The sequence below is a fragment of the Acidobacteriota bacterium genome (assembly GCA_038040445.1).
GTDB classification, from domain to species: domain Bacteria; phylum Acidobacteriota; class Blastocatellia; order UBA7656; family UBA7656; genus Onstottus_A; species Onstottus_A frigus.
The window spans coordinates 288,357-345,684 of record JBBPIG010000003.1 but is presented as its reverse complement, the minus strand read 5'-3'; the positions used below and the strand labels follow the sequence as shown (position 1 = coordinate 345,684).

The window sequence follows — 57,328 nt, the reverse complement described above, 5'->3', positions numbered from 1 at the left end:
CTAACAAGGCCCCCCGCAACGACACATTGTATTGCGGCAATGGCTGCCAGTTTCACACCTCGCCGCCAGCAAAACGGACTCATCATCCCGTTCCTATCTCACGTTATTGAGCAGGCTTGTGTTGTTAGGAATCGCTCGGCGCACAGTTTAACTCAAGTTGGTGCAGACTACGACGCCTTTCCTCCTTGCGTTTGTCCTCGGGTTGACCACTCTGCTAAAGTAGCGCCCAGTTCCACAAGAAGAGAGAAAGGACTCCTGAAGGCTTCATATGCTCACATGGGACCGTCAACGAAAACATTCCAAATCAATACTTCAAGCAATAGGCAATACGCCTCTCGTTCGCCTCAACCGCGTCACTAAAGACGTTGCCCCCGAGATTCTCGTCAAGCTCGAATACTTCAGCCCATCGGGCTCGCTCAAGGACCGAATCTATCTGAACATGATCGAGAAAGCCGAGGCGCGAGGCCACCTTAAACCCGGGATGACCATCCTCGAATGCTCAACGGGCAATGCCGGTATTGCTTGCTCATTCGTCGCCGCGGTGAAAGGCTACCCCTGCATCATCGTTATGCCCGAAGGCATGAGCGAGGAACGCAAAAAAATGGACATCGCCTACGGCACGCAGATGGTCTACACGCCGGGCGGCGAGTCTGACGTTGACCTCGCGCTTCAAAAGCTTGAGCGCATTCGAGAACTCGAACCCGAGAAGTACTGGGTTCCTTCGCAGTTCGACAACCCCGACAATATCAAGGCTCACTACAAAACGACCGGCCCCGAAATCTGGGAACAGACCCGAGGAAAGATTGACGCATACGTCGGAACGCAAGGAACCGGCGGGCAGTTGACCGGCATCGGCCGATATCTGCGCAAGAAAAAAAAGAAGGTCAAGCTCTATGCCGGCGAGCCCGCGGAATGCCCGCTGCTGTCGCGCCGCGAATGGGGCGAACACAAGATCGAAGGAATCGGCGACGGCTTTGTTCCGCGCGATCTCGATCTGAGCCTGCTCGACGGAATAGTGACCATCAAGTCGGATGAAGCGATTGAGATGGCCAGACGGCTGGCTAAAGAGGAAGGGATCTTCTGCGGCATTTCGTCCGGCGCAAATGTCGTCGCCGCGATCAAGCTTGCAAACCGTCATCCAAAGATGAAACGAATCGTTACGATGATCTGCGACTCGGGACAGCGCTACTTCTCGACTGAGCTGTGCGGTTCGCCCAAGCACGTCGTGTCGCCCGAGCGCGAACACCCGATTGATGAGTACACGCGGGTACAACTCGACAAGTATCAAGGGTCTTGGGAGATAATCGACTAGCGAGGTTTGAGTTCAGAGCACCGCTACTGGCGGAGCTCATTCCGAATCAAGAATATCCCACCTGGCTAAAGGCGGCACTCATAACGAAATGTTCGAAATGCAACCCATCGGATTCGTTCGCAGCCCTTACTCTGAAACCTCTCAGATCCCAAAAGGCTGCGGAGCAAAACACGAAGCCGAAGGCGTGCTCGAAATACTTCCTGACTTCGAGCTGGGCCTGACTGACATCGAAGGCTTCTCGCACCTGTTCATAATCTGGGTGTTTCATCAAGCGGAGGGCTCCTCGCTGCTCGGCACGCCGCCAACCGACAACCGGCCGCACGGGGTGTTCGCAACTCGATCGCCGTACAGGCCCAACCCGATCGGCCTGACGGTTGTTGAATTGATCCGCCGCGAAGGTCCGCGCCTGTATGTTCGGGGCGTTGACATGCTTGACGGCACGCCAATCCTCGACATCAAGCCTTACCTGTCGAGCGCGCCGGCCGAAGGGCTGAAGCGTGGATGGCTGGATGAAGCCGAGGCGCGCAAGCGAAAGGGCGGTTAGAACACACGCGCCGAGGCTTGCCCGAAGCGTCGAGCTTTACGATAGTATTCAACGACCCTTTGCTTTAAAAAGAGAAATCGAGGTATCACCATGAAAAGACTTCACCTGCTAACTACTACCACGTTCTTTGTTTTCTTCGTGTCGGTAACCGCCCGAGCGCAGGACGACCATCAACATCATCACGACGCCGGCGAGAAGATTGGCAAAGTTAACTTCCGAACCTCTTGCTCGCCGCGCGTCGGGAACCAATTCAACCGCGCGGCAGCGCTGCTTCACTCGTTTGGCTACGAGCAGGCGGGGAAGGCGTTCACCGAGGTCCTGACCACCGATCCTGGCTGCGCGATGGCTTACTGGGGCATTGCGATGACTCAGAATCATCCGCTCTGGGCGCCTCCCACCCCGGCCGAGTTGAAGAAGGCATCTGCCGCGTTAGAGAAGGCAAAGTCGATGAACGTCGGGACCGAGCGCGAGCGCGACTACCTTGCGGCAATCGACGCCTTCTATAAGGACTACGATAAAGTCGACCATGCGACTCGCACGATGGCGTATGAGAAAGCGATGGAACAGGTGTTCGCGCGCTACCCCGATGACCTGGAGGGCGCAGTCTTCTACGCCCTTTCGATGTTGGGGACGGCAAGCTCGCGCCCGGTCGACAAGACCTTCTCAAAGCAGAAGCGCGCGGCTGAAATCCTGAACAGCGTACTCAAGAAGCAGCCAGAACATCCGGGCATCGCCCACTATATTATTCACAGCTACGACTTTCCAGAGCTTGCAAGCATGGCGTTGCCGGCCGCGCTCAGCTATTCGAAGATCGCGCCTTCTTCTCCTCACGCGCTTCACATGCCGTCGCACATCTTCACAAGGCTGGGGCTTTGGCCGGAGTCAATCCAATCGAATTTGACGTCAGCCGACGCAGCCCGTCGTCTGGTAGCGAAGACGCACCCTGGAGCCGGCTCGTTCGATCAGCTCCACGCGATGGACTATCTGATGTACGCGTATCTGCAGGGCGCGCAGGACCGGAAGGCGCAACAGGTCCTGGATGAGATGAAGACGATGGACAAGCTTGACGACTACGTCATCGCCGCGGCCTATTCATTCGCAGCAGCGCCTGCTCGTTACGCGCTCGAGCGAGGCCGGTGGGCGGACGCCGCGCGCCTCACGCTCTATCCGGCAAGCTTTCCGTGGAATCGTTTCCCCCATGCAGAGGCTATCGCCATCTTCAGCCGAGCGATCGGTTCGGCCCGAAGCGGCGATGCCGCCTCGGCACGCAAGGACGCTGAGCGGCTCGAAGCGCTTCGCCAGAAGCTGATCGCTTCAAAGGACCCTTACTGGCCGACGCAAGTGGAGATTCAGAAACTAGCTGCTGAAGCCTGGATCGCAAGAGCGGAATCCAGAAACGAAGACGCGGTGAGAAGCATGCGAGCGGCCGCGGAGTTGGAAGACTCGACGGACAAACATCCGGTCACGCCTGGCGCGGTTCTTCCAGCGCGCGAATTGCTCGGCGATCTGTTGCTGGAACTCGCGCGGCCGGCCGAGGCGCTCAAGGAATACGAAGCATCGCTTCGCACGTCCCCCAATCGATTCGGCGGACTCTACGGCGCGGGGCGCGCGGCCGAGATGGCGAAGGATCGCAAAAAAGCCAGGGAGTTCTATCTGAAGCTGGCTGCCATATGCGCAAAGGCTGACAGCGACAGGCCTGAGCTTGCGCACGCGAAGAAGTTTATCGCCGCCAACTAACACGAGTCGCACAAGAAGGACAATGACATCGAAGTAGTCGAGATGATTCAAGCGAGCGTCTCTGGATGAGCAACGTTGCAGGACTGAAGTGCGTCGAGTGCGGACGAGAGTATCGCGTCGGTGAGGTCGAATATATCTGCGCATCGTGCGATGGAAACCTGGACGTGTTTTATGACTACGACCGGGTCCGCGCGTTGCTGACCAAGGCCCGGCTTACCGATGATCGCAACTTCACGATGTGGCGTTACCGAGCGCTCTTACCGATTGAAGATTTATCTTTTATCCCGCCGCTCACCGTGGGTTGGACTCCGATCTACGACTGTACCCATTTAGCCGAGCGTTACGCGATCAGGCAACTGCTGATCAAAGACGACGGCCGCAATCCAACCGGGTCGTTTAAGGATCGCCCAAGTGCGCTGGCCGTCGTCAAAGCAAAAGAAGCAGGAGCGGCGATCGTCACTACCGCTTCGTCGGGCAACGCCGGAAGCGCGCTCGCCGGCATGTGCGCCAGTGTCGGGATGGAATCCGTGATCTTTGTGCCTGCTTCTGCTCCGGCGGCCAAGATCGCACAGCTTCAAGTCTACGGCGCGAGAGTCGTGCTCATCGACGGAAGCTACGATCAGGCTTATGACTTGTGCATCGAGGCTTCGCGGCGGTTCGGCTGGTATCAACGCAGCACCGGCTACAACCCTTTCACTCGCGAGGGCAAGAAAACCGCCGCGCTTGAAATCGAGGAGCAGTTGAACTGGGACGTTCCCGACAAAGTGTTTGTCGCGGTCGGCGATGGCAACATCATCAGCGGATTGTGGAAGGGATTCAATGATCTCCATCAGATCGGCTTCATCGATCGCCTGCCTCAGATGATCGGCGTGCAATCGGAGACGGCTTCGGCGATCGTGGACGCGGCAAACGGCGATGGCATTGTGCGAGAAGGTCCGGCTCACACGATGGCCGACAGCATAAACGTTGGAAAGCCTCGCGACGCAACGATGGCGGTTCGCGCGATTCGAGAGTCGAAAGGACGGGGCGTCAAAGTGAGCGACGACGAGATCATAGCCGCGATTCCGCAGCTTGCTCGCGAGACAGGTGTCTTCGTGGAACCTGCGGCGGCGGCGGCCTACGCCGGCTTTATGGAGTTGTGTGAAAGCGGGGCGCTAAGATCAGACGAACGCTTATTGCTGATGCTTACCGGCAACGGACTGAAAGACATCGACTCCGCGCGGCGGGCAGTTAAGGAGCCCTTGCGAATGCGGCCGGATCTGGACGAGTTGACCCGCCGATTAGCGGAAGAGCAGCGACGGCGGTCGGATCGCTAACCCCGCTTGCGGCGCTTTGATTCTTGAGCAACGGCGAGCTCGACGCGATATAATGAGCCTGCGAACCGCGAACAGAATGCGGTGCGGCCTCTGACAAGGAGACGTTCATGGCTTCACGAGTTCCGGTCTATAAGCTTTCTGTTGAGGAGTATCTGGAGGCAGAAGAGGACGCTGCTGTACGTCACGAATACGTTGCGGGTCAGATCTATGCGATGGCGGGGGCCAGCGACGAACACAACACAATTGCGTTGAATGTCGCGACCCTGCTTCGATCGCGTTTGCGCGGCGGGCCTTGTCGCGTTTATATCTCAGACATGAAGGTAAGGATCGAGATTACGGACGTGTTCTATTACCCCGATGTTCTTGTGACCTGCGATCCGGAAGACACCGGCCGCTACGCCAAGACCCGCCCAGCCCTCATAGTCGAGGTGACTTCGCCGTCGACAACCGTCACCGACCATCGCGAGAAGCTACTTGCTTATCAGAAGCTGCCAAGCCTTCGAGAGTATGTGATGATCGGGCAGCACGAGATGAGGGTTGAAATCTATCGCCTGGACAAACATGGCCACTGGTGGCTCGAAACCTACGGACCCGAGCATTCTTTCGAGCTTGAGTCAGTGAATCTGGAGATCGCGGTCAAAGACGTCTATGAGGACGTTATTCTTCGGCCGTGGCCGGCCGACGAACCCGAACCACCTGTCAATCCAGGTTGAGTCCACGCACGCCTGCAAATGTCCTACCTGTTCAAATCCGCCAGTATCATTACGCTTGGACCGCCAAGCGTCTGCCGCGGTGACCTCAGAGTTGACGGCGGGCTCGTGGTGGAGCGCGGCGACGAGCTTGAGTCGCAACCCGGCGACGACATCATTCACTTGAACGGCAAGCTCGTGATGCCGGGTATGGTCTGCGCTCACACTCACCTGTACTCGGCGCTCGCACGAGGCATGCCCGCGCCGCCACGAACACCCGCGAACTTCAAAGAGACTCTCGAACTGATCTGGTGGCGGCTGGATCGCGCGCTCGATGAAGAAACAATCTATTGGAGCGCGATGGCCGGTGCAATGGACGCAGCCCGCGCCGGGACAACCTGCTTGTTCGATCATCACGCTTCGCCGTCGCATATCACGGGCTCGCTTCAGATCGTGCGAGAGGCTATCGAGAAAGCTGGACTGCGAGCCGTGCTCTGCTACGAGGTAACCGATCGCGGCGGCACTCGGGAGCGCGATCACGGGTTGGAAGAGAACCGCGATTTCCTGAGCTGGACCCGCCGGCCGGCGCCGCAAACGACGCCTGCACTTTTTCGCGCGATGGTTGGGGCTCACGCGTCGTTCACTCTTTCGAACGAATCGCTCGACGCTTGCGCAGAACTGATGCGTGAGTTCGACGCCGGACTTCACATTCACGTGGCCGAAGACAAGTGTGACGTCGAGGACGCGCGATCTCGGTATGACCTTGGAGTCGTCGAACGGCTTGCGAAGCACGGCGCGCTCAACAGTCAAACCATCCTCGCTCACGGAATACACCTATCCGGCGAGGACCTCGAGATTGCGCGATCGGCTGGCGTGTGGTTCGCACACAATCCGCGCTCGAATATGAACAATCAAGTCGGCTATGCACCGGTGGCGAAGTTCGGCGAGCGTGTAGTGCTGGGCACCGACGGAATCGGGGCTGATATGTTTGAAGAATCGCACTTCGCGTTCTTCAAAGGCCGCGACGCTCGCACAGGCTTTGGCGCCGATGACTGGCTGCGGGTCCTGGCTAACAATCAAGGCCTGGCTTCAGAAATGTTTGGCGGCGATCTGCGCTCGCTCGGCGCCGGCTCGATCGCCGACTTGATCGTGCTCGACTACCAATCGCCTACGCCGCTGACTGCCGGCAATCTCGCGTGGCATCTTCTGTTTGGGATGAACTCGAGCGCGGTTGAAAGCGTGATGGTGAACGGCAGATTCGTGATCAGAGATCGATGCTCGGCGCTTGGTGATGATTTTTACGACGAGGCTCGAAAGGCGAGCGAGAAGCTGTGGACTAAGCTGCGAGAGATTTGACCGAGGCTTTCATCTGCTGACGTACAGGCTTCGCTCTAGCAACCTCTTGATGCGCGTCAGGTTTTCGCGCATCACCTCTGACAGAGACTATCCACCCACTGCCGTGGGGTGGTATTCCCGGAGTTTTCATAGTCTCTGTCAGAGATGATCCGCGAAAACCTGACGCGCACCGCCGCCTCTGTTGCCCTTTCAGCAATGCGTTTGCTACTTTTAGCTTTCAATCAAATTAAATCTCGGCAATAACCGAAAGATCGAATTCGAATGTCAAACGAAGTCGCAAGGAACGACAATCACCCCGACGCTGCCGCGGCCCGCAGATGGCTGCAGCGCGCCGCCATCCTGGCTTTGCTAGTGCTCTCCGGTTGCGCAAAGAGCGAGCCGCCCACACAACCCTCGCCTGCGCGTCCTGCTGCTCCACCGCAGGCGCCAGTGGCCGAACAGCCGAAGGCGGCTTCTGAGTTGGTGACGATGGACGTAGCTAAAGCCGTGATGGTTACGGTCGAGCTGGACTTCGGCCCGAAGGTCCCGTCCATCGCGCAAGCGTTGACCCAGGTCGAACGACGCTACCAACCAGACGACGGTCAAGGCCGCACGTTTGCCGTTCTTGATGCGTACGGCGAACCGACGCCCGATGGCAAGCTGCACATGTCGATGCACGTGAGCAGCGAGAAGCCCGGTCTTGGATGGCTAGTCTTCAAGCGAACGGGCGAGACGCTGTGGCGTGGCAAGATCAATCCAACGTCGCAGCCGATTCAGCCCAAGAATCTGACCATTCTGCTGGACAATGGAAGAGGGACCACGCTGACCGTAGACGGCTCAGCCAATCCCAACTCGATCATCGATGCGAAGGTCAAACCCGGGGACTTGCCCGTGCGGGACATCTGGCCGGATGGTCAGGAGCGCGACCTGACTTTCATCTACAGCGCGTGCGGCTGTCCGGTCCACGTACTGGCGCGCCGAGCCGGCGATCGGACCGTGCGCGTCAAAGATACGCCGGTGATTTTCCCTGATGACCCGGCCGTAGTCGATATCATCAATCGACTGATGAGGTGGTGAGGTCCATAGTGATCGAACGATAGGAGAAATCGGAAAATGCCAAGAATAGTCAGATGCGGACTGATACAAGCCGCCAATGTAGAACCAGCCGAAAGCTCAATCGAGAAAATCAAAAAAGCCATGGTCGATAAGCACGTCTCGATGATCGACGACGCGGCGAAGAAAGGCGTGCAGATCATCTGCCTCCAGGAGCTTTTCTATGGACCTTACTTCCCTGCCGAACAGAACCCTCACTGGTACGATCTGGTCGAACGCATACCCGATGGACCGACGACTCAACTGATGTGCGAGATTGCGCGTCAGCACAGAATGGCGATGGTCGTACCCATCTACGAGGAAGAGATGACCGGCGTGTACTACAACACCGCCGCTGTCATTGATGCTGATGGGAAGTATCTCGGCAAGTATCGCAAGTCTCACATACCGCATTGTCTGCCGGGCTTCTGGGAGAAGTTCTATTTCACGCCGGGCAACCTGGGCTTTCCGACTTTTGAAACCAAGTACGCGCGCATCGGAGTGTACATCTGTTACGACCGGCACTTTCCTGAGGGCGCGCGAGCCTTAGGGTTAAACGGCGCGGAGATCGTTTTCATTCCGTCCGCGACTACTAAAGGACACGCCGATTATTTGTGGGAGCTGGAGCAGCGGGCGCACGCGGTAGCCAACGGCTACTTCGTTGGGACGATCAATCGAGTGGGCACGGAAGCGCCCTGGAACATCGGCGAGTTCTTCGGTTCATCGTACTTCGCGAACCCGGACGGCCGAATACTGGCTAAGGGCAGCGAGGACAAAGACGAGTTGATCGTGGCTGACCTGGACCTCGACCAGATCAAAGAAGTGCGAACGCACTGGCAGTTCTATCGCGACCGGCGGCCGGAAATGTACGGCCCGCTTTGTGGTCAGTAGTGAATAACTTCTTTTCTTGAGGCTTCGCTACGTTCTGATGCGAAGAGAAGACTGGTGATCACCAAGCAGCGTTCACCCTTTCCGTTCCCGATGGGGACCCGACCGGCCTCTACACCCACCGCTTGATATGCCAAAGCCCACAGCGTAAGATTCACCGCGTTTGACGAATGGGAGTCTCATTCCCTTCCCAAGACCAGGAGGTGAAAGTCGATGGCTGACGAGATCCTTGATGTAGCAATTGTCGGAGGCGGGGTATCCGGCGTGTATTCGGCTTGGAGACTGATGACCGAAGGCGGCAAGAAGAACGTCGCAGTCTTCGAGGCGGGCGACGAGATCGGCGGCCGCCTGCTGTCGGTTACGCCGCCGCACATTCCTTTCATGAAGGCCGAACTGGGAGGCATGCGCATTCTGCCTGCCGTGCAACCGCGCATCACCAAATTGATCGACGTCTTGAACAAAGACGCCAAACCCGACGACTACATCGAAACCTATCCGTTTCCGGTCGATCAGCCTGACAACATCTCGTATCTGCGCGGAGTCCACTTGCGGCTGTCGGATTTCGGCAAGACCCCTTCTCCCGTTCCATACCGTTTGACCTTCCAGGAGCAAGGTCAAACACCGGGCCAGCTCGCGGTGAGCGCTATCGAACAAATAGTGCCGGGCATTACCAACCCCGGTCTCAACGATGAGCAGCGCAGACAGATGGCTCAGAGCACGAGCTTCGCCGGCCAGCCTCTTTACAAGCAAGGGTTCTGGGGAGTGCTCTCGCGGGTGATGAGCGGAGAAGCCTATCAACTCGCGCTCGCCGCCGGGGGGTACGAGACTACGTTGTCGAATTGGAATGCGGCGGATGCGATACCGTGGTTCTTGTCGGACTTTGGCGTGGACCCTGAATACCTGGGATTCAAAAAAGGATTTCAGCAGGTACCGCTGACCCTTGAGGCGCGAGTCAAGAAAGGGCACGGCAAAGTTCATTGCGGCGCGCACGTGACCGGCTTCGAGCATAAGGGCGGCACGTTCGAGATACGGTTTAAGAATCGAAAGCCGGTTCGAGCAAAAGCGTTGATCCTGGCGATGCCTCGACGGGCACTCGAGCTGCTCGCACCTGCGAGCCCGCTGCTTCAACAGGAGAGTGTCGTGACTCTGATCAAGAGCGTCACCCCGAGGCCACTGTTCAAACTGTTCACGACTTATCTGAATCCGTGGTGGCTGCCGGCGGGAGTCGAGAAAGGACGAACGACAACCGATCTGCCGGTGCGCCAGACCTACTACTGGCCAAGGTTTGACGGCGAGCCGGCGCTGGGAGGCCGCGCGATGCTGATGGCGAGTTATGACGACGGGGTCAACATCGGCTTCTGGGACGGCTTCCGCACGAAACGCGGGGTCGGCTGGCGCGCAGGCGTTCGCGCCACGACCGATATGGAATGGTTTGCGGGAAGCGCTGAAGAAAACGCCAATGCTCGGTGGCTCAAGTATCGTGCGCCTCGGCGAATGGTGCGAGAGGTCCAGCGTCAACTGGCGGTGATCCACGGGCTCGGGTTTATCCCTGACGTGATCGATGCGAGCTTCAAGGACTGGGGCGACGATCCGTTCGGGGGCGGTTGGAACTCATGGAACATCGGCGTGAAGAGCCAGACCGTGAAGGAGAAGATTCTCAAGCCTGCGGACGCGCCGCTCTACATTTGCGGTGAAGCTTATTCGGACGCTCAAGGCTGGGTCGAAGGCGCTTTGCAAACGGCTGACATGATGTTGGAGAAATACTTCGACATCCCGCCGCTCGCTGAGGAGACACCGAGTAGTTAGATGATCTCGCGGTACCCTGACGTGCAGCCGTGGTATGCTCGGCTTCGAGGAAATTCCGATGTCTCAGACATTGCCACTCCCACCGCCCGGATTTGACGCGCTATCCGTTGAAGAGCAAATCGACTACGTCCAGTCTCTCTGGGACCACATTGCAGCGCGACCAGAAGAGGTTCCGGTGCCTGATTGGCATCGCCAGATACTCGCGGAGCGATTGGCAGCCTATGATGCGAGCCCGAGTGAGGGAAAGACTTGGGAGGAATTTGAAGAGGAACTCACACTGGGAGATTCAAAATCGGTCGAGTGACCAATGAAACGACACGTCTCGATTCGACCAGACGCTCAGGCCGATATTAAAGAGGCTGCATCATAGTATGAAAGCCAAGAGCCCGGTCTGGGAATGCGTTTCAAACTCGAAGCTCGAACCGCAATCAGACGCATCGGAGACAACGCTTTAATGTTTCCGGCTATCGACGAGAGGGCTCGGCGCGCGCTGCTCAGCAGCTTCCCCTACTCCGTTTATTTCACAGTTGAAGCGAAAGAGGTTGCGATCCTCGCTGTCCTGATCAACACCGACATCCCTGCACCTGGAAGACGAGGCCGTGACAGGATGGCTAAATCGCTAGGCGGGGTCTGTCGCTGAGCGAGGCGGGCGCACCATCGTGTTGAGCAAGTGCTCGAGCACTTCGGTTGGGTTCTTGCAGCTACCGGTGTGCACTGCGGATACCTGGATAGTCGTGCTTCGGGTCGCCACCAACCAGTGGAAGCGCTCCCTCTGTGATAGTAGACCAATTGGACCTGCCTGCTCTCCGCCGGCACAGATAGCCGGGATGGTCGCCAGATGAACTCGGATTGATTCGATATCAAGCGATGAATCAAGGGCCATAAGCCGCTGCTCATCCAGTTCAACGCGGGCCTCGAGAAACTTTCTGGCGGGGCACGAGACTATCACTCCGACGTTCACGAACTCTTCACGCTCGACTCTCGGAACTACGCGGAATACGGCGTAATCATACGGATAGTGATCGCGCACGGATCGCCTCCTCCAGGAAAACATGCGGCGCCTCGAGCCGGCTCAGCAAATACTCGATGTAAGCATCCCGATGTTCGGCGGACCCGCCAAACGGGGAGTCGCTAACCTGAGACTCAGCGGCCAACCAAGCGTCGGGAATGAGTTCTACTATACCGCAAATGATGTCTGGTGTGGTCCGCTCGGTCATCTTCGAGTCTACCTCGCGAAGAGAGAGCGGAGATGTAGACGGCAGCAAGACATGGTCTTTGATCCAGGGGAAAGCGTCGCGGCTGCGCTCCAAGTAGTTGGTCCAGGTGTGGTGGAAGTAGAGGGCTGCACCATGATCAATGAGCCAGAGCCGGCGGTGCCACATGAGCATGTTCGCGTTGCGCGGCGTACGGTCAACATTAGTCACGTAAGCGTCGAACCACACGACCATCGAGGCGAGTTCGGCGTCGAGCTTCTCGGCAACCGGATCAAACGTTACGGAACCTGGCAGGTAGTCGAGGGCGAGGTTTAGACCGGCGCTCGCCCTGATCAGGTCTTGGATCTCGGGGTCCGGCTCGGTGCGAGCGAGTTCGGGGTCGAGTTCAACGAAGACAATCTCAGGCACGGGCAACCCTACTGCACGGCCTATCTCCCCCGCCACTAGCTCCGCGATTAGAGCCTTGGGTCCCTGACCCGCGCCACGGAACTTGAGCACATACATTCCATCGTCATCGGCTTCGACTATCGCTGGAAGCGATCCACCCTCGCGTAACGGGGTGACATACCTCGTGGCAGTTACTGTTCTCACTCCAGAAGGCTGAAGGGATTTTCCATTTTCCATTTGCGATTTTCCATCTTCCAACGCATCCTCGCGCTCGACCTGCGTGCAACGCCCCGTTTAGCGCGCCTAGCAGGGTGCTGAAAAAGCCGATGATACACGAGTATTCAGATGCAATCCCACCAACGCAGTTGGTGGATCGTTCATACCCAGCCTACACGAGACACTGGGCCGGGGTCCCGAATCCCACCAACGCAGTTGGTGGATCGTTCATACCCAGCCTAATTCTCCGCTCCGATTCATTTTCCGGCTGATCAGAGCCAGGTCGGATATGAACGAACCACCAACTGCGTTGGTGGGATTCTCGGCCCTCCCTAGTGTGGCCCCGTTTGGCTTTTTCAGCACCCTGCTAGACCTCAGCGATCACTTAACTCAGCTAAAGGCATCGATCATCGCGCGCACGTCGTCCCCGAGCGGATATAGCACCGGACAAGTGCAGCCCGCTTCGATGTACTCTTTCACCTTCGCGCGGCATTCGTCGGATGTGCCCGAAGCCGTGATGAGCTGAACGACTTCGTCGGGGACTAGCTTCATCGCTTCGCGGATCTGATGCTCTTCCGCCGGCCAGGTCAACACGCGGCCGATCTCATCGAGCAGGTCCTGACTCACCCCGCTAGCTTTCATGATGTGCGGTTGCTGGCCCAGGTACTGTGTGACTAGCTCACGGGCGTTGTCCAAAGCTCGCGAGCGATCTTTGTCCAACGAACAGACGATCAGTTGGGGACGATCGACTTGTTCAATGCTGCGACCGGAGCGTTCGGCTCCGGCACGGAGATGGCCCATCGCTTCGCGGTTGTAGGCGGGCGAGACGAGATAATTGAGCAACACTCCGTCGGCTATCTCACCCGCGAGCTCCATCATCTTCATTCCAGTAGCCCCGATGTAGATCGGAACGTTCTTCGGCGAGCGCTCGCCGTGAACGATGTCAATCTCGATGTCCTCGACTTGAACGAACTCGCCTTTGAAGGTGACCTTCTCCATCGCCAGCAATCGGCGCACGACTTCGACCGTCTCACGCATCGCTTGAAGCGGCTTGCGGCGATTTACTCCGACCTTGGTCGCAAGCGGCTCCCACCACACGCCGAGTCCACACATCGCGCGGCCCGGCGCCAAATCGTCGAGCGTCGAAAACGTCGCAGCGATCAACGCCGCGTTGCGAGTCCAGTTGTTGATTACACCCGATCCGATCTTGATTCGTTCGGTGGTCGCGGCGTATGCGGCCATCGGGACGATAGCATCGCGCACGAGTCGCGATTCGGCTTGCCACACGGCTTCGAAGCCCCGCGATTCGGCATAACGGACGTAATCGATGGCTTCGCGCAGCGGGTGTTTGTCTTGAAGGTAAAGGGCGACACGGCTTGAAGAGGCAGGCATGTTTGGCTCCCAGAACTACAAGTGCGCGTAAGCGGCGGATGCATCATAGCAAACCCCCAACTGCTTGCAAGGAGTCTCCGCTTCCGTGTTAACCTACCCTCGCGCGCAGTTCGAGCGCGGCAATCAAACCAAGTTGGATGGCGACCAGAATGCCTAAGTGGCCCGAATGGTGGGAATGGGAACTAGAGCTTACCGCCCATCTGGAAAAGAGGATGCTGGATCGCGATTTCAACGAGATTGATTTGCGTGCGATGCTTGAAAGAGCGACTGGCTATCGTTCGGACGTTGCCCAAGGACGATGGGTGATAGATACAAGATACAGACGGCGGAAATGGGAAGTCATCGTTGAACCTGATGAGCCGCTGAAGCTGTTGGTCGTTGTTACGGCCTATCCTGTCCCTAAGGGGTCAAAATGAAAGATCGTTACTTAGAAATCACGTTTCGCAAGGGCAAGGCGGTTGCCGCTTACCTATATCTTCCGAGAGAGCCGGGGGAGAAGAGTAAGCGCACAGAAAAGGCTGGAAACGGACTCTTGATCGACTACGGAAAGGGTGGCCAGCCGATCGGCATTGAGATTACGGCTCCGGATCAGGTCAGCGCGGACGTGCTAAATGAGGTCCTCACGAAACTCAACGTTCGCCCCGTTGAGCCGAGCGAAGTGTCGCCTCTCCTGGCCGCGTAAGCAGTTCGAAAGGAGGAAAGCGTATGCTACCGATCCGTGGAGTCTATGAAGTCGCGATTAGAGTGAAGGATCTCGCAAAGGCAGAGCCGTTCTATCTCGACGTGCTGGACCTGGAAGTCGGCATTCGTGATCAGAAACGCAACTGGCTGTTCTTAAAAGCTGGCGGCGATGCCGGAATGGTCGTCCTTCAAGAAGACAAAAGCGAATGGCCGTTGCAGCACTTCGCATTCACGATCGATGAAGCCGATATTGAGCGCGCCGCGACAATGCTGCGCGAGCGAGGCGTTGAAGTCGAGGGTCCGGTCTTTCATCAATGGATGAATTCGACCTCGCTTTACTTTGACGATCCGGATGGGAACCAGCTCGAGCTTCTTGCCGTCAACAGCTCGAAGAGCAGCGCAGGCAATGAGGCAGCCGGATGATCAAGTCGCCAGACCTCATTCTCAAGCGAGGTACAATCATCGACGGGACCGGCCTCCCTGGAATCATCGGCGATGTAGCGATCCGGCGCGATTGGATTCTCGCCATCGATGCGCCGGGCTCTCTTGAAGGCGCCCCCGAAGAACTCGACTGCAACGGGCTGGTCATCGCCCCCGGCTTCATCGACACGCATAGCCACTCGGACCTTCGCGTGCTCACCGAGCCCGAGCTGCCGATGAAAGTTCGACAAGGCATCACCCTCGAAGTCTTCGGTCAGGACGGCATCTCCGTTGCCCCGATTCGAAAAGCCGATCGCCCGCAGATGGAACGCTCGCTCGCGGGGCTGCTGGGCAAGCTCGATCGCGAATGGGATTGGGAGTCGGTTGGTGAGTACCTGACCTCGGTCGAGCGCGCCAGTCCGGCACTCGATTGCAGTTACTTGATCCCGCACGGGGCGGTTCGCTTGAACTCGATGGGTATGGAAGATCGCCGCGCAACGCCCGCGGAGATCATCGCGATGCAAGAACTTATTCGCCGGTCCATGCGTGAAGGCGCGATGGGCATGTCGACCGGCTTGATCTATCCACCGTGTTGCTTCGCGGATACCGCTGAGTTGATCGAGCTGTGCAAAGCGGTTGCCGAATTCGATGGAGTCTTTGTCGCCCACATGCGCAGCGAGAGCGATTATCTTGAAGACGCGGTCGCGGAGATGATCGAAGTCGGCAAGCGTTCGGGCGCGCGAGTCCACATATCGCATTTCAAAGTTGCCGGCCGCGAAAACTGGCCGGTAATCGACGGCGTGCTGGAAATGGTTCGGATCGCTCGCGCGGAAGGCATGCGCTTGACGGCTGATCAGTATCCTTACATCGCAGGCTCGACGATGCTGGGCGCGATACTGCCGCCGTGGGCTCACGCGGGAGGAGTCGAATCGACGCTCGGGCGTTTAGCAAGCGCTGACGAGCGCGGACGCATGCGCGACGCGATGCTCGACCGCTCGCGCTCGGAGTGGGACAACTTTTGGAAGTGGTCAGGGCCGGAAGGAATCATCATCTCCGACATTCCTTCGGGCCATCATCCGGAATGGGTCGGCAAGAACCTCGCGGAGGCGACAGCGATAGCACTGCCGGACGGCGACGCCGCAAACGAAGTCGCGGCCGTCGAGTTCGCGTTCGATCTCCTCGCCCAAGAGCGCATGGGCATCGGCATGATCTCTTTCAGCCAGTCAGAAGAAGTCGTGAAAAAAATCATGTGCGAGCCTTATGTGAACGTCTGCACGGATGGGTTGCTTGGCGGCAAGCCTCACCCGCGCGCTTACGGCACGTATCCGCGCATACTCGGCCGCTACGTGCGCGAGCAGAACCTGTTGACGCTCGAAGAGGCTGTGCGCAAGATGAGCGGGCTCGCCGCGGAGACCTTCCGGCTTGAAAGGTACGGCCTCATTGCCGAGGGCATGCAAGCGAATATCGTGGTGTTCGATCCCCAGCGAGTCATGGACCGCGCGACCTTTGAAGATTCAAAACAGTTTCCGGTTGGAATCGAGCACGTGATTGTCGAAGGCCGAACGATGATCGAGTACGGCGAGCAGCACGGCCCCGGCAGCGGCATCGTAGTGAGGTCGAAACATGGCGCGTGATTGGTCTTTACTAGTGAGTAATAGCCGTTTGGCTACCGATCAAGTGGGTACGAAACAATCCGTGCGAATTCGTCAAACCCGTGTGATCGGTGGTCTATGAGTTCGGATAGACCACGGATGACACTGATTCGGCCGATTTTCGCGGATACCCCGTTGCCAAGTGAAGCGACTTGACCCTTTTGGAACTTATGAAGGTTTCCGCGCTACGAACCCCGTGCAGCCCTCGATCATCGGTTGCGCTCCGTAGCCGTCGATAGTGCGTACTCGAAACCCCACACGACGAAGTTCGTTCGCCACCTCGGCTCGTTTGTAGAGTTGCAGTTGATGAATCTCTTCATCGCGTCTGTAGAGCCTGGCAACTTTTCGGAACGTTGTTATCCGGCGCGTCAGCCGGTTGGTTCTTGCATCTTCGTCAACTTCTACCAGAACGGCCCAGTCACGTCCTTCGCGATGTTTCTGACGCGGGCCCTTTCCCCGTCCAGGCTCGGCAATGTCGAATAAGAAGAGACCGCCCGGCTTCAGAGCGGTGTAGACGCGACGAAACAGCCGGCGAAGTTCGCTCATGCGATTGCTCTTGTCGAACAGATAGTTCAAACACTCCCCGAGCGAGGTGACCGCGTCGCATTGCGGGAGTTTGACCTTCAGAAGAGACGCTGTCTGGAATTCGCCCCGCGGTGCTCGCTTGCGGGCCATCGCGATCATCGCCGCCGAAATGTCTACTCCCAGAACATCGTAACCCGCCTTCGAGAGTTCCCGTGCCCAGAGCCCGCTTCCGCAGCCCAGGTCCACGACTAGCCCCGTTTTGATTCCATTCTTACGCAGGATCTCAAGCAGTCCCGGCGCAGAGTTCTTCGCGAAATCGCCGAACCCAACATCGTGAATGAAAGCTAGATCGTCCTTGTAGGCTTCCATCGAAATCGTGTTGCGCCCTTCGGCTGAGATGGACCAGGCATCCTTCTTGAGAAAGTTACTCGTGCCCGGCAATCCTAGCAGCGTCGATTGCTCCGCAACAACGGGACTAGAAAGCTTTCGCCCGCTACGCCGGCGGCGCAAAGCGTGCGGTAGTGTCCTAATCTAGTGTTGGTCGACTAGGACACGATCAAGCAACCGCGTATTTGGACTGCGGTGGCGTCTTTGCGTTGCCACCGCTTTCTGTCGTTTGGGGGGCGATAACCAAAAGCGTCGGCAACGCACAAAGGCCGCCGCAGTCCAAATATTCGGTCGCCGTAATCGGGTCGTCGCCAGGCCATATGCAAATATCAACACAAGATTAGGACACTACCCGCCGATGCTTGATAAGGTAGACCGCGTACCGTATCCTGCACGTTCATCACGCTTCATCAGCACCTCAGCGAGCCATGAACAATCGCCGCGAACAGATTGGGTGGTACTTCTACGACTGGGCCAACTCGGCGTTTTACACGACGGTTATCACCGTCTTTCTGGGGCCTTATCTGACGGGCATAGCCAAAGCCGCTGCTGAATCGCTGGGCGAAGGCAACACGTTTGTCTATCCGCTCGGAATCAAGGTCTTCTACGGCTCGTTCTTTCCCTACGTGGTTGCGCTGTCGGTAGGGTTGCAGATGGTATTCCTGCCGATACTGGGCGCGATAGCCGACTCCTCTCATCGCAAGAAGCAGATGCTCGCGCTCTTTGCCTACCTCGGGTCGTTTGCGACGGTTGGGCTGTACTTTTTGCAAGGCGCCAACTACCTGCTTGGCGGGGGGTTGTTCGTGCTTGCCAACCTCAGCTACGGCGCGTCCCTGGTTTTCTACAATTCGTTTTTGCCCGACATCGCAAGCGCTGAAGATCGCGATCGCGTATCGTCGGTCGGCTGGGCGATCGGTTATCTCGGCGGCGGCGTGTTGTTGGCGCTGAACCTCTACTTGTTTTCGAAGGCAGAGTCGTTCGGGCTGACTCCGGGCCAAGCGGTGCGGATAAGCCTCGCGTCATCGGGCGCGTGGTGGGCGGTGTTCACCCTGATTCCGCTTTCGACGCTAAAGAACCGGCTGCCGGTCAAAGCCCCTCCGGCGGGCCAGAACTACGTCGCGGCGGGTTTCAAGCAGCTACGTCACACGATCAGCACGGCGCGGCGCTATCCGCAGACTCTGCTGTTTCTGATCGCGTACTTGTTCTACAACGATGGCATTCAGGCGGTGATCGCGCTTGCGTCGGTGTTCGGCGCGGAGGAGTTGAAACTGGATCAATCCACGCTTGTGCAGGTGATCTTGTTGGTGCAGTTCGCCGCGTTCTTTGGGGCGCTGCTTTTCAATTGGGTGGCGAAGGCGATTGGCAACAAGCGCGCGATCATGGTCAGCCTGGTGATTTGGACGGGCGTGTTGATCTACGCATATGGGCTGTTACAGACCAGGCTGCAGTTCTTTATTCTCGGCGCGGTGATCGCGATCGTGTTGGGAGGGAGTCAGGCGCTGAGCCGCTCGGTCTATTCTCTGATGATTCCAAAGGGTCAGGAGGCGGAGTACTTCAGTCTCTATGAAGTGAGCGACAAGGGAACGAGCTGGCTTGCGCCGCTGATGTTTGGGTTGGCGCTTCAGTTCACGGGCAGCTATCGGATAGCGATTCTGTCGCTGATCGTCTTCTTTATTGTGGGATTGGCGTTGCTGGCGAGAGTGAATGTCCGCAAGGCCGCGATTGAGGCAGGCAACGAGGCGCCGTCGAAGACATAGGTTAGAGAGCGCGCTAAGAAGCGAGAGAGAATTGAAAATTGAAATTAGAAGAAATTGAAAATTTCAAATTGGCCGGAGACTCCAAAGCCGTGCCGCAATTTTCAATTTCTAATTTTCAATTTTCAATTTTCAATTCTTGTCCCTTTCTGTTCCATCGACTTTCAACGCGCGCGCTCCGGGAGGAAACTTTCGGCTCACTCCACAATCTCAGCCAAAAGCTTCTCGTCGTAGTACAACCTCATCGGCAGGTGCACTTTCCCGCTCAGCGAATAAGTCTCTTTGATGCGCGCGCCGGGCGCTATCCTTCTGTCAAGCGGACCGCTGGGCATCCGGGGATCGTATGGGGGAACAGTTCTGTAGGAGCTTCGTCTCGCGCCCACAACGTTGATCTGAAGGTTGTCCTTGTTTATCAGCGATAGTCGTTGCGGCGAGAAACTCTCGAACCCCGTCGAGCCGTTCTCGACCTCCACTTCGATGCTGCCGTTGCCCACCTTCATGAAGCTTCCTTTGAGCTTGGTGATCCTGATCTTCAGCGGTCCCGCCGCAATCGGCGTCTTGTCGAGATCCGGGACTCGTATTCGAGCGGGTTGGTCGTCCGCGGCGACACAAAGGGGAATGAGCAAACTGAGAACGAGAATAAACAGGGTGGAACGCATCGGTTTCCCTCCGATCACAGAAATCAATTTGTCGGTTCGTAGTCCAGGAACGGTGCGGCTCAGCGACTTTGCGATGCTTGGCTCGCCTTCCTGCGTTGCTTGATTCGAATCGGTGTCGCGAAGAAACCGAACTCCTCGCGGAGCCGGTTGATGAGGTAGCGATCGTAGGAGAAATGCAGCTTAGCTTTTGGGCTGCGGGACGATGTGAAAACCACAAAGGTCGGCGGACTGGTCCCGGCTTGCGTCATGTAGAGGACGCGCAAGGGATACTTCGAAGGTGTGGTCGCGCGAGGCTGTTCGAGATTCCGCTCGAAGAAACGGTTCAGCTCTGAAGTCGAGACTCGCTTGTTGCGTTCCTGGTGAGCGTGCCGCGCAAGCTCGAGGAGTTTCGTCACGCGCAGACCGCTCTTTGCCGAGATGAACACAATCGGCGCGTATTCCGCGAACTTCATCATATCGCGTATACGCTGCGCATACTCCTTGGTGGTATCGGCTGTCTTCTCAACGGCGTCCCACTTGTTGACGGCGATGATCATGCTCGCGCCCGCTTCGTGAGCGTAGCCGCCGATCGTAGCGTCGTTCGCCGTAGGGCCTTCGATGGCGTCGATCATCAAGATCGCGACATCGGCGTCTTCGAGACTTCGGCGCGCCATCACCACTGAAATCTTCTCGGCGACAAGCTCAGTCTTGCCTTTGCGGCGAATGCCTGCGGTATCAATCAGACGAAAGTGAGTGTCTTGATACTCGAGCTCGGTATCGACCGCGTCGCGTGTTGTGCCGGGTATGGGAGAGACGATCACGCGCTCTTCGCCAACCAGACGATTCACTAGAGACGACTTGCCGACATTTGGACGGCCGACGATTGCGAGCCGGATTTCGCGGCGATGCTGTTCGTGGACTTCGGGCGCTGCGAGAATTTCGAGCGCGGCATCGAGCATCTCGGCTACTCCGCTGCCGTGCTCGGCTGAGATCGGAAACACCGCGTCCAGTCCCCAGCGTTCGAACTCCAGCGAGTCGGCTTCAAGCTTGGCGGTGTCCACCTTGTTGGCCGCGACGAAGACGGGTATGCCGGTCACGCGCGCGAGTTCCGCAAGCTCTTCGTCGAGCGGGGTGATCCCGGCGCGCGCGTCCACAACAAAGAGGATCAGCGATGCTTCGTCGAGCGCGGTGCGAGCCTGACTCAAAATGTTTGCGGGAATCAGTTCCTTGTCATCGGGTATTATTCCGCCGGTGTCGACCAGGTGGAACTCGCGTCCTCCCCACTCGGCGCGGCCGTAGATTCGGTCGCGGGTGATGCCCGACTCGTCTCCAACGATGGCGCGCCGTCTACCGGTGAGCTTGTTGAACAGGGTGGACTTACCGACATTTGGGCGGCCGAGTATGACGACGGTCGGAGCCTTGGCGTGCTCCGATTGCGCGACTGCCGCTGATGTTGTTTCTATCTTTTCCATGTCTGATCGCAGAGCTTCACTGTAGCTTGCGGCTCGGAGCTTTTACAAGCAGCGGGTATTGAGTAAGATGCGCTGGTCGCGGTCATCGCGTCGCTATGCAGACAAACGACGGCGGCGTGTCTTCACTATGATTTTATGATTGACGGGATCAAAGGGGTCTTACGAAGGCGAATCGGCCCGGCTCGCGCGGCCCATTTGGAACTGGGCGCACGCGGCGAACGGATCGCGCTCGACTACCTAAGAGAGCACGAGGGTTATCAAATCGTAGCCACCAACTTTCGAGTGCCGCTTGGAAGAGGACTTCGCGGGCAGAAGCTGACCGCTGAGATTGACCTCATCGCTTACGATGGCAAGACGCTGACATTTGTCGAAGTGAAGACGCGCACGTCGGACGATCTGGCGGCGCCCGAACGAGCGGTCGACCTGAGAAAGCAGCGCCAAATAGCCAAAGCCGCAAGGCGATATCGCCAGTTGATGAAGGTCTTCGAGGAGCCCTACCGCTACGACGTGGTGACCGTTCTGCCGGGCGCGAGCGGCGATGAGATCGAGTTGCTGCGCGGGTACTTCGACGATCGAGTGTTTCAAAGGAGCAGATACTTCAGGAGTGATACGTGATGCGTGATGCGTGATCCGTGATCCATGATGCGTGACTGCGGCCTTAGAATCCCAAGCGGGCTCTGCATATCACGCATTACGCTTCACGCATCACCCTTCACGCATCAACTTCAGTCTCTGCCAGATACCGCGCGGCGTCGGTCGGGTTGAGCGGATTGATGTACATGCCGCTCCCTTGCTCGAATCCCGCCCATATGGTAGTTCGCACCAGTATCTCGATGTGCCAGTGAAAGTCTTCGCGGATCGTGCCGTAGTCGCCGGTTCTAGGCATAACGTTTAGATTGGGCGCCGAATGAATGTAGAAGTTGTACGCCGGATTGCCCAGCATCTTGTAGACCTTCATCAACACCAGCTTCAACATCTTCGCAAGCTCTAATCGCTCTTCGGACGATGTTTGAATGAACGAGCACTGATGGTTCTTCGGAAGTATGTGAATCTCGTAGGGCATGCGCGGAGCGAACGGGATGTACGCGACGAATTTCTCGTTTTCCGCCACGACGCGATCGCGCTGATGAACCGCTACCAGCACTGTCCCGTCCGGGTTGTAGATCTTGTTCTCGTAGTAGAACATCTGATCGAGCTGGCGGCACCAAATGCAGCCCTCGCCGTTGACGAAATGGTCCTTCGCATGGCGCAGCTTGCTCTTAAGCGCGTCGGGGATGACCGTCGTCGCGATTATCTGAGCATGCGGGTGAGTGAGCGAAGCGCCGGCAGCCTTGCCGTGATTCTTGAATAACAACACGTATTTCAGCTTGCGGTCACGTTCGAGATCGACGTGCCGTTCCCACCAGGTGTCGACAATGCGGGCGATCTGGTCAAGCGGCTGGTGCTCAAGGTAGGTGTCGTGGTCGGGCGATTCGATCGCGACCTCATGCGCGCCGTAACCGGTTGCGATCTGGAACATGCCAACTCGACGCAGATTGATCTCAGGAAAGATCCCGAATGCGGGAAACTTATTAGGCACCACGCGGGTGAGCCATCCGGGAGTGTTTGGAATCTCGTCCTTTTTTCGCATAGCGAATATCTCGGGGGGAGTCTGGTCCTCTCGCCCATAACAAAAGGGACAACGCGCGCGCGCCTCCGGCGTCTCTTCTTCTCGTCGCGGCTCCGGAGCTTCGGGCCGCTGGGCGCGCGCCGACGAAATGATTACCCACCGGCCGCTGATCGTATCTTTCCGCAGCTCCGGACTGAATTCAGCCATGCTCTCCTCCACTAGCCTTCTTATTAAGGTTTCAACTCTGTTAGTCCACCGCAACTGGGGTACGGCTCGTAGCAAAACAGCGCATTAGAGTAGCAGGATTCGATCCCATGAGCTAGCGTCGCGTGGGTGGTTTGCCGCCCGGATAGCGCATAGTTTCTGGTTTGTGATTTCTGGTTTGTGGTTTCTCGTTTCTAGTTCTTGGTCACTGGTATCGGCTTCTGGCGTCCGATGTCCACTGTCGTAGTCAAGAACCAGAAACCAGAAACCCGAAGCCAGAAACCCTGAACCCTGTGAGCGGCCGACCGACCATCATCGACCCCAGTTTGAATGTCTATGACTCTCTGCTAAGATTCGTTGAGGAGTGCTCGGATAGTTCCAGCCCGATTCAGTCAGAGCCGGAGGATTTATGAAGTCATTTGCGCTCATCAGAGCAGCGGTAGTCGCCGCTCTTCTAGCTGTTTTGTTGACCACCTCCGCTGTCCCGCGATCGAGTGTGACGGCGCAGAGCGGACGCCAGCCGGAGAAGAAGAAGGTAGAAAAGAAGACCGACGAGAAAAAGGGATCCGAGCAGCCTCAGGAGCCAGTTCCACCTTTACCGAAGGACTTCAAACAGGAGCCGCCGATAAAGCTCTCTACCCAGGTCGTCAACGTAGACGTCACCGTGGTCGACAAGAAGAGCGGACGGCTTTACTCGAACCTGACCAAGAAGAACTTCACGATTTATGAAGATGGTGTGAAACAAGAGACCACAAACTTCGCTTCCGGCGAAGGCCCGATGACCGCGGTGCTCCTGCTCGAGAACAGTTTTCGGAACCGGAGATGGACTAACTACTACGACCCGACGTTCGCGCAGGAGATCTTTCAATCCGCCGCGACATTTGTGCGCAGCTTCGTCAAGCCGGACGATCATCTTGCGGTTGTGACCTACAGCATGAGGCCGAAAGTCATTCAGGACTTCACTGGAGACAGCGGGCGGTTATATCAGGCAGTGATCACCGCCTATCGTGACACCTTGAACTTCAGCGAAGCGAATATCTATGACTCGCTTTCCTTCGTATTGCTGGGCGGCAAAGCGCTGCAGCTTTTTGAGGAGGACTCGGGTGAGAGCCAATACACCGGCTTGCAGGAGATCGAAGGACACTCGGCGGTCATTCTGGTGACCTTAGGGATCGATACGTTTAGCCGCCTCACCTATGACAAGGCGATGAAAATAGTGGCCCGCGCGGGAGTGCCGATCTTCATCGTCGGGGTCGGCAACCTTTTCTTCAAGAAGTACGGAGACAGACTTCCGCCGGAAACAAGACTTGAGTTCCTGCAGGCGTACAACGGGCTCAACACCTTCGCGAAGCTGAGCGGCGGCGCATACTTCCCGATGACCTTCGAGAGCGAGATTCCCTCGATCATGCGAAGCATTGAAGCGATGCTTCGCAGCCAGTACAGCCTGGGGTATTCACCCACAAACACGCGGCGTGAGGGCAAAGATCGCAAGCTCAAGGTTGAAGTCGACATAGACGGCGACGGCACGCCTGACAACAAGCAGCTTGATCTGCACTACCGCGAAAAGTACATCGAGCCGGATGACAATCCGAACGCCAAGAAGAAGTAGCACAACGACCGGCGACCGAGGACCGGCGACCGACGTCGGCGGCCGACACCCGAGCTGTCATCCGTCGTCGGTCTTCGGTCGCCGGTCATGAGCCAATACGAACAGCTACATCTCTACTCACCGGTCACCTCAGACGACATCCTCGAATCGGTGTTCGAACAAGCGCTCGGAGCACTGTTGAAGAAAGAGCCGAGGCCGAAGGTTGAAGCTCGCTTCTATCCGTACGCGGGCCTCTCGTCCACCATCAGGCTGCGCCAGGGGCGGGTTTTGGCTCGAGTGTCGGACATACTCGTCGGCTCTCCGCGCGAGGTCCTCTTTGCCCTGGCTTGCATACTTGTGGCAAAGCTCTATCGGCTAAAAACGTCAAAGGCGCACGAGCGCATATATCGCGAGCACGCTCTTCATCCTCCGATCCTGGATGCATCGCAGGCGGCTCGACGCCGGCGCGGGTATAAGATTACGACTTCTTCCCTTGGCAAGGCATACGACCTGGCCGAGATGTTCACACAACTGAATGCACGGTACTTCGACGGCCGGCTCGAACGCCCCACCCTCTCCTGGAGCCAGCGCCAAACGCGGCGCGTTCTTGGCCACCATGACAACGTGCATCGCGCGATCATCATTAGCAGCACGCTCGATGACGCGGCCATTCCACGCTTCGTAGTCGAGTACGTGCTGTATCACGAGATGCTGCACGTGAAGCATCCGGCGCGCCTGGTCTCGGGCCGCACTATCTATCACGGCCGCTCGTTTCGCGAAGACGAACGGCTATTCGAGCGATTCGACGAAGCTCTCAAATGGCTGGAAAAGGTACCGGCCGCAGCGCGCGGAAAAACTCGTAGGCGCCGTCGCCGGCCCTGTAACTAGCGATGTAACTAGCGATGTAACTAGCGGGAACAAAATCGCAGCCGATGCGTTCAAATGGATGAGCGAAAGATTCCGGCGCGGCTAAGAGGGATGTGCAAACGATTTTCTTCGCCGATCGGGACCTGAGTTCAGAACAGAGTAGACAATCCTTCTCCTTCGTTCGGGGCGCTTGCAGAAGCGCCCCGAACTTTTTTGAATCGCCTGGTTCAAACCCTTTGTGTCGACTTCGCGGCGCCGCTTGTTCTATTGTCAAGAACCTGACGATGCACACCTGAACTTCAAGCCATAGCCTTGCGGCGCTCCAAATGAGAATTAAAAAACTTTAACGTTTTTTCTAACACGCTCCGGCACTTTTTTTGAAACCGAACCTGGCGGCCCGCGTTATTAGACGTGTGAGTGAACAATGTGGACTACGATGAATTCTAATGCGCCTGATAGTCGGAGTCCTACTTGTTAGTCCAAGCGTGTCGCTTGGGGTGAATCCTCCTCCATTACTCACCGGGCGCCGAGGCTGTAGGTTGGCCGCGGCGCCCGCACTTTTTTGTAGCGCAGACTTTAGTCTGTGTTGTTGTTTTGTCAGCTAACAGGCAAACCAAGTCCACCAGAAACAGACTAAAGTCTGTGCGACGGCTCACGCGAGTTTCTTGCGGAATCTGAAAGCGCTCAGCACCAGCAGCACTATTCCCATCACAACCAGAGTGACGACTTCGGGCAGAAGATCCACAAGAGTTGCACCCCGCAAGACTATCCCTCGGATTATTTCCATGAAATGGGTCGCCGGCACCAGATAGCCGATTATCTGCATCACCACCGGCATCGAGTCGCGCGGAAACATGAACCCGGACAGCAGCACCGACGGCAGCATTATGAGCCAGGCCAACTGCAGGGCTTGCATTTGATTCTGGGCCTTCGTGGAAATCAAAAGACCAATCGCCAGCGCCGTGAACAGGAACAGAATTGATAGCGAGATCAGCAGCGGAAGCGAACCCTTGATGGGCACATCGAAGACCAGCCTCATCACCGTCAATACTGTGAACGTCTCCACGATCCCGATCAGGCCATAAGGCACGAGCTTGCCCAGCATCAGCCCGAACGGCCGCACCGGCGTGACCAGCAACTGCTCGAGCGTGCCGCGCTCGCGTTCACGTACGATCGAAAAGGCGGTCAGCAGCGTGGTGATGATCTGAAGAATCACCGCTATCAGACCCGGCACCATGAAGTTCGCAGATCGCGAATCGGGGTTGAAGAGCATCTTCGGTCGCACCTCGATCGGAAGCTGCGATGCGCGGTTCTGAGAGCTTTGCAGCTCGTTACTCAGCCGGGCGAGCGACTCGGTGAGCCCAACCTGCGATGCCACCTGGAGGCTCTGGGTAGCGATACTCGAATCAGAGCCGTCGATCAACACCAACACCGTGGCTTGTCGATTCGCGAGCAGTCGGCCGGAGTAGTCCGGCGGAATCTTTATGCCGACTTTGACCCGGCCCGCGACGATCGCGTTGTTCAGTTCTTCATCGGAACCGACATACCGCACAATTTGGAAGTAGTCAGTGTTCTCAAATGCCTGGAGCAAGTCGCGCGATTGAGGCCCGGGATCGAGGTTGTAAACGGCCGTTTTGATGTCTCGAACGTCGGTGTTGATCGCGTACCCGAAGACCAATAGCTGGATCATCGGCATGGCCAGCATCAACAACAGCGTCAGTGGATCGCGGCTGATCTGGATGACTTCTTTGTAGAAGATTGATCTGAACCCTCTGAACATAGAAACTCAGTTCCGCGTTTCGGGTTCAGAGTTCCGAGTTGGACTGGAGCATCGAATCAACCCGGAACCCGGAACTACGAACTCGGAACCCCGCTCCCATTCTCCGTGAACCGTTTCGTCAGAGTCACAAACACATCTTCAAGCGACGGGTGCGCAGGAGTGATCTCCGCCTCGGTGATGCCTATCTGCGCGAGCGTCTGTCTAATTCGATCGAGCGGCTCGCTTGCGTCCATGAGCAAATGAATCGACTGGCCGAAGATCGTCGCGTCGCGCACATAGGCCGCGCTCTTCAATTCACCAAGCGCGACAGTCGTGTTGGGGCAAGTCACTTCAACCCATTTCGCGTCCGCCGGTGTCACATCGGATAGTTGCTTCAACTCATCGGGTCTGCCGTAAGTGATCAGTTTCGAGTTGAAGATGTAGCCGACGCGCGTGCAGCGTTCGGCTTCGTCCATGTAGTGCGTCGTCACGAACAACGTTATGCCCTTCCCCGATAGTTGAAAGAACAAATCCCACAGCTCGCGTCTCGCAACCGGGTCGATGCCCGCCGTTGGCTCATCAAGAAAGATGATCTTCGGCTCGTGCACGAGCGCGCACGACAGAGCTAACCTTTGCTTCCATCCGCCCGATAGGGCGCCGGCGCGACGATCGCGAAATGGTCCAATGTGGGTCAGCTCTATGACATCGTCGCGCCGCCGCTTGAGCCTCTCGCCCGTCAAGCCGTAAACGTGCGCGTAGAAGTTCACGTTCTCCCACACGGTCAGGTCTTGATAGAGACTGAACTGCTGCGACATATAGCCGATGGTCTGGCGAACGGCGTCGGTTTCAGTGAGGATGTCGAAGCCGGCAACCCGAGCGTTGCCAGCCGTCGGAGATATCAAGCCGCACAGCATCCTGATCAGCGTCGACTTGCCGGATCCGTTGGGACCTAGAAAGCCGAATATCTCGCCCCCTTCGACGGAGAGGCTGAGGCCGTCGACGGCAGTCACTACGCCGAATCTCTTAGTCAGTCCGTTGATCTCGATTGCTGCCGACATAGTTCAGTGATGCGTGATAGAGTCAGGCGACGGACGACGGGCGACGGGCGACCGTCGATGGTCGTCCGTCTGCGGTCGTCATTCCATTTCATTTCGGTATCGTGACGTCTGCCGCCATCCCCGCTCGAAGCTTGTGCGCGCTGTTGTCGAGCCGCACGCGAACGCCGAATACTTGATGCGCTCGCTCGTCCCGTGTCTGAACGTTACGCGGGGTGAACTCCCCCCGGCTCGCTATCTCCTCGATACGTCCCAGGAAGCTTTCGCCGCGAAAGGTGTCGACGCTCACGGACACTTCTTTACCCAATTGCATTTCACCCAGCTCGGGTTCGGGCACGTATACGCGCACCCAGAGCCGATTGACTTCAACGAGCGTCGCCACCGGAGAACCTGGGCTAATCAAATCGCCCGGTCTCAATTGAAGCACTTCGACGAAAGCATCTGCGGGAGCCTTGACCTCCAGTTCTGCAAGCTGCGTTTCGATCTGCTGCACCGCCGAGCGAGCGCGCGCCACCTGAGCCTTCGCCGCATCAATGTCCTCCTTGCGAGCGCCCCGCTGCACCAATTCGAGATTTGCCGCTGCTTGTTTGAACAGACGGTCGGCCCGATCTATTTCCTCCGGTCTCGTCCCGGCCAGCAGCAAGTCCAGCTTCTGACGCGCAGCCTCGCGCTGCGCTGCCGAGCGTTCGTAAGCAGACTTGGCGTTGTCGAGCTCTTGCTGCGATTGCACTCCATTGCTCACAAGTTTGGCAACTCTGGCGGCCGTTACCTTCGCCACCTGATAGTCGGACTCGGCGGCCGCGAGATCGGCGCGCGCAGCATCGATTTCCTGCTTGCGAGGACCGTTGCGCGCAAGCTCATAGTTCATCCACGCGGCCTCTGCCTGAGCCTTGGCAGCCGCGATTTCCTCCGGTCTGGACCACCTGAGGTTCTTTTGAAGATTCGCTTCGGCCTGCGCGACTGCCGCCACTGCATCCGCGTGTTTAGCGTCCAGATCGTAGCGCTCAAATCGGATGATCGGCTCGCCTTGCTTGACCTCTTGACCTTCTTTGACCAGCACAACTTCGACGCGGCCACCGACCTTCGAGCCGACGTGTATCTCGTCCGACTCGATCGTGCCGGAGAGCACCTGTTTGCCGGCTGCCGCGCGTCCGCTCAAATACTTCCACGCCGCCGCCAGCCCAAGAAGCATCAGGAACACTACACCGAAGAAGATTGTCTTTCGAAAACGCCCTGGCTTCATGCATGCACCTTTGCGCGGCTCTTTGTGCTTCGCGTGGGCTTCTTCGCGGCGGTCGCGGATTCCTTCAAGCGGCTTCCGCCGGTCGCCGCGCCGTTGAGAAAGAGATCGATGGTATGAGCCGCAATTCTGTCCACGAATCGCTCATCGTACTGCGTTTTGCCGAGCGCGACCGAAATAATCGGCCGGAGGAACTGAAAGATAACTACCATCCCCATCAGGCTAATTGGCGCGAGTTCGGCGTCAATTGCCCGCAACTCCCCGCTTCGCACGCCGTCCGCGATCATATTTCTCAGAATCGTGTAGTTGGTCACGGCATACTTCCGGGCAATTTCCATTATGTGCTTACCGCCAGTCAGCATTTCTCTATAAAGGATGCGAGCCAGATTTGGATGACTCAGGATATATGCGGCATACGCATCGACGAAGCTCGCCAGCCGCGCTTTCGTCGAATCAGAGCCGCCGGATGTCTCGACCAGCAAGGCTCGCACTTTCGAAGCCGCGCCTTCCAGTATCGCCTGGTACAATCCGGCCTTGCTGCCGAAATAGTAATGAATCATCGCGCTGTTGACGCCGGCCTTCCTGGTGATGTCGCGAACAGCAGTGCCATCGTAGCCGCGCTCGGCGAACAGCTCCTCAGCCGCCGCCGCTATTTGCGCCCTCGCCTTCGGATCGTCTGTCTTTGGTCGAGCCATACCTTAATTAATCAAACGTTTGATTGGAGAATAGCGAGGGGTCAAACCGCGGTCAAGCAAAAGTGTTCTTGCCTGCTCGATTTACGGGGAAGCCGAAACCTGTCAGCTTAGCGCTGAAGCCTTCGGCCGAAGCGGCTGGCGACGGCATCGGTGGCAGCTTTCAACTCCGGTACGCCAAGCGCGGTTGCGACGAGGTAGAAGACGCCCGCGCCCGCGGATACCGACGCGAACACATTCATTGTTCTTGCCGCGAAACCAAACCCGGCAGTCTTCGCGATGACGCTGCTGATCAACCAGCATACAACGCCCATAACGGCGGAAGCAGCCAGGATCTTGCAAACGGTGACGGCCGTCCTTCGGCCTTCGATACCATCAACTCGACGACGCATGATTGCGTACAGCAGCGCGAAGTTCATGAGCGCCACGGTGGAAGTCGACAGCGCGAGTCCGCGTTCCTCCAGCACGCCAACCAGCATCCAGTTCATGACGAAGTTGATCGCCATCGAAAGCAGGCTTATCATCATCGGCGTTCGTGCATCATCGAGAGCATAGAAGGCTGGAGCGAGTATTCTCACCGCTGAGTAACCGGCAAGTCCGATCGCATAGAAGGCCAGCGCCGCGGCGGTATGCTCTGTGTCGTTTGGCCCAAAGGAACGGTGCTCGTAGATCAGCGCGATGATCGGGCGCCCTAGAACGATCAGCCCGACCGCCGACGGTATCGTCAACAGGAACGCCAACCGAATTGAACCGGCGAGAGTATGGCGAAATTCATTCAGGTCTTTGCGCGCTGCGCTTCTGGATATGGAAGGCAAGGTAGCCGTTGCGATCGCGACGCCAAACACGCCGATGGGAAATTGCATCAGGCGAAACGCATAGTTCAGCCACGATACCGGACCGCTTCCGCCTGGAATGCTCGTAGCGAAGTTCGTATTTACCAGAACGTTCACCTGGACTGCGGCCGCACCCACTACCGCCGGACCCATTAGTTTGAAGATTCGCCTCACGCCGGGATCGCTGAAGCTCAGCATCGGCCGATACCGAAACCCGGCGCTGAGCAAGCTGGGCCACTGCACCGCGTATTGCAAGAACCCTCCGATCAGCACGCCGTAAGCCATCCCGATAATGCCTTCAATGGGCTTCTCGACGATCGCGTTTATCGGGTGGGAAAAAGTCGGATCGGTCAACAGCGCGGCGGCGGCGAGTCCGCCGGCGATTGAACCGATATTAAAGAATGTTGATGCTAACGCCGGCATGCCGAAACGATCCCGCGCGTTCAGCACGCCCATCGCTTGCGCGGCCAACGCCACGAGCAATATGAATGGCATCATTATCCGCGTGAGTCGGACGGTGAGGTCGAATTTCTCCTTGTCGTTTTGGAGTCCCCCGGCGATTGCCGTGACCACTTGCGGGGCGAAGATGATGCCAAGCACAACTAAGGTCCCAAGGACGACGATTAGCCCGGTTGTGACGAGGTTCGAGAGTCGAAACGCCTCCTTCTCATCCTTGTTTACGAGATAGTCGGAGAAGACGCTGACGAAGGCGCTTGATAACGCGCCTTCCGCAAACAGATCACGCAGCAGGTTCGGAATCCGGAACGCGACGACAAAAGCGTCATTGGCAAAACTCTTCGATGCGCCGAAGAGATATGCGAACACCATCTCGCGTACGAGCCCGAGCACGCGGCTGGCCATCACAGCCATACTCACGATTCCTGCTGAGCGAACTACGCTCGAACGCTTGCGAGGTGGCTGCTGGGTCATCGGCCTTGATTCTATCCGCTTTGAGAAAGCTATTCCAAGACCTGAACGAGAAGCGCAACTCAAAGCTCGGCTTAGTTGCAGACGCATTCATACTGGTTGTATTGAACAGAGGTAGATTATTCGAGCTCGAGTTCCTTGATGCGGGTGAGAAGCGTCTTGTAGCTGACACTCAGTCGTTCGGCCGCGCGCGACTTGTTGTAGTCGCACTCCTTGAGCGTCGCGTCTATCTTTCGCCGCTCGACTAGGCGCTGCGCCCGCCCGCTCACTTCAGAAAGCGAACCGCGCAGATCAAAGCCGTCGAGCAGAGCCGCTTGCTCCCGCTGCGAGTAGTCCGAAGGTGGGCTGATGTTCAGGTCGGCGGGTGTGATCTCAACGCCGTGAGCCAAAATGCATGCGCGCTCGATGCAGTTTTCAAGCTCGCGCACGTTGCCGGGCCAATCGTATTCCTGGAGCACGCGGACAGATTCGTCAGTCAGCTTGAGCGGCGCGCGGCGTAGCTCCCGGCCGTACTTCGCAGCGAAGAACCCGGCGAGCTGGCCTATGTCAGTTCTCCGTTCCCGCAGCGCCGGTATGTGAACGGGGAACACTGCCAGGCGGAAATAGAGATCCTCGCGAAACTGCTTGGTCGCGACGGCGCCCTTCAAGTCGCGATTCGTCGCCGCGACGACGCGCGCGTCAACCTCGATGTCGGCCGAACCGCCGAGCCGGTTGATCTTCCGTTCTTCAAGAACCCGCAGAAGCTTCGACTGCACGGCTGGAGCAACTTCGCTTATCTCGTCAAGAAAAATAGTTCCTCTGGCTGCGAGCTCGAACTTGCCGACTCGACGTTGGTCTGCCCCGGTATAGGCGCCCTTTTCGTGACCGAACAGCTCATTCTCGATCAACGTGTCCGGAATAGCTGCGCAATTGATGGCGATGAAGGGCGCGTCGCGCCGCTGGCTCAGATGATGTACTGCTCGCGCGAACAGCTCCTTGCCGGTTCCAGACTCGCCCAGCAGAAGGACCGTGGTTGGAGTTGATGCGACCTGTTGAATCTCGCGGCCGACCTTCTGCATCGCAGCCGAGTCGCCGATTATTTTGGGAAACCCATAGCGCTTTGCGTAGACATCTTTCAGCAAGACGTTCTCAGCTCGAAGCCTGGTTTCTTCAAGCGCGCGCTGCACAAGCAAAAGCAGATGCCGGCTGTCGACGGGTTTTTGAAGGAACTCGTACGCGCCTTCCTTCATCGACTGGACTGCTTCATCGATTGTCCCATACGCGGTCAGCATAATCACTGCCGTATCTGAATCCGCGGACTTCGCGGCGCGCAAAACTTCGAGCCCGTCGGCGCGCGGCATTTTCAGATCCGTGAGAACGAGGTTGTACCGGCTTTCGTTGAGCATGCGGCGCGCCTCCGCGCCGTCGCGGGCTTCATCGACGGAGTGGCCTGCATTCTGGAGCGTCAGGCGCAACATCTGCCTGAGGCTGTCTTTGTCTTCTACGAGTAGTATCTCCGACATCGAAATTTGCGCTTGTCTTATCTGAACAAGCCAGGCGGCAGGCCGGCTCGCCGGGCTTCTTCTTTGAGAGAATCGAGATCCGCTTGAGCTTTCGCAAACGACCCACGAGCCTCATCCAATTTTTGCTGTGCCTCTTCGCGGTCTTTCTGGAGCTGACTGGCAAAAAAGCTGTCGCCCCCCGTGTTACGCCCGTTCTTATCTTTTCCGCTGCTGTTTGTCGATAGCTGTTGATTGAGGTCGCGGACTCGGTCGTCGTATAGCTGAATGCGGCGTTGCGCGCTCTCAAGCCTCTCGGTGAGTTTGTCGAATTGACCGCGATAATACAGTTCGTTTGGTTTCCCCTCTTCAGCAGTCGGCTTCGGATCTTCGGCGTCGGTGAATCCTTTTTGCTTGCCGTATTCAATCAGTTGCGCAAGATCATTGGCGGCGGCTCGAGCTTGAGCTCGAAGTTCAGAGAGTCGCTGACCGGCTTGATCAAGCTCAGCGGCGGTCTCGTTTCGGTACCTCGCGCTTTGGCCTGAAACACCCAGGTCGTTTCGAAGCTTTGTAATTCGAAGCTCGGCCTCTTCCGCAGATCGCTCCATCTCCTTCGCTCGGTCCCGGGCTTTGCCGACGTTATCTCGCCACGAAGACTCCTCAGGATTAGCTTTGGATTCGCTTGCTTTCGGTTGACCCGCCTTCGCGTCGGCGGCTCCAGCCTTGCCGGCATCTGCGGGCTTAACCGCCGCTTCTTTCGATTCGGTACTCGGCTCCTCGACCCGCGGGCGCATGACGTCATCTGTTGTGAGCCTCGGCGGCCTGTGCCGGTTAGCTGGCTGTTGAGCGCCGGTCGTTGTGAGCCAGAGCAGAGTTAGCGCTAGCGCAAAGATGAGTCGAGGAAGAAAGCATTTCGTCGCCGTCGCGGCGATACGCCGAAGGCTTCTCATAAGCTGTCGCTCCCGCGTGATTGGCTTAAGGGATAATCAGGAAAAGGGGCAGGCTGGCGAAAGAATACCCCGCGTAGGCATGGGGCGCAAGAGTAAAGGTCGATATCGAATTGGCGAATTCAGGTAGCAGTTGTGGCGCGCTCCTACCGACTATCCCCGTAATCGCTATGATCGAAAAGATCGTCCGCCGGCTCGTGGCGCCCGCCCAAAATTGACACCCTCGAAGTGCCGTGCTAGTTTGACCGCGTGCCTGCCAGAAAGAGAAGCGCGTTCCGCAATCTGATCGAGTTTGTCCCGGCGTGGTTGCTGCTAAAGCTGCTAGCGGTCTTGCCGCGCGAAGCTGCGATCGGTGCCGGCAAACTGATTGCAACCGCCGCATACCATCTGCACGGCAGGCTGCGACGCGTAGGCTACAGAAACCTCGCGCTCGCCATGCCCGAACTCAATCCCGGCGAGCGGCGTGTAATCATCAGGGAAGTTTTCATGAATCTCGGAAGGCTGCTGGGAGAATTCTCGCAGTTCAAGAAGATCACTCGCCAGAACATCGCAAAGCTCGTCGAGTACGATGGGTTCGAGAATTACAAGCGAGCCTCTGAACGCGGGCGAGGTGTGCTGATGCTTACCGGCCACGTGGGGGCGTGGGAACTGTGCGCGTTTGCTCAGGGGGTCTATGGCCACCCGCTGAGCTTTCTGGTTCGGCCGCTCGACAATCCGCTATTGGATCGCATAATCACCGACTACCGCGAAATCTCTGGGAACCGTACGATAAATAAGAACCGCGCGGTCAAGCCCGTGCTCGAGATTCTGCGGCGTGGCCAGGACGTGGGATTGCTGATCGATGTAAATACGCTGCCGGATCAAGGTATCTTCTGCGATTTTTTCGGGATACCAGCTTGTTCCACCACCGGACTCGCGGTCTTCGCTCTGCGCGCTGACGCCCCAGTTGTTCCGGGCTTCTTGATCTGGGACGAGCAGCGAAGGAAACACCGCCTTCGGTTCGAGCCCGAGATTCCGTTGGTACGGACCGGCGACTTCAAAGAAGAAGTCATGATCAACACAGCCCGCTTCACAAAGGTGATCGAGAATTACGCTCGGCGTTATCCGGATCATTGGCTGTGGGTTCACAAGCGATGGCACACTCGGCCGGAAGGCGAGCCCGACCTCTACAGTCGCGAAGGCGGCGGCCACGACGCCAGCTCATCGGTGAAGATCGAAGTGCAGGTCTAGAAAGAAGATAAGGTCGACGGCTTACTGCTTATTAGGATTGGCAGTCCTATTGTAGTCGTCCTCGAATCGCGTTATGTCATCCTCGCCAAGGTAAGCTCCGCACTGAACCTCAATAAAGACCAACGGGCTTGTTCCAGGATTGGCGACCCTGTGTTTGGTGCGAGGTGGAATGAGCGCGTCCTCGTTTTCGCGCAACCGGATTTCTCGTTCTCCTACGGTGACTAGCGCTTCGCCTCTAACGATCACCCAATGCTCGCTACGGCTCTGGTGCATCTGCAGGCTGAGGCGGTGACCAGGGTGGACTTCAATGCGCTTCACCTTATAGCCTTCGCCTTGCGTGAGGACCTCGTACATTCCCCAGGGGCGCTCGTCTCTTTCGATATACATACCGTGGATAAGTCTACACCAGTCGCCGGGGTGAGTTCATGCGGTTGAACCAAAGTGAAGTGACAGCAACGGGACAGAAAGAAAAAGGGGATGGTCACCCATCCCCGCGTTCTCACACAGAGAACCCCCGTTTTGCGTGGCGGTAGAAGGTTATCTCTTCTTCGCGCCTTTTTTCTTTGGAGCGGCTTTCTTGGTGCTCTTCTTCGCGCCGCCTTTCTTTGCAGTTGCCATATTGTGGTTCTCCTTTCGTTAAATTTTACCTCGCACACAAGATACTGTAGCGTTGCTACTCTTGTGTACTAACGTAAATGTTATACAACATATTGTTGTATATATTTGCTTCGCGGATTCTTGTCAACGTTTTTTTTTGCCGAGAACGCCATCAAAACGACGAAACATCATCTGATCCTTGAAAGCGGCTACCAGAGCCAGTTTCACGACTGCGCTTCGTTTGTGCTGTTTGTGCTCGGTCTGTTTATCTAAATGGCCTGTAGTGAGCGAAGCGATGCAACGTTGGAAATAGCGATGCGGATGCAATAGGCTCCCAGAGCCAGTTGTGTGACTGGTGCCTTGAGACTGGCTCTGGGAGCCTATTCCGCGACACTGGCACGAAAGCGGCTCCGGTTGCGACTTTCGAGGCCGTTGCGATCAGGTTCGAATCGATTGACTGAGTTCGTTGGCGGAAGATAATATCGTGCACGATGGCAGCAGGCACTATCGACTTGCATACTCATACGACTAGCTCAGACGGCAGCGCGACTCCTGAAGAGTTGATCGAGTTGGCCAGCGCGAAGCGAGCGCGAGCGGTCGCAATCACGGATCACGATACGGTCGCCGCTATCGGTGAAGCACGAGCAGCGGCAGCGCGCTTCGGAATCGAGTTCGTCGCGGGCATAGAGATCAGCGCAGAGTATTCGCCAGGAACGATGCATATACTCGGCTACTGTATTGACGAAGAGTCGATGGGGCTAGCAGAGAAACTCAACGAGCTGAAGAAGGCGCGCGAGACGAGGAATCCACAGATCGCGAGCCGGTTGCGGTCCCTAGGATTTGACATCAACTACGATGAGGTTGTTCAGGTCGCCGGAAACGAGGTTGTCGGCAGACCGCACTTCGCGCGAGTGATGGTCGAGAAAGGATATGTTGCAAGCATTCAAGAGGCGTTCGATAGGTTTTTGAAGAAAGATGCCGCGGCCTATGTCGAAAAGGCTCGGCTATCTCCGGCTGACTCGATCGCCTTGATCCACAAAGCCGGCGGCCTTGCAGTCCTGGCGCATCCTTATCAGCTAAAGCTCTCCTCTTACGAGCAGGTGGACGGGCTTGTGCGGGAACTGGCCGATTCGGGGTTGGACGGCATAGAAGCTATCTATAGCCGGCACAGCGTTATCGAACGCGTAAGCTACGCCCGGATTGCGACGCACCACGGGTTGTTGGTGACGGGCGGGAGCGATTTTCACGGGACGTACAAGCCTGATATTAGTCTCATAACGGGTCTTGGCGATTTGGAGGTGCCTTACGAGTTATTGGAAGCGCTGAAGGCTCGCGCCGCCAATCACTCAAGACCGTCACATGCTGACGAGGTCCATACGGCTTTTACATAGAAGGGCAGCGATGATGGGGGAATATCTTACTCTGAAAGCTACGCGCAGGACTTGTAGCGAGGAACTGGAATGCTATGCAAGATGAGCCGAACATTGAGGAGCTAGTTTCGCAAGTTACGGACGTCATTCTGTCGCGGCTCGGTGGCATTTCGTCTGCGACCGACTGCCACTTGCACCACGACGAGTGTTTTGTGAAATGTCCGGATCGCATGCAATCGCTGATCGCCGGCGGCGGCGTGCGGTTCGGCCTCAGCGGGGCGGAAAGCGAAGCTGCGCGCGAGGTCGCTCGTTACATCGACCACACTCTGCTTAAACCGGATGCGACTCGCGATGAGATATTAAGGATTTGCGAAGAAGGTGTGCGCTTCGGGTTCGCCTCAGTCTGCATCAACCCAATCTGGGTGCGCGAAGCAGCTTGCGCTTTGCGAGGCAGCGGCGTGAAGGTTTGCACGGTGATCGGATTTCCGCTGGGGGCGAACACGCCCGACGCAAAATCCTACGAAGCAAGACGCGCGATTTTCGACGGCGCAAGCGAGCTTGATATGGTCATCAACGTTGGGGCGCTGAAGTCCGGCGATAACGACCTTGTCTCGCGAGACATCAGGGGCATTGTCGAGGTTGCCCATGAGGCCGGCTACATCTGCAAGGTGATAATCGAAACTGCGCTGCTGACGGATGATGAAAAGGTCAGCGCGTGCTTGATCGCTAAAGAAGCGGGCGCCGATTTCGTCAAGACTTCGACCGGGTTCAGCAAGGGAGGAGCGACGGCTGCCGACGTCGCGTTGATGCGCCGCGCAGTTGGTGGTCAAATGGGTGTGAAGGCATCGGGCGGAGTTCGCGACCTTAAGCAGGCGCAAGAGATGATACAGGCAGGCGCAACTCGCATCGGGGCGAGCGTCGGCGTCAAGATCATGCAGGAAGCCGCCGGCTCGCCTGCGTCTCAGAGCGGTCAATCAACTCACACCTATTGATTGATAAGTGATCACGTTCGTTGGCACGGCCCCCAAAGAGCCCGGCGCCGCTTTGATGATCTCAAGACCGCACCAGTGTTCTTTCCTCTTGGACTCTATCCTTGTTACGCAGCCCACCGCATCAGTAAGCCCACCGCGTAAGGACAGAGCCAACTGTATATCCCGCGCCCACCGCGGCGAACACTACGAGCTTACCTCTAGTCAACCTTCCATCGTCTATCGCGTCCCCGATTGCAAGCGGGATCGTAGCAGCGGTAGTGTTGCCGAACTTTTGAATGTTCTTGACCACCTTGTTTTCATCGAGACCGAGTTTGTCGGCAGCCGCATTGATGATCCGCATATTGGCCTGATGCGCGATGAACAGATCAAGGTCGTTGCTTTGGTATCCATTGCGCTGCAGTATTCCGCGGCTGATCTCACCCATCTTGCGCACAGCGTACTTAAAGACCGGCTGCCCTTCCTGATGGACGTAGTGCATCTTCTTATCAACGGTTTCATGCGAGGCAGGGTGCAGGCTGCCGCCCGCAGGCATATACAAAAACTCGCCACCCGACCCATCCACCTCGTGCAGATAATCGAGTATTCCGAATTCCTCTTCCGCGCTCGGTTCGAGCAGCACAGCCCCGGCGGCATCGCCGAACAACACGCACGTTGAGCGGTCATCGGGGTTAGTTATCGACGACATCACGTCCGCGCCGACGACCACAATCTTGTTGTGCGCGCCCGACTCGATAAATTGAGCGCCGACGGTCAAGGCATACAGAAAGCCGGAGCAGGCGGCCGAAACGTCGAACCCCCAAGCGCGGGTGGCCCGCACTTTATTCTGCACGACGCAGGCAGTTGCCGGGAAGAACATATCGGGAGTGACGGTGGCGACGATGATGAGCTCGATATCGGCGGCCTCGATTCCGCGATTCTTGAGGAGATCCCCGACCGCCTGCGCCGCGAGCTCCGAGGTAGGCGTCCCTGGCTCCACCCAATGCCGTTCGACGATTCCCGTTCGCGCGACGACCCAGTCGTGATTCGTATCGACTCGCTTCGCGAGATCGTGGTTGGTCACAACCTTCGGCGGCACGAAGCGGCCCAGCGCGGTTATCTTGGCTCTGCGCGTTGCTCTCATGTCGCTCACGTCCTCCGCTCACCTCGCCGCAATACCGGGTCATGCGGTCGAAAGTCATTCGATTTGAGCCTCGATACTAGCACCCGCCTGTTTTGCGTCGCAAGCATGTGAACGGAAGCTAATCGGGGCGCTCGGCGCTTGTACAATTGCGACGAATACAGGCGAGAATGCCGCTTGCCTTGCAAAAACAAAACCCCAATTGTCGCGAATGACCCGATGTAGGCAATGAGTGCGAGCATCTGATACTTGGGATGCGAGTAGTCGTCTATCGCGCCCAGAATAGGAAGAATGACCATCTGAAGACCTACCGACAGCGCGACTACGTAGGAGAAAAATTAACCGTAGAAGACCTTAATGCCTGTTCGAGTCGGTTGTTCATAGTTGCTCAAAGGGTGCCGAACGGTGTGGCAGAACATGCTGAGAGCGTGGGCCGGAGCAAGCCCGTTATCTTGATAGACGGAACATCGGTAAGGTCGCGGAGTAGGCGGCGCGTAGTGATCACACTGAACTTTTTCGGCTCAAAGACGTTTGGCCCGGGCGAACGTGTGAGTTAGCCTAATGCCGTGCCTAGCTTGACTTCTTGTCGGCGTATAATAGAGTTATATCCAAACTGTAGCTTAGCAAACGATTCTTTTGCTCTTGAGTTGAAGCAGATCTGGCGGCCGATTATATGAAGTTGACGGTATTCCTCATGCCCTTGGTTTTCCTGCTGTCGGTGTGCGCGGCGGCCCAAACAGCGGCCAGCCAGGAGGCGAGTCAATCACCGAAGACATCCGTTTTCGTTTCTTTTGAGCGACAATCTATCCGAGAGAACGATTCAGTGGAGGTTGAGATTTGGTTTTCCAACGACTCGCAACAAGCATTCTCAGAAGTTGAGTTGCACATTGCCGGGCCGGACTTCCTGGAGTGGCGTGACAACTCGTGTGATGGGCCACCATTGAGCCGACCCTTCGGGACGATAGTCACCCCAAACTCCACTCTCAATCGCACACTATGCGTCAGGACCGGGCCGAGAATCAAAGTAGGGAATTACAACATTCTGTTCACGCTCGAGTTCAAATGGGAAGCGAATAATGTAGGGCGAGCGTCATATGTCGTAAGCGAAAAGCCCCTGAATGTAAGCCTGTTCGGCAGCGACTCCGTCGCTGGCGTTCCTTTAGGGCTTGCAGGATTCATCGTGCCCGGTTTGTTCTTCTGGCTTGCTGTCAGCGTTTGGAAAGTACCCTGGAGCGTCGGGCTCGCCCTGGGTGAAAAGCTGATCTACAGCGTGCTGGTTTCAATCGGCTTTATGGTTTCCGCAACCTTGGTCAGCTACCTTCTCGTCTCGGTTGGAATTGTGCGAGGCGGAGGTTGGGTCAACTACATTGATGTCAGTACGGGGATTAGCGTTGTCAAGCTGCTTGCACTTGCCATCGTCGGCGCGGTGCTGGGATCGTTTGTGGGCGGAATTAACCATTTTCTGCGGCAGCGGAGCGAAAAAGCGAAGCGAATAGAGTTTGGCGATGATACTCAGACAAAATTGGACAAACTGCTGGTGCTTAACCCTGACTATCGCCAATTGATGAAGTTGAACCCGGGTTTCTTGCCTCGAACCGTTGTGCGAATGAAGAGCGGTGAGCAGTACATCGGTTCCTTATCAGCGATGACTGCCGGCACTAGATGGCTTTTTGGGTGGTTCGAGATCGACCTGGTCGGTCAGCCACGTGATGTCATTGACAAAGTGCAGAAGTATAAAAAAAGCGGCAACCAGCTCGCGATGGTACGCCTCGCCAGCGGCAAACAGATGGCCGTCAAGGCGCGCACCGTTATTAGAAAACTGGAGAGTGGCACAGAGTCGCCCAAGGACGAGTGTATGCATTGGCGCGAGGATGAGGTTTTGGAGTCTTCGCTTGAAGATGGTAAAAAGTTCGGCAGTCTTCTAGAGTTGAAAAGCTAAGGCAGTGGCAGCCTTTCGGCTGGCACTGCCAATATATTAGCCAACCGGCTCATTCATATCACGGTAGTAAGCCGCGATGGCAGACGCCGTGATAACCTTGAGCCGGTCGGCCAACCGTTTCGGTGCGTCAGGGCCCAAGCCTTGCGGCTCCGGAGTTAGACGTCGCCGATCGGGTTACTCTAGCCGTCGGTGCGTCAGGGTGCCAAGCCTTGCAGCTGGGCGCTTGACATCACCGATCGGTAGTTCCCAAAACGGGATTTTTCGCCCGACGGCGCCAAAATAACGCGCAAATGGCGGCCGAGTCAAGAGCGTCCAGAGTCATAGAAGCCTAAAACGCTATGGCGTATCTCTTTCACGAAGTCAATTTTTACATCTTTGACGTTCACACGGTGCTCAAGCCCCTGCGCAGTTCGGGCTGCCTTCAACCTGCATTCAGCTTTCTCAATAACGAAGCGGAGTATCGAAACCAATACGACAAAAGCAAAGTGGTGCAAACGGCAAGCTTCAATGTGCACCCTCTGACAAAGCGCAGTCTAATTCACAATCACTTTTGGAAACGTTATAAAGACATCTGGTTAGCCGGGAGCAAACCCGATTACTGGAAGCTTCAGCTTCCGTTCGTCTGTCAACCAAGAAATACCAAAGTAAGGCTGGACGCAGGCGTCACCGCTCTTCGCGGAAGCGTGCGGCCAGTTGTTTTTCTTTCTGCCGTCGGATGGTCTTCAAATCTCTATATACATCTTTCGGGCGACATTGATCCCGGTCAACTAATAGAACTCACCGGCAAACTGGACCGTGGAGAAGCAGTCTTCCAAGTGAACGGTAAGAACAAGAGCATAGTTGAGATCTTCAAGCTGTTTGCCGGTCAGCTTGGCCGCGAAATATATCTCCCGGACTGTAGTCCAGTAGATACGCAGTCAATTTCTCGATATCTTATTACATCGGTGGCAAGATTCAGTGGCCCCCTTATGTACTACCGTAGCCGATCAGGCGCCACAACCGATATGGCAGACACGGATCGCGCTTTGATGTTAAGCATCCTGCGCGGTCGTCCCCTCAACCTTGCTGACTGGGCGGCTGAGACTAATGACAAGAAATTCTCTTTGACATATTCCGACAAACGACCCGACTTCGGGCTGATCGATTTCAGGCGGGCGGCATTGCTGTTTATGCAAGAGGCCGCCAGCAAGAATGGCCAAGGAAAACTCCGGTGTTACGGATCGAACGTTCGGCTCTGCTACCTCATGGTAATGGCTTTGGTGGAGTTCTATCGAGACTCGGAAACAGATGCGGCCACATCTAGCCAGATCAACTCGCTGCGAGAGAACATCAAGGGCACGCTTAAGCAACTGCCTAAGGTATACAAACCTAACAAGTTTTGCGAAGCCCTATACAGCAACCACAAAGCCCTGAGAAAAATAGTTGCCTAAAACACGTTCTGTTTGGTTTGCGGGCCGACTTTTCAATCTCGCTAAACAGACTGATTAGTTGATTGGGGATGTGATTACGTTCGATGTAATTCTGATTTACTGATGACGCTCGATCTTGGCAATCAAGAACTAAGTTCGCAATTTTCCGTTTCGGTAGATTTCGCGGTTTCTCCGGTATTCCGAATGCGGCCAGAAGCCTCTCACCGGGTGGAGGAACCCACGCCACGGTATGTCTATCACTCTCCGCCGTAGTTAATTTCCATCCGCCGAATCTGAAAGCTCGCCAGCGCGAGCACGGCGACGGTCACAATCAACAACCCTGGAATGGAGAGATACGCCGGAGTCGGCTCGGCTACCATCGCGAACGGGCCTTCGGGGACAGGCACAGGTGAGAGTGAATGCAGATAGTGAATCACACTGATCTTCTTCAGCACCGGCGGCAACAGAAAGTTGATGAACTCCCATCCGTAGATCAAAAGCGCGGGGATGATCGGGTTGCGAAAGAAAAGCCCTATGACCAGAAAGGCGGCGCCGTAGCCGATGCAGCCAAGCGCGGTTATTCCCAGATACGCCATTGCCTGGCCCTTACCCGGACCATCCACAAGGTAGTTCCAGCCGGCCGAGCCCAGTCCGACATACAAAAACAACAGTGACCCCGCGGTCATCACCGTGAACAACACAAGCGCCGCAACTAAACCCGAGAGGTATTTCCCGCACACGAGCACTTCGCGGCGTAACGGCGAGAGAAAGTAATAGTGAAGGCTGCGATCGACTACTTCGCCGCGAAACAGGTTCATGAAAATCCACGCGCACCCGAAGAAGACGATTGTTCTGAGGATCAGACCTTCGTAAAGGTTTGCGAAGATAATATTGACCTCGCCGATGTTGTTGTTGCGCGACTGTTGCCAACTGATCTCCGCGGACAACGCCGCCATCAACAGGATCGGCACCGCCGCGAGCAGGTAAATAAGGATCGCGCGCTTGCCCATGAAGTTCTTGCGTACTTCGAGCCTCAATATCGCCGCGATTTGTCCAGCCCACAACGACCAGGGGCGTTCGCGCGACGGCTTCATTTCAGCAATAACGTCGGTTGATGCGCTCACGCTGCTTCACCTCCTCCGATCAAGTACTGATAGACCGCGTTGATATCATCGTCGACGGGCGCGACCGATTCGACGGTCAAGCCGTCTTCTACAACGATGCTATTGAGCAGCAGATAGAACGCGTCCGCATCGCGAGTCTTCACGAACAGACCGTGCCTGTCCTTGTGAATCTTTGCTTCGACGACCGAGTCCTGCTCGAACACTCGCGCGGCCAGGATGCCAGGACGATCGCAGCGAATCAGTATCTGCATCGGGTGCTCTTCCATCTCGCTGCGCACGCCGTGAATCTCGCCTTCAGCAACGACGTAGCCGTTGTTCAGGAGGATCACGCTGTCGCTCATCATATCGACTTCGTGAAGGATGTGACTCGAGATAATCAGGTGAAGCCCTTCTGCCGCCAGTTGTCGAAATAGACGAATCGTTTCCGCGCGAGCCATCGGATCCAGCCCGTTTAGCGGCTCATCCAGTATCATCACCCCCGGCTCGTGCGCGATAGCCTGCGCCAGCCTCACCCGTTGCCGCATGCCTTTGCTGTAAGCTCCGATTTTCAAGTGAGCGGCGTCGAGCAGATCGACCCGGTGCAACGCTTTCCACGCAATTTCCTGAGCTTCCTGCTTCGGCCGTCCGTGAACGCGCAGATAAGAGTAGATGAACTGAAAGCCGGTCAACGCGCGGGGAAACGAATCGAACTGCGAGCAATAGCCCACCTTGCGGAAAAAGACTTCGGGATGATCGGCTCTCAGCCCGAGCACGCTCACGCGGCCGCGTGTCGGTCTTATCAAACCTGTCATCAAGTTCATCAGCGTCGTCTTGCCTGAGCCGTTCGGCCCAACCAGGCTGGTTATGCCCGGCTCGATCGTCAGACTCACACGATTCACTCCGAGTATCTCGCCGTAGAACTTGGAGACGTCTTCGAAGATGATCAAGTGGTCATCGGGTTTATCCGTCACCGCACCACCTCGTATGCCCGAACCTTGCGTGTAAGAAGAAACAGACACGCGGCAGAGTACACGGCAAGCGCGATCCAGGCCGCCGCGGTCGGAAGCACCATCCACCTCGGAAGGTCCATCGAGTTCGGAGCGCGGAACAAGCTGTCCTCGATCGTCTTCATTATGATGGTCAGGTTAAAGAGGCTTCCCCACCGTGTTTGGAGCACCCCGTTTACCGTGAACCCAATCGCATTCGAGATGATGAACAAGCCGAACAATGCGGCGCTCGCGGCTAGTCGCCACTTCACCCAAGCCGAAATCGTTACCGACAAGAGAGCGAGCAACAGAATCCAGGTCCAGCTTAGGATAAAGATCGCGCCTGCGATCCACAGGTTTCTCGCAGCCCACCCCGCCCCTTCCAGATAAGACTGGAACAGAAACAGCATTTCGCCCGGCACCCACGTGATCGCCGAGATCAAAATCAACAGCACGCTCATTTTGCCAATCACGTATTCCGCCCGCGAGAACGGACGGCACAAGTAGAGCGGCAACGCGTTGTTGGCCAGATCGCGCGATATCAGCGGCGGTCCAATCAAAACGGTCAGCAGGAAGCCCAGGCCGGCCTGGAATGCAACAAAAAACTGGAAGAAAAAGCCGTTGATCGGCGCAAGGTCTCGCAGGTCGATCTGAAAGATCGCCATTGCGGTCAGGTTGTGATGCAAGTAAATCAAAATCGCCATCACCAGCGGGCATACGAAGCACAATGCGAAGAAACCGGTGAACAGCTTCGAGCCGAAAACGTCGCGATAAGCGTGGCGCGGGATGATCAGGAAGCGCGACCACTCCGGTGTCTGCGGGCCCGCGTACGGCCTGTAGGTGTGCTCATAGACCGCCATTATTGTTTCCCCCTGTCCGGCAAGCTGGCAGCGTGCCCTACATCCGGCAAGCTGGCAGCGTGCCCTACACCGCCATTGCCGTCCTCCATTGCCTTCAAGAAAATGTCTTCGAGGGAATCGCGCTTGAAATTGAGCCGGCGAATCTGAACCTGGTGCTCGCCTGCGAGGCGATAGAGGTCCCGAATCTCGACGCCATTCTGCAAGACAAGCTTCAGGCGGCGCTCGCTCGTGAGCGCGTATTCGCAGCCGAGCGTCGCGATAGCTTCAACAAAGGCTTCGCGGTCGCCGCGCGTTTCGATCTCAAGGAACTTGCGATTCGCTTTGCGTTCTTCTTCAAGGTTGCAATAGACAACTATTCGGCCCTGTTTGACGATCAGTATCTCTTCGCAGCACTCTTCGACGTCGCGCAGCAGGTGCGACGACAACAGAATATGAGCCTTGCCGCTGTCGCGAATCTGGCGGATCAGCTCGATCATTCGCAGGCGCGCCGGCGGATCGAGCCCGTTAGTCGGCTCGTCAAGAAAGATCAACCGCGGCCCGTGAACGATGGATTGAGCGAGCTTGGCGAGTTGCTTCATGCCAAGCGAGTAGGTTCCGACATTTCGATAGCGCGCTTCGCCCAAACCGACATAAAACAGCGCTTCGTGTGCGCGTTCGAGAGCGGCTTCCGAGGGCAAACCCGAAAGCTCGGCCATCAAACGAACGAAGTGAACGCAACTCATGTTAGCGATGAAAGAATCGCGCTCGGGCATGTAGCCGATCTGCGTTCGAATCTGTTTTGCGTCGTTGCGAATGTCGCGGCCGAAGATATGAGCCGTGCCAGAGGAAGGAGAATGAAACCCCAGCAGCGTGTGAATCAGAGTCGTCTTGCCGGCTCCGTTAGGTCCCAACAGTCCGATAGCCCTTCCGCGCAGCTCGCCACGCAGCTCTCTGAGTATCGGCCGTCCGCCAAACGTCACACTCAAACCGTCGAGTTCAATCACCGGAGCCGCCGGCACAAGCTCTGGCGTCATGGGTAGGACCGCGACCGCAGGCATCGGCCCGGAAGTTTGTTTTAGCGCGTTGTCCATCGAGTTAGTCGCTCAGTCGTCGGTCATGTGATCTCGGCAGCCGGTGATATCTTCTCCCCGAGTCCGCGGAAGATCAACCGTCTCGCCGCATCTTTGATTCTAGTTTCTCGAGTGAATGTGATTCCCAAGTCTCAAAACATTACGCCAGCCGTTGGGTCTGAGTTCCCAACGGCTGGCGCTTGAGGCGAACAATCATGCGCTGCTCATCAACGCACGGAATGTTGGATGATACTGCTCAACCCGAACGACCCCGGCATTCCGATCAAGTTGGACGGCTTCAATCCGATCGGTCCTTCTTCGCCGTTCAGCGCAAACGATATGTGATCGCCTTGCGCGTACGCGTAAGCGAGAACCGGCCCCCCGACCAGCGAACCAAGACTCTTCCGCTGCTCTTCGGGCAAGCCGCCGGTAACACCTCCCACGCGCTTCGCGATCCCGTGCAGCACCGGCGCCAGGTTCTGATAGATCAGCGCCGAGAAGTTGGCTTGCTTGTCTTCTGGCAACGCAGCCACGAACCGCGGCGAGTGCAACAGCGTGTAGCCCGAATCGTGATACTTCACTGCACGGTCGATAAGCGCGCGGCTCGGCCCCGCAATCAAATAGCCGTTCGAGTAGGTGTAGTTCACCTCGAGGCCGAAGTCGAGCGACTTCAGCGTGTAGAACGTTCGGCCTCCCGAGTCGGAGCGATCCCACTGGAAACCCTTCTTGCCTTCGCGGGCGGCCAACTCGTTCATCTTTTCAACCACTCGCTCGAAGGTCTGCTGCAAGTGCGCCGGATCGTAAACCTCGAACACCATCTTCCACGAAGGCGTCGGCAGCAGAGGACCGTCAACCGCGAACGCGAACTCACCACCAAGCGGCTTTGCGAAGTCGTCTCGAATGTTCAGCCCTGTTTCGTTCTGGAACTTCCCGAGGTGCTCGCTGAACTTCGGATCAACAGCGTTCAGCGCGCTCATCAGATCGTCTACCAAAGCGACAGGGTCTTTCACCACGAACGCCGCAACCACGTTGGCATCGGGCGAGATGAACTCCAGAGCTCCCATCGGCCCAGGCGCTGCAAGCCACGACGCCATTCCGTGACTCGTGTCGCTGAAGCTCAGCGTCGCGCGGTTGAACGACTTGCCCTGGTCTTCCTTGATCTCGGCGATGAAGTACTTCAAGTTCGTGACGCCCAATCGATCCAGCGCGGCGTTTGTCTTTGCGTCTTCGCCCTTCGACTGCGCGATGAACCTCTGCACGTCGGCAGCGATAATGAACCCCGCGCCGTCGCGATAGATGTCGGCGATTCGCGCGCGGAATGAGCCTTCAGCGTACTGGCCCGCGCTTGCTGTTTTCGCGCTCGCTGCCACGCGTTCTAGAAACTCGATCTTAGGCGAGGCTGCGAGCACGTCGCCGTTGATCCAGACGTACAAATCACTTGGCGTGTTCGCGGCAGCCGTCTTCATTTCGCTCATCGGATCATCGATGAACCGAACACCGGGAGCCTTCTTCGAGTTCACGCTCAGTGTCGACAATTGACCTTCGACGAATGAGCGGAACGAGCCCGGATTCTTCAGCGTCGTCAATACGATTGGACCATCCGGCTCGCCCTTGCCCGTCTTGGCAAGCTGCGCGGTCACGACTATCTCGTCTCCGATTTGCTCACCGAACTCAGCGACCCTCGAGATGACTGTGTCCCACTCCTGCTTGCCGCGTGACGAAGCCTGCTCTTTGTCCCACCACTGGCTAAGCTCAGGGTTCTGAGCCAATCGCTCTTGGATGATCTTGTTCGATTCGGCCAACGTCTCGGTCAGGTTCGGAATCGCGACGTAGAAGACCGTGTCATCCGGCGTCATATCGAGCAATCGAGTCGAATACCTAACGCCGGGCCGAGCCACTCGCTCGTCGATTTCTTTGCGAAGCGCGGCAAGCATCTGCCCGTAGCGCGCGGCGTCGCGGCTCCAGGCGATCTCGTCCTTCACGGGAACACGTTCTATGCTCGCGGTCGTCGCGACCTGGTCGCCAGGATGGAGCACATCCTGTTTGCTTCCGTGTTCGACCTGGACTTCGCCCTCGACTACAGACACGCGCGAGCCCTTCGTCCCGCTGTTCACTGAGAACACCGTCCCGATCACCGAGACCATGCAATCATCAGTTTGGACGTAGAGATGCCGCGAGCTCGGTTGTTTTGCGGCTTGCACTATGATGTTGCCGCGATCCAGATGAATGATCGTTCCGCGCGCGCCATCGGTCACAGAAAACTCAGAGCGCTCTCGCATCTCGATGAGCGAGCCGTCAGGCAAACGCACCACGGCGCCTGCGTCTTTGGACGTGCGAACCTTGTCGCCCGCCTTGATCTGTTCGCCCACCTTGAGCGGTTCGGTGCTGGTGTCAGATACGAGATATGCCTGCCCGTCCATCGCGTGCACGACCATATGAAACGCATCCGCCCCCCGCAGGAAGCGATCGTAGGAAGTCAAAGAGATCACGCCGAGTCCGATTATGATCGTAGCGGCAATCGCCCATCTGACCACCGTGCGCCGGGAAGCTGAGGTCTTCGACGCGCCAGGCCGGAGTGGAGTGGCTGTCACTCCGTAGCGCGCTTCCTTGAGCGCCTTGCGGCACGGGATACATTCGTGGGTGTGATCCTCGAACAGCAGCGAACGCGCCGGCGACAGAGTGCCGCTCATGTATTCGGGTATCAGCGTTTGGAAGTCACCGCAGCTCCGGATATGCTCCACATGCTCGCTGGGCGCAGCGGGCGCGCTGGCCGTTGCATTCTCGCTAGACAGCTTCGCCCACACGCGCTCCGCCGCGCTCTCGACCGCGGTCTGATCCACCCGCTCGCTGCGGATCTCGGCCGTGGCCTGATCGAGTATTTCGTAAAGGTCTTTGTTACTACGCTTCATGATGTTCCTCCATGAACTTGGAGATCTCTTTGCGAAGCCTGGTCCGAGCACGGTGCAGCAGCACGCCTATGACCATCTGAGACGTGCCGAGCATCTGGGCGATTTCGAGATTGCTATGCCCTTCAAAGTATTTGAGCACGACAATCTCGGCCGCCTTCGGTCCAAGGGTCGCAATCGATCGCCTGATTTGATTATGAAGCTCTCGATCGACGTGTTGCATTTCCGGATTCGGCTCGGAGCTTTCGGTCGCGGCAGGCGCGACTTCTTCGATAGACACCGAGCGCGAGCGGGTCCGGCTGCGCAGCAAATCAAGCGAGGCATTTACAGCGGCGCGGTGAAGATAGCTTCCCGGGCTAGGCGACAGGTCGACTTTCTCTTTGCGCCGCACGAGTCGGAAAAAAACGGTTTGAAGAACGTCCTCGGCATCCACGACGCTTCCGGTGACGCGATAAGCGGCCCGTAAGACGTGGTCGTGGTGCTCTCGATAAAGGAGTTCGACCTCATCGGGAGGACTGGGTACGGCTCTGAGGTGTTTTACGGCTTGCACTCTTCCCTCCTTCACATCGTCTCCAGCCATAGAACGCCTCCGCGGAAGATACCATTAACATCAACGGCCAGGATTGTTCGAGTGAACCAGGCTCCGGTTCAGAATACAGGCTCTAACCGCCGCTTGCGGATCTGTATCCTAAACAAAACGATAGTCGGACACCTCGGGAGAGCAACTTCAAGACAGATTCATTGGTCCCGTGGTGTGGACGGCGATTCTTCCGCGTACTCGACTCGAGCAAAGGTGCCGGGTTTTAGAGACTTCAGAGCCTCAAGCGCTTGAGGCACCAGGGGTTTGAGATGTTCGTACTTATTGGTCCTTGCGACCAGAAGCAGGACAGCAATTTGAAACGACTGAAGGTTCTGTTGGTGGCGAATACTCTTGTCCACCGTCACAAGCACATCAAACTTGCTGTCGGCAGCTCTAAGTAACGCTCCGTTCTTGAGGCCCTTGAAGCTCGCTTCATCGACGGTGCTCACGTCGTGACCGATGAAATCTCGCTTCAAGTAGCGCGTGACGCATTCATCAAGCAGCAGCTTCATAGTCTGCTAGCAGCTTCTTACGCGATAATTCGAGCACTCCTTGCGCCTGTTCGCGACTAACGGTTGGAAACTGGTCGAGGAATTCCTCAAGGCTATCGCCGCCTTCAAGGTATTCGAACAGGTGCGTGATAGGAACACGCGTGCCCGTGAAGACCGGGACGCCTCCCATTTTCTCTGGGTCCACTTCCACCAATTCGCTTACGTTCATAACAACTCCTCTTGGTCGGCATTCTAGCACGGGTTGCGCCCAATCATTACAGATATATCCAAGCTCATTAGGACGATAGATCTTCACTCAACGCCTGGCGCTGATCATCGGCCAGTCTGGCTTCAGCTTGCAACTCCGGCATGTTGACGCCGGCGGCAATGGGAACCTGTCCTTTGGTGTCGAACTTCAAATACTGAACTGAGCTGACGCGATCGTCTCCGCGCTGGCGTTCATCGAACGTAGGCGAAACCCGCGTGCCGTCTTCCAGCAGCAGATATATCTTCTCGGGCAGGTTCCACCACTCTTTGAGCTTCACGTTGCGAACCGCCGGATCCTCGATCTCGATCAAAAGCGTGCAGCCTAATTCGCCTTCGCCCCCAAGCAACTCGTTGTAAGTGTCGATCTCGTGTTGGATGTCGGACTCTTTGACCATACGCTCGGCGCGAACCATTTCTTGAATCTGATAGCGCATCGTCAGATGGTTCTCGAACAGCAGCGTTAAGTACTCGCCGATGTGCACGCGGCGAAGCGCCTTTGCTGCCATCACCTCCGCCCGCAAGGCGTCGCGCCGTTCCTCGTAGGTCGCATAGTCAATGATTTCTCCGCGCTCGACTGGTTTCACTTTTCTGAACTCCCTTGTTCTGGTTTCGCGTCCACCTTCCCGGGAAAACCGTTCTCGCGATAGGCCCGCGCCAGGATCGACATCGGGTGCAAAGGTTTTACCCCTGCGTGTTGCTGAAATTGTAGCGCCGCCAGAGGACAATCGGTCGCCCAGATCTCTGCCTTGTTCTCGTTCATGCCATCAAATGCTCGCTTGCCGATTCTGATCGACGGCGCAAAGCCTTCGGTGGTCATCGCGTAGGTGCCGTCGTGTCCACAGCATTCCATAACAGTTTGCGGGACGACTCCCGGAATCTTGCGAAGCAGGTCGCGTCCTTTAAAACCGACTCCCTGTGCTCGAAGATGACAGGGCGCGTGATAGGCTACCGGCCCTCCCGGTGTGCTGCGAAAGTCGGTGTTGAAGCGGGGCTCGTTACGTATCGACCAGAGGAACTCGCTCGGGTCCATGACTGCCGCCGCTACTTTTTCTGCCGCTGGTCTGTCCGCCGGCTCGACAAGCGTTGGGTGCTCGCGGCGCATCATCATCGAGCAGGTGGGATTGATCGCGACGACCTTAGCGCCTTTTTCGACGAACGGCAGCAGGATTTTCAGGTTGGCCTTCGCGTGTTTGCGGAGCGACTCAAGATCGCCGCGTTCCCAGGCAGGCATACCGCAACACTGAAGTCCGCCGACGCACTTTACGTCTATGCGGCTTTTCTCCAGCACCTCGACCGTGTCGCGGCCGATTTGCGGTTCGTTGTTCTGAACGTAGCAGGTTTGGAACAGGACTACTTCGCCGCCGGGCTCGGCCGCTATCTTACCGGCACGTTCGGCCCACTTCTCAAATGTGCTCGACGCGAAGTCGGGGAGCAGCTTGTCGCGATGGATACCCAAGACCTTTTCCAGAAAAACTCGATGCAGGCGGACCTTGTTTGCCGCGTTCGCGATACCCAGGCTCGCGCGCGCCATCGCGCCTGCTCGGTCCGGGTTCTCGAGAACTTTGTCCCGCAACGTGAGTCCCTGGCTGCGGGTTCGCTGAGCTGCGTAGCGATGCACAAGCCGCGGGAAGTCGAGTCGGAACTCGTGCCCGTCGCGCTCGGAATAAGGGCACTGCACCTCGCATAGCTTGCACTGAAAGCAGGAGTCCATGATCGTCTCGGTTTCAGCCGCATCAATCCCTCTCACGTTTCCGTCGTATTTGTTGTCGAGCAGCGAGAAGAGGGTTGGGAACGCGTCGCAGTATTTGAAGCAGAGCCGGCAGCCGTGACAAATCTCGAACGTCCGCTCGATCTCCTCGCCAAGCCCGGTCGCATCCCAGTACTTCTCTTCGGCAGGGTCATAGGACAGCCCATCGGTCGGTTTGTAGCTGATGTTCTTTTCGTTTGTCATCTTGAAGCAGCGCAAGCAAAGTTCAGAGTTCAAGCTAAGTTCAGAGTCCAAGCTTCAGCTTGCTCCCGTTTGAGGGCTGCCGATTGCAAGCCAAAGCTTGTGCTGTGAACTGAAACTTCCGAGTCCAAGCTTCAACTTGCTGTCCGCGAATCACGCGACCGCAAGCTAAAGCTTGAACTCTGAACTGAAGCTAGCTGATCGTGTTAAGCAGGTTGCTGAAGCGCCCGGCGTGAGACTTTTCGGCTTTCGCAAGCGTCTCGAACCAGTCGGCTATCTCGGCGAATCCTTCGTCGCGCGCGGCCTTCGCCATACCCGGATACATATCCGTGTACTCGTGAGTCTCGCCGTGCACAGCGGACTTGAGGTTAAGCGATGTATCGCCGAACGGCAGATCGGTAGCGGGATCACCGACCTTCTTCAAGTAGTCCAGATGCCCGTGCGCGTGCCCGGTCTCGCCCTCAGCGGTATCACGAAAGTTACCCGCGATCTCCGGATACCCTTCCACATCGGCAACCTTGGCAAAGTAGAGATACCGGCGGTTCGCCATCGATTCGCCGGCAAAAGCGTCCTTGAGATTTTGGTGCGTCTTGCTTCCTTTTAGTTCAGCCATTTTAGTTTCCTTTCTTTTCCTTTAGAGAGATGATGTCACTTTTGGCGAGCTGCCGCTTTACGGCTCCGCTGCGTCTTTACCTTCGAGGACTTCGAGCGGGAGCATTCCTCGCAACGCCCGACCAGGCGAATGTCGAGCTCCTCAACCGTGAAGCCGGATATTTTAGGCAGCACCGCCGAATGCAGTTCGGGAACCGAGATATCTTCGAGAGTGCCGCACACACGGCAAACCAGATGCTGATGAGGATCGACGTTCGCATCGAAGCGTCCAATTGATCCCGGGGAACTTACTCTTCGAATGAGGTTTTCGGTCTCCAGAAACAGCAGCGTGCGATAGATGGTCGCCTGAGATAAACCCGGCAGTTGCTTGCTCAAGCGGCTGTAAACCGATTCTGCCGTGGGATGGGCGAGGTCCTCAGCCAGTGCTCGATACACAGCCAAACGTTGAGCCGTGACTCGAATGCCCCGGGAACGGCAAAGCTTCTCGAATTCTGAACACCAGCCATCCACTTCATTCGTATGGCGGCTTGGCATTTTGTTGCGGGGGATTATCACTTGAGAATTATTATCATCTAGCCGGGTAGAACGTCAAGCTGATATACAGAAAAATCTAACAGTGGAGGATTTGAGAGGTGTCGAGACGTGCGGACTGCGAAGCATTGATTGCGGTGTGGGTGGAGATCAATGGCGCGCGCCGCAGCGCGCGCCACCGTCGCCTCTACGCGGGAGTCAAGGTTCACCAGACCGAACTACGTCCTCGCCGTTAATCGGTCCTCACTGCGGCTTCGTCTCATTCGGATCGATTGGCGCAGTTTTGCGTTCGCGGTTCTCTTCCTGCTTTCCACGAGCCTTGCCCTGACTGACCCAATCCTCGATGGTTTCCCGAATGTGCTCGCCCAGGTCCTCGATGTCGCGAGCCGACTTGCTCCAGAACTCTTTGAATGCTTGCTTGTCGGCCGGACTTGCCCACACTCCCTTCCAGTCGCCCCAGCGGCCGGCGTGACCGACTTCGTCTTCGTAATAAGCCGCCAGTTGCCGGCATGCCATCGCCGCAACTGTCAGTGAACTGCCCGCCGGGAGCGGATCGAACACTGCGCCTACGCCGGGATCGATCTCTTTCAATCGAGCCAGCACTCGGTTGTACTGATCGACACAGAACGCCGCAACGTCCTGAGTGCCTCCCGTCCATTCCGACTGCAGCGCCATTCGAGAGGTCCGGCGCAACACATTAACTAGCTTTGCTATTTCCTTTTCTCTTTCCATTGGTTCACCTCTTATCAGCACGATCCCATTCTGACGCGCCCTGCCCACGCGCGACGGCTTCCGCAGCCATGCAGACGGACGCCGACGCCGGCCGCGACTCTGGGATTCTCATCTTCGAAATATGCCGCAAGCTCGTGCGCGGCGATTCGCGCAACGTCCGGCGAAGCCGACTCGGGCAGCGGCGTGAACAGCGCCGCGACTGCCGGCTCGAGCTCGCTCACTCGCGCGAGCACCTTGTTGTACTGAAGCACGCAGAAGCGAGCGGCTTCCGAGTCGCGGCTCCATCCCGCGTGGCTGGCTGCTCGCGCAATTCGGCGCAACACATTGATCAGCTTTGCTATTTCTCTGTCTCTTTCCATGTCTCACCTCGTTGACTTAAAAGTTTGATCTGTTCGAGCAGCAATTGTTTGCCGCGATGAATCCGCCACTTGATAGTCGAAAGCGGCGCGCCCAAGAAAGCAGCTATTCGTTTCAGCGGCATCTCGTCGAAGAAACGTAGCCGCAGCACCAACGCATAATCGGCCGGCATGTTTTCGAGCGCGAGCTTCAACTCGTCGTCTCCCTCGGGCCTTTCCACAAGCGGATGGCCCAGCGCGTGGACTTGTTCAAGCAAAAACTCGTCCAGGTCGATTCGTCCCGCCTGATGAGAGCGTTCACGCTTGCTGAAGCGCAGGGCTCGATGGCGAGTGATGGCGGAAAGCCATGCCGCGAACTTCGCGGGATCCTCGATCGAGGGCAGCGCCTTAAACGCAAGCAGCAGCGCGTCCTGCGCAACATCTTCTGCGTCTTCGCGCCCGACGACTGCCTGAGCGGCGCGCACTACTGCCGCGCGATACCGCGACGCGAGCTCATCAAACGCATCCAGATCGCCGAGTATCGCCGCCACGACGAGAACTTCATCCGGCGGCTCTGCGTCCAGCTTCGCCATCCTCTCTCTCCAAGTTCATGGCCTCATCAATATAGAGACACGTCAGACGAAAAAGGTTAGCAGCTTCTTCGCAGTAACGAGTTTATTCGTCTTACTACGAGGGGGTTATCGAGTGCGTGGTTTGAGGTCTTGAGTGTAAAGAAGCAGATAAGCGCGATAGCTGTTCATCACTTTCGCGACGTAGTCCTTCGTTTCCGGGATCGCTATCTCAGTCACCAGCCGGTCGACGTCGCTCGAACGAGCGCGCGAGATCCATCGCTCGACGTTCAGCTCGCCGGTATTGTAAGCCGCCAGCACCGCGTGAGGGTTTTCGGGAAAGAGCTTCAGCAAATCGGCGACGTAGCGCACAGCCAATCGGACCGCGACCTCGGGCGTGTACACGTCGTCGAGCTCGAAGTCCTTCATGCCTTCCTCCGCCGCAAGCTTCGCCGCTGTCTCGGGGATGAATTGCAACAGCCCGCGCGCGGAGGCAGCGCTCTTGACCGAGGGATTGAAACGGCTCTCCTGACGGGCGAGCGATAGCACCAGCCGGGGATCGACACGAGCCGCCGGAGAATAGCGAGCGAACGAATCGCGATACGGCGCGGGATAGATCAACTCGACCAGATCGCGCGGCATAAGCTCGAGACGGTAGTCCTGCGGTATCGCCTTTGCCGCCGACTCACCGAAGGCAATCGCGCGATAAGCTTGATCTCCACGATTGCTATAGACCGCCATCGAGTAAGCCGGGTCGCCGCTCGCTTCATGAATCGACGCCGCTCGCGTGGTGTAGTGGCTGGTTGCTGCGTTGCGGGACGAGTTGTTGATCTGGCTCCCGGCGGCCAGTCCTCCATCGGCGAGTTCGGTCACCCCTTCATCGTAGAGGCCAAGAAACACAAACTCGGAAGCCAGCGTTTGATGCGTAGTTTCGCCTTCACCTTGCTTTGACTGTGCGATGAATCCGCGCGCTACCGGGATCAATCGGTACCGTGAAGCCGCCGCATAAGCCGGCAGACTCAAGTAGCACTTTCGCAAAATGCCGAGCA

General features: G+C 57.1%; 56 protein-coding genes and 1 pseudogene (2 of these 57 only partly in view). 23 read left to right on the top strand and 34 right to left on the bottom strand.

Annotated elements, in window-relative coordinates:
• Positions 1-83: the start of a two-component regulator propeller domain-containing protein gene (locus AABO57_05335; protein MEK6285144.1), read on the bottom strand. It extends 3,022 nt beyond the left edge of the window; only the first 83 of its 3,105 coding nucleotides appear in the window; its start codon is at positions 81-83; the stop codon falls past the left edge of the window.
• 185 nt (positions 84-268) lie between these two features.
• Here AABO57_05335 and cysK point away from each other — a divergent pair, with 185 nt between their 5' ends.
• The 10 genes from cysK (at position 269) to AABO57_05285 (ending at position 11,023) form a co-directional block, all read left to right on the top strand.
• On the top strand, positions 269-1,312 hold the full coding sequence (cysK, locus tag AABO57_05330; protein ID MEK6285143.1) for a cysteine synthase A: 1,044 nt from the start codon (positions 269-271) through the stop codon (positions 1,310-1,312).
• A gap of 97 nt (positions 1,313-1,409) precedes the next feature.
• On the top strand, positions 1,410-1,856 hold the full coding sequence (gene tsaA, locus AABO57_05325) for a tRNA (N6-threonylcarbamoyladenosine(37)-N6)-methyltransferase TrmO (GenBank protein ID MEK6285142.1): 447 nt from the start codon (positions 1,410-1,412) through the stop codon (positions 1,854-1,856).
• A gap of 90 nt (positions 1,857-1,946) precedes the next feature.
• Positions 1,947-3,593 (top strand): hypothetical protein, encoded by a 1,647-nt coding sequence (locus AABO57_05320; GenBank protein MEK6285141.1) that lies wholly within the window; start codon positions 1,947-1,949, stop codon positions 3,591-3,593.
• Positions 3,594-3,658: 65 nt separating this feature from the next.
• The gene (locus tag AABO57_05315; GenBank protein ID MEK6285140.1) at positions 3,659-4,909 is read left to right on the top strand and encodes a threonine synthase; all 1,251 of its coding nucleotides are present in this window, start codon (positions 3,659-3,661) and stop codon (positions 4,907-4,909) included.
• Positions 4,910-5,016: 107 nt separating this feature from the next.
• Positions 5,017-5,622, top strand: coding sequence for a Uma2 family endonuclease (locus tag AABO57_05310; protein ID MEK6285139.1), 606 nt, complete (start codon positions 5,017-5,019; stop codon positions 5,620-5,622).
• Positions 5,623-5,640: 18 nt separating this feature from the next.
• Positions 5,641-6,954, top strand: a complete 1,314-nt coding sequence (gene ssnA / locus AABO57_05305; protein MEK6285138.1) for a putative aminohydrolase SsnA — start codon at positions 5,641-5,643, stop codon at positions 6,952-6,954.
• Between the two features lie 261 nt (positions 6,955-7,215).
• Complete coding sequence (locus AABO57_05300) at positions 7,216-8,010, top strand: hypothetical protein (GenBank protein MEK6285137.1); 795 nt, start codon at positions 7,216-7,218, stop codon at positions 8,008-8,010.
• A gap of 36 nt (positions 8,011-8,046) precedes the next feature.
• Entirely contained in the window at positions 8,047-8,916 is an 870-nt protein-coding gene (locus AABO57_05295) for a nitrilase-related carbon-nitrogen hydrolase (protein MEK6285136.1), read from the top strand.
• A 210-nt stretch (positions 8,917-9,126) separates the two neighbouring features.
• A complete protein-coding gene (locus AABO57_05290) occupies positions 9,127-10,719 on the top strand; it encodes an FAD-dependent oxidoreductase (GenBank protein ID MEK6285135.1) in 1,593 nt (530 codons plus the stop codon).
• Positions 10,720-10,777: 58 nt separating this feature from the next.
• Positions 10,778-11,023, top strand: coding sequence for an addiction module protein (locus AABO57_05285; protein ID MEK6285134.1), 246 nt, complete (start codon positions 10,778-10,780; stop codon positions 11,021-11,023).
• Between the two features lie 315 nt (positions 11,024-11,338).
• Here the strand turns inward: AABO57_05285 and AABO57_05280 are convergent, their stop codons facing one another.
• The 3 genes from AABO57_05280 to AABO57_05270 all read right to left on the bottom strand — a co-directional run bounded on the left by AABO57_05280 (position 11,339) and on the right by AABO57_05270 (position 13,928).
• Positions 11,339-11,749: a DUF3037 domain-containing protein gene (locus AABO57_05280; protein ID MEK6285133.1), complete on the bottom strand. Its 411-nt coding sequence runs from the start codon at positions 11,747-11,749 to the stop codon at positions 11,339-11,341.
• On the bottom strand, positions 11,727-12,557 hold the full coding sequence (locus AABO57_05275; GenBank protein ID MEK6285132.1) for a HipA family kinase: 831 nt from the start codon (positions 12,555-12,557) through the stop codon (positions 11,727-11,729). The genes AABO57_05280 and AABO57_05275 overlap by 23 nt, the downstream gene beginning before the upstream one ends.
• Before the next feature lie 369 nt (positions 12,558-12,926).
• Positions 12,927-13,928 carry an LLM class flavin-dependent oxidoreductase gene (locus tag AABO57_05270; protein ID MEK6285131.1) on the bottom strand — a complete coding sequence of 334 codons (1,002 nt, stop codon included), beginning with the start codon at positions 13,926-13,928 and terminating at the stop codon, positions 12,927-12,929.
• Between the two features lie 149 nt (positions 13,929-14,077).
• Here AABO57_05270 and AABO57_05265 point away from each other — a divergent pair, with 149 nt between their 5' ends.
• From AABO57_05265 to AABO57_05250, 4 genes are read left to right on the top strand one after another with little or no spacing between them, the layout of a single operon-like run.
• The gene (locus AABO57_05265; GenBank protein MEK6285130.1) at positions 14,078-14,344 is read left to right on the top strand and encodes a hypothetical protein; all 267 of its coding nucleotides are present in this window, start codon (positions 14,078-14,080) and stop codon (positions 14,342-14,344) included.
• Entirely contained in the window at positions 14,341-14,610 is a 270-nt protein-coding gene (locus tag AABO57_05260; protein ID MEK6285129.1) for a DUF2283 domain-containing protein, read from the top strand. The genes AABO57_05265 and AABO57_05260 overlap by 4 nt, the downstream gene beginning before the upstream one ends.
• A 23-nt stretch (positions 14,611-14,633) precedes the next feature.
• Positions 14,634-15,032 (top strand): VOC family protein, encoded by a 399-nt coding sequence (locus AABO57_05255; GenBank protein ID MEK6285128.1) that lies wholly within the window; start codon positions 14,634-14,636, stop codon positions 15,030-15,032.
• A complete protein-coding gene (locus AABO57_05250; GenBank protein ID MEK6285127.1) occupies positions 15,029-16,663 on the top strand; it encodes a D-aminoacylase in 1,635 nt (544 codons plus the stop codon). Before AABO57_05255 ends, AABO57_05250 begins: the two co-directional genes overlap by 4 nt.
• 186 nt (positions 16,664-16,849) lie before the next feature.
• Here AABO57_05250 and AABO57_05245 read toward each other — a convergent pair whose 3' ends face one another.
• The gene (locus AABO57_05245; GenBank protein ID MEK6285126.1) at positions 16,850-17,716 is read right to left on the bottom strand and encodes a class I SAM-dependent methyltransferase; all 867 of its coding nucleotides are present in this window, start codon (positions 17,714-17,716) and stop codon (positions 16,850-16,852) included.
• A gap of 305 nt (positions 17,717-18,021) precedes the next feature.
• Between AABO57_05245 and AABO57_05240 the strand changes: the two genes are divergently transcribed.
• The gene (locus AABO57_05240; GenBank protein ID MEK6285125.1) at positions 18,022-19,350 is read left to right on the top strand and encodes an MFS transporter; all 1,329 of its coding nucleotides are present in this window, start codon (positions 18,022-18,024) and stop codon (positions 19,348-19,350) included.
• A 194-nt stretch (positions 19,351-19,544) separates the two neighbouring features.
• Here the strand turns inward: AABO57_05240 and AABO57_05235 are convergent, their stop codons facing one another.
• Both AABO57_05235 and der read right to left on the bottom strand, forming a co-directional pair.
• Complete coding sequence (locus tag AABO57_05235) at positions 19,545-20,006, bottom strand: hypothetical protein (GenBank protein MEK6285124.1); 462 nt, start codon at positions 20,004-20,006, stop codon at positions 19,545-19,547.
• Positions 20,007-20,065: 59 nt separating this feature from the next.
• The gene (gene der / locus AABO57_05230; protein MEK6285123.1) at positions 20,066-21,457 is read right to left on the bottom strand and encodes a ribosome biogenesis GTPase Der; all 1,392 of its coding nucleotides are present in this window, start codon (positions 21,455-21,457) and stop codon (positions 20,066-20,068) included.
• 135 nt (positions 21,458-21,592) lie between these two features.
• Here der and AABO57_05225 point away from each other — a divergent pair, with 135 nt between their 5' ends.
• On the top strand, positions 21,593-22,072 hold the full coding sequence (locus tag AABO57_05225; GenBank protein ID MEK6285122.1) for a YraN family protein: 480 nt from the start codon (positions 21,593-21,595) through the stop codon (positions 22,070-22,072).
• Positions 22,073-22,169: 97 nt separating this feature from the next.
• On the opposite strand, the gene AABO57_05220 is transcribed toward AABO57_05225, so the two are convergent.
• Positions 22,170-23,273 (bottom strand): DUF4931 domain-containing protein, encoded by a 1,104-nt coding sequence (locus AABO57_05220; GenBank protein MEK6285121.1) that lies wholly within the window; start codon positions 23,271-23,273, stop codon positions 22,170-22,172.
• A gap of 406 nt (positions 23,274-23,679) precedes the next feature.
• Between AABO57_05220 and AABO57_05215 the strand changes: the two genes are divergently transcribed.
• Positions 23,680-24,879: a VWA domain-containing protein gene (locus tag AABO57_05215; protein ID MEK6285120.1), complete on the top strand. Its 1,200-nt coding sequence runs from the start codon at positions 23,680-23,682 to the stop codon at positions 24,877-24,879.
• An 87-nt stretch (positions 24,880-24,966) separates the two neighbouring features.
• Positions 24,967-25,746, top strand: coding sequence for a SprT-like domain-containing protein (locus AABO57_05210; GenBank protein MEK6285119.1), 780 nt, complete (start codon positions 24,967-24,969; stop codon positions 25,744-25,746).
• 631 nt (positions 25,747-26,377) lie between these two features.
• Here AABO57_05210 and AABO57_05205 read toward each other — a convergent pair.
• The 7 genes from AABO57_05205 to AABO57_05175 form a co-directional block, all read right to left on the bottom strand.
• Positions 26,378-27,505, bottom strand: a complete 1,128-nt coding sequence (locus AABO57_05205) for an ABC transporter permease (GenBank protein ID MEK6285118.1) — start codon at positions 27,503-27,505, stop codon at positions 26,378-26,380.
• 74 nt (positions 27,506-27,579) lie between these two features.
• A complete protein-coding gene (locus AABO57_05200) occupies positions 27,580-28,542 on the bottom strand; it encodes an ABC transporter ATP-binding protein (GenBank protein MEK6285117.1) in 963 nt (320 codons plus the stop codon).
• 88 nt (positions 28,543-28,630) lie between these two features.
• Positions 28,631-29,782 carry an efflux RND transporter periplasmic adaptor subunit gene (locus tag AABO57_05195; protein MEK6285116.1) on the bottom strand — a complete coding sequence of 384 codons (1,152 nt, stop codon included), beginning with the start codon at positions 29,780-29,782 and terminating at the stop codon, positions 28,631-28,633.
• Positions 29,779-30,474: a CerR family C-terminal domain-containing protein gene (locus AABO57_05190; protein ID MEK6285115.1), complete on the bottom strand. Its 696-nt coding sequence runs from the start codon at positions 30,472-30,474 to the stop codon at positions 29,779-29,781. The genes AABO57_05195 and AABO57_05190 overlap by 4 nt, the downstream gene beginning before the upstream one ends.
• Positions 30,475-30,581: 107 nt before the next feature.
• Positions 30,582-32,234 (bottom strand): murein biosynthesis integral membrane protein MurJ, encoded by a 1,653-nt coding sequence (gene murJ, locus AABO57_05185; protein MEK6285114.1) that lies wholly within the window; start codon positions 32,232-32,234, stop codon positions 30,582-30,584.
• A 116-nt stretch (positions 32,235-32,350) separates the two neighbouring features.
• Positions 32,351-33,733, bottom strand: coding sequence for a sigma-54 dependent transcriptional regulator (locus AABO57_05180; GenBank protein ID MEK6285113.1), 1,383 nt, complete (start codon positions 33,731-33,733; stop codon positions 32,351-32,353).
• A gap of 17 nt (positions 33,734-33,750) precedes the next feature.
• A complete protein-coding gene (locus tag AABO57_05175; protein ID MEK6285112.1) occupies positions 33,751-34,659 on the bottom strand; it encodes a hypothetical protein in 909 nt (302 codons plus the stop codon).
• Between the two features lie 246 nt (positions 34,660-34,905).
• On the opposite strand from AABO57_05175, the gene AABO57_05170 reads away from it, so the two are divergent.
• Entirely contained in the window at positions 34,906-35,886 is a 981-nt protein-coding gene (locus AABO57_05170; protein ID MEK6285111.1) for a lysophospholipid acyltransferase family protein, read from the top strand.
• A 21-nt stretch (positions 35,887-35,907) separates the two neighbouring features.
• Here AABO57_05170 and AABO57_05165 read toward each other — a convergent pair whose 3' ends face one another.
• On the bottom strand, positions 35,908-36,273 hold the full coding sequence (locus AABO57_05165) for a phosphomannose isomerase type II C-terminal cupin domain (GenBank protein ID MEK6285110.1): 366 nt from the start codon (positions 36,271-36,273) through the stop codon (positions 35,908-35,910).
• A gap of 701 nt (positions 36,274-36,974) precedes the next feature.
• Between AABO57_05165 and AABO57_05160 the strand changes: the two genes are divergently transcribed.
• Positions 36,975-37,874, top strand: coding sequence for a PHP domain-containing protein (locus tag AABO57_05160; protein MEK6285109.1), 900 nt, complete (start codon positions 36,975-36,977; stop codon positions 37,872-37,874).
• A 236-nt stretch (positions 37,875-38,110) separates the two neighbouring features.
• Positions 38,111-38,845, top strand: coding sequence for a deoxyribose-phosphate aldolase (gene deoC / locus AABO57_05155; GenBank protein ID MEK6285108.1), 735 nt, complete (start codon positions 38,111-38,113; stop codon positions 38,843-38,845).
• A 121-nt stretch (positions 38,846-38,966) separates the two neighbouring features.
• Here deoC and AABO57_05150 read toward each other — a convergent pair whose 3' ends face one another.
• Both AABO57_05150 and AABO57_05145 read right to left on the bottom strand, forming a co-directional pair.
• The gene (locus AABO57_05150) at positions 38,967-39,965 is read right to left on the bottom strand and encodes a beta-ketoacyl-ACP synthase III (protein MEK6285107.1); all 999 of its coding nucleotides are present in this window, start codon (positions 39,963-39,965) and stop codon (positions 38,967-38,969) included.
• Positions 39,966-39,970: 5 nt separating this feature from the next.
• Positions 39,971-40,288 (bottom strand): annotated as a pseudogene (locus tag AABO57_05145) (MFS transporter).
• A gap of 497 nt (positions 40,289-40,785) precedes the next feature.
• On the opposite strand from AABO57_05145, the gene AABO57_05140 reads away from it, so the two are divergent.
• Together AABO57_05140 and AABO57_05135 are read left to right on the top strand one after the other, a co-directional pair.
• Positions 40,786-41,901: a hypothetical protein gene (locus AABO57_05140; protein MEK6285106.1), complete on the top strand. Its 1,116-nt coding sequence runs from the start codon at positions 40,786-40,788 to the stop codon at positions 41,899-41,901.
• 338 nt (positions 41,902-42,239) lie between these two features.
• Positions 42,240-43,331, top strand: coding sequence for a hypothetical protein (locus tag AABO57_05135; protein MEK6285105.1), 1,092 nt, complete (start codon positions 42,240-42,242; stop codon positions 43,329-43,331).
• A gap of 236 nt (positions 43,332-43,567) precedes the next feature.
• On the opposite strand, the gene AABO57_05130 is transcribed toward AABO57_05135, so the two are convergent.
• The 16 genes from AABO57_05130 to AABO57_05055 form a co-directional block, all read right to left on the bottom strand.
• The gene (locus tag AABO57_05130; protein MEK6285104.1) at positions 43,568-44,434 is read right to left on the bottom strand and encodes a hypothetical protein; all 867 of its coding nucleotides are present in this window, start codon (positions 44,432-44,434) and stop codon (positions 43,568-43,570) included.
• The gene (locus AABO57_05125) at positions 44,431-45,384 is read right to left on the bottom strand and encodes an ABC transporter ATP-binding protein (protein ID MEK6285103.1); all 954 of its coding nucleotides are present in this window, start codon (positions 45,382-45,384) and stop codon (positions 44,431-44,433) included. Before AABO57_05125 ends, AABO57_05130 begins: the two co-directional genes overlap by 4 nt.
• Positions 45,381-46,259, bottom strand: coding sequence for a hypothetical protein (locus AABO57_05120; GenBank protein ID MEK6285102.1), 879 nt, complete (start codon positions 46,257-46,259; stop codon positions 45,381-45,383). Before AABO57_05120 ends, AABO57_05125 begins: the two co-directional genes overlap by 4 nt.
• Positions 46,259-47,329 (bottom strand): ABC transporter ATP-binding protein, encoded by a 1,071-nt coding sequence (locus AABO57_05115; GenBank protein MEK6285101.1) that lies wholly within the window; start codon positions 47,327-47,329, stop codon positions 46,259-46,261. The genes AABO57_05120 and AABO57_05115 overlap by 1 nt, the downstream gene beginning before the upstream one ends.
• 206 nt (positions 47,330-47,535) lie before the next feature.
• Positions 47,536-50,217, bottom strand: coding sequence for a FecR domain-containing protein (locus tag AABO57_05110; GenBank protein ID MEK6285100.1), 2,682 nt, complete (start codon positions 50,215-50,217; stop codon positions 47,536-47,538).
• The gene (locus tag AABO57_05105; GenBank protein MEK6285099.1) at positions 50,207-50,794 is read right to left on the bottom strand and encodes a sigma-70 family RNA polymerase sigma factor; all 588 of its coding nucleotides are present in this window, start codon (positions 50,792-50,794) and stop codon (positions 50,207-50,209) included. The genes AABO57_05110 and AABO57_05105 overlap by 11 nt, the downstream gene beginning before the upstream one ends.
• Positions 50,795-50,952: 158 nt before the next feature.
• On the bottom strand, positions 50,953-51,306 hold the full coding sequence (locus tag AABO57_05100) for a DUF5615 family PIN-like protein (protein ID MEK6285098.1): 354 nt from the start codon (positions 51,304-51,306) through the stop codon (positions 50,953-50,955).
• Positions 51,290-51,514: a DUF433 domain-containing protein gene (locus AABO57_05095; protein MEK6285097.1), complete on the bottom strand. Its 225-nt coding sequence runs from the start codon at positions 51,512-51,514 to the stop codon at positions 51,290-51,292. The genes AABO57_05100 and AABO57_05095 overlap by 17 nt, the downstream gene beginning before the upstream one ends.
• 67 nt (positions 51,515-51,581) lie before the next feature.
• A complete protein-coding gene (locus tag AABO57_05090) occupies positions 51,582-52,136 on the bottom strand; it encodes a DUF3501 family protein (protein MEK6285096.1) in 555 nt (184 codons plus the stop codon).
• Positions 52,133-53,503, bottom strand: coding sequence for a heterodisulfide reductase-related iron-sulfur binding cluster (locus tag AABO57_05085; GenBank protein ID MEK6285095.1), 1,371 nt, complete (start codon positions 53,501-53,503; stop codon positions 52,133-52,135). Before AABO57_05085 ends, AABO57_05090 begins: the two co-directional genes overlap by 4 nt.
• A 190-nt stretch (positions 53,504-53,693) precedes the next feature.
• A complete protein-coding gene (locus tag AABO57_05080; protein MEK6285094.1) occupies positions 53,694-54,113 on the bottom strand; it encodes a rubrerythrin family protein in 420 nt (139 codons plus the stop codon).
• Between the two features lie 35 nt (positions 54,114-54,148).
• Entirely contained in the window at positions 54,149-54,646 is a 498-nt protein-coding gene (locus AABO57_05075) for a Fur family transcriptional regulator (protein MEK6285093.1), read from the bottom strand.
• A 240-nt stretch (positions 54,647-54,886) separates the two neighbouring features.
• Positions 54,887-55,375 (bottom strand): hypothetical protein, encoded by a 489-nt coding sequence (locus AABO57_05070; protein MEK6285092.1) that lies wholly within the window; start codon positions 55,373-55,375, stop codon positions 54,887-54,889.
• Positions 55,376-55,389: 14 nt separating this feature from the next.
• Positions 55,390-55,734, bottom strand: a complete 345-nt coding sequence (locus AABO57_05065; GenBank protein MEK6285091.1) for a hypothetical protein — start codon at positions 55,732-55,734, stop codon at positions 55,390-55,392.
• A complete protein-coding gene (locus AABO57_05060) occupies positions 55,713-56,303 on the bottom strand; it encodes a sigma-70 family RNA polymerase sigma factor (GenBank protein ID MEK6285090.1) in 591 nt (196 codons plus the stop codon). Before AABO57_05060 ends, AABO57_05065 begins: the two co-directional genes overlap by 22 nt.
• Positions 56,304-56,408: 105 nt before the next feature.
• Positions 56,409-57,328, bottom strand: partial view of a transglycosylase SLT domain-containing protein gene (locus AABO57_05055; protein MEK6285089.1) — the final stretch only. The gene runs 1,594 nt beyond the window's last position; 920 of the gene's 2,514 nt are visible here — the last part of the coding sequence; the start codon falls outside the window, past its right edge; the stop codon is at positions 56,409-56,411.

Bases quoted from the DNA above. Each gene is read 5' to 3' on its own strand.
- AABO57_05260 (MEK6285129.1), top strand. From the start codon at position 14,341: ATGAAAGATCGTTACTTAGAAATCACGTTTCGCAAGGGCAAGGCGGTT.
- AABO57_05105 (MEK6285099.1), bottom strand. From the start codon at position 50,794: ATGGCTGGAGACGATGTGAAGGAGGGAAGAGTGCAAGCCGTAAAACAC.
- AABO57_05250 (MEK6285127.1), top strand. From the start codon at position 15,029: ATGATCAAGTCGCCAGACCTCATTCTCAAGCGAGGTACAATCATCGAC.
- AABO57_05120 (MEK6285102.1), bottom strand. From the start codon at position 46,259: ATGGCGGTCTATGAGCACACCTACAGGCCGTACGCGGGCCCGCAGACA.
- AABO57_05165 (MEK6285110.1), bottom strand. From the start codon at position 36,273: ATGTATATCGAAAGAGACGAGCGCCCCTGGGGAATGTACGAGGTCCTC.
- AABO57_05200 (MEK6285117.1), bottom strand. From the start codon at position 28,542: ATGTCGGCAGCAATCGAGATCAACGGACTGACTAAGAGATTCGGCGTA.
- AABO57_05060 (MEK6285090.1), bottom strand. From the start codon at position 56,303: ATGGCGAAGCTGGACGCAGAGCCGCCGGATGAAGTTCTCGTCGTGGCG.
- AABO57_05190 (MEK6285115.1), bottom strand. From the start codon at position 30,474: ATGGCTCGACCAAAGACAGACGATCCGAAGGCGAGGGCGCAAATAGCG.
- AABO57_05235 (MEK6285124.1), bottom strand. From the start codon at position 20,006: ATGCGTTCCACCCTGTTTATTCTCGTTCTCAGTTTGCTCATTCCCCTT.
- AABO57_05100 (MEK6285098.1), bottom strand. From the start codon at position 51,306: ATGAAGCTGCTGCTTGATGAATGCGTCACGCGCTACTTGAAGCGAGAT.
- AABO57_05300 (MEK6285137.1), top strand. From the start codon at position 7,216: ATGTCAAACGAAGTCGCAAGGAACGACAATCACCCCGACGCTGCCGCG.
- AABO57_05240 (MEK6285125.1), top strand. From the start codon at position 18,022: ATGAACAATCGCCGCGAACAGATTGGGTGGTACTTCTACGACTGGGCC.
- AABO57_05065 (MEK6285091.1), bottom strand. From the start codon at position 55,734: ATGGAAAGAGACAGAGAAATAGCAAAGCTGATCAATGTGTTGCGCCGA.
- AABO57_05215 (MEK6285120.1), top strand. From the start codon at position 23,680: ATGAAGTCATTTGCGCTCATCAGAGCAGCGGTAGTCGCCGCTCTTCTA.
- AABO57_05180 (MEK6285113.1), bottom strand. From the start codon at position 33,733: ATGTCGGAGATACTACTCGTAGAAGACAAAGACAGCCTCAGGCAGATG.
- AABO57_05210 (MEK6285119.1), top strand. From the start codon at position 24,967: ATGAGCCAATACGAACAGCTACATCTCTACTCACCGGTCACCTCAGAC.
- AABO57_05135 (MEK6285105.1), top strand. From the start codon at position 42,240: ATGGCGTATCTCTTTCACGAAGTCAATTTTTACATCTTTGACGTTCAC.
- tsaA (MEK6285142.1), top strand. From the start codon at position 1,410: ATGCAACCCATCGGATTCGTTCGCAGCCCTTACTCTGAAACCTCTCAG.
- AABO57_05160 (MEK6285109.1), top strand. From the start codon at position 36,975: ATGGCAGCAGGCACTATCGACTTGCATACTCATACGACTAGCTCAGAC.
- AABO57_05110 (MEK6285100.1), bottom strand. From the start codon at position 50,217: ATGAAGCGTAGTAACAAAGACCTTTACGAAATACTCGATCAGGCCACG.
- AABO57_05225 (MEK6285122.1), top strand. From the start codon at position 21,593: ATGATTGACGGGATCAAAGGGGTCTTACGAAGGCGAATCGGCCCGGCT.
- AABO57_05080 (MEK6285094.1), bottom strand. From the start codon at position 54,113: ATGGCTGAACTAAAAGGAAGCAAGACGCACCAAAATCTCAAGGACGCT.
- AABO57_05220 (MEK6285121.1), bottom strand. From the start codon at position 23,273: ATGGCTGAATTCAGTCCGGAGCTGCGGAAAGATACGATCAGCGGCCGG.
- ssnA (MEK6285138.1), top strand. From the start codon at position 5,641: ATGTCCTACCTGTTCAAATCCGCCAGTATCATTACGCTTGGACCGCCA.
- AABO57_05290 (MEK6285135.1), top strand. From the start codon at position 9,127: ATGGCTGACGAGATCCTTGATGTAGCAATTGTCGGAGGCGGGGTATCC.
- AABO57_05295 (MEK6285136.1), top strand. From the start codon at position 8,047: ATGCCAAGAATAGTCAGATGCGGACTGATACAAGCCGCCAATGTAGAA.
- AABO57_05205 (MEK6285118.1), bottom strand. From the start codon at position 27,505: ATGTTCAGAGGGTTCAGATCAATCTTCTACAAAGAAGTCATCCAGATC.
- AABO57_05150 (MEK6285107.1), bottom strand. From the start codon at position 39,965: ATGAGAGCAACGCGCAGAGCCAAGATAACCGCGCTGGGCCGCTTCGTG.
- AABO57_05275 (MEK6285132.1), bottom strand. From the start codon at position 12,557: ATGGAAAATGGAAAATCCCTTCAGCCTTCTGGAGTGAGAACAGTAACT.
- AABO57_05175 (MEK6285112.1), bottom strand. From the start codon at position 34,659: ATGAGAAGCCTTCGGCGTATCGCCGCGACGGCGACGAAATGCTTTCTT.
- AABO57_05070 (MEK6285092.1), bottom strand. From the start codon at position 55,375: ATGGAAAGAGAAAAGGAAATAGCAAAGCTAGTTAATGTGTTGCGCCGG.
- cysK (MEK6285143.1), top strand. From the start codon at position 269: ATGCTCACATGGGACCGTCAACGAAAACATTCCAAATCAATACTTCAA.
- AABO57_05310 (MEK6285139.1), top strand. From the start codon at position 5,017: ATGGCTTCACGAGTTCCGGTCTATAAGCTTTCTGTTGAGGAGTATCTG.
- murJ (MEK6285114.1), bottom strand. From the start codon at position 32,234: ATGACCCAGCAGCCACCTCGCAAGCGTTCGAGCGTAGTTCGCTCAGCA.
- AABO57_05285 (MEK6285134.1), top strand. From the start codon at position 10,778: ATGTCTCAGACATTGCCACTCCCACCGCCCGGATTTGACGCGCTATCC.
- der (MEK6285123.1), bottom strand. From the start codon at position 21,457: ATGGAAAAGATAGAAACAACATCAGCGGCAGTCGCGCAATCGGAGCAC.
- AABO57_05195 (MEK6285116.1), bottom strand. From the start codon at position 29,782: ATGAAGCCAGGGCGTTTTCGAAAGACAATCTTCTTCGGTGTAGTGTTC.
- AABO57_05265 (MEK6285130.1), top strand. From the start codon at position 14,078: ATGCCTAAGTGGCCCGAATGGTGGGAATGGGAACTAGAGCTTACCGCC.
- AABO57_05270 (MEK6285131.1), bottom strand. From the start codon at position 13,928: ATGCCTGCCTCTTCAAGCCGTGTCGCCCTTTACCTTCAAGACAAACAC.
- AABO57_05315 (MEK6285140.1), top strand. From the start codon at position 3,659: ATGAGCAACGTTGCAGGACTGAAGTGCGTCGAGTGCGGACGAGAGTAT.
- AABO57_05320 (MEK6285141.1), top strand. From the start codon at position 1,947: ATGAAAAGACTTCACCTGCTAACTACTACCACGTTCTTTGTTTTCTTC.
- AABO57_05095 (MEK6285097.1), bottom strand. From the start codon at position 51,514: ATGAACGTAAGCGAATTGGTGGAAGTGGACCCAGAGAAAATGGGAGGC.
- AABO57_05075 (MEK6285093.1), bottom strand. From the start codon at position 54,646: ATGCCAAGCCGCCATACGAATGAAGTGGATGGCTGGTGTTCAGAATTC.
- AABO57_05115 (MEK6285101.1), bottom strand. From the start codon at position 47,329: ATGGACAACGCGCTAAAACAAACTTCCGGGCCGATGCCTGCGGTCGCG.
- AABO57_05085 (MEK6285095.1), bottom strand. From the start codon at position 53,503: ATGACAAACGAAAAGAACATCAGCTACAAACCGACCGATGGGCTGTCC.
- AABO57_05255 (MEK6285128.1), top strand. From the start codon at position 14,634: ATGCTACCGATCCGTGGAGTCTATGAAGTCGCGATTAGAGTGAAGGAT.